A 50,583-nucleotide genomic window follows, 5' to 3' on the forward strand; every position below is an offset into this window, starting at 1 on the left:
ATTTATAGAATCTAATGATTTACAAGAACTTTTTTAAGTTCAGTCTTTAAATAGCCTTGCAACAGACTGCAACAAAAATATCCTTGTTGCAACAAAACAGCAACAAAAGCGCAACAGTTTTGCAACAAAAAACCTCTGTTGCAACAAAACAGCAACAAAAGTGCAACAGTTTTGCAACAAAAAAACTTCTGTTGCAACAAAACAGCAACAGAAGTGCAACAGTTTTGCAACAAAAAACCTCTGTTGCAACAAAACTGCAACAAAAGTGCAACAGTTTTGCAACAAAAAACCTCTGTTGCAACAAAACAGCAACAAAAGCGCAACAGTTTTGCAACAAAAAAAACCTCTGTTGCAACAGAACAGCAACAAAAGTGCAACAGTTTTGCAACAAGGTGCAACAAAACGCAACAGTTTGCAACAAAGAGCAACAAAATATATTTAAGGAGAATACCCCGAAACCCACTATAAATACTGGGTTTTTTAAAAATATCACAACAAAAGTGCAACAGTTTGCAACAAGGTGCAACAAACAGCAACAAAGTGCAACAGAATGTTTTCTAGAGATTACTTATAACTATACTTTATTCAATATCAAGTATAATTTATTTTACAATTAGGGTTGTGTTTTGTTATTAATTTAATTTCATCTATAGGTATACAATTGTCTATGTAAATTATTTCTAATTTTCTAAAGTGTGCTATGTGATTAATTGAAGTAACCTTAGTCCTAAAGCAATATATTTTTTTTAAATTTAATAGATTTGAAATAGCTTTTAACGATTCAACTTTAGTATCTACTATGTTTAGCTCTTCTAAATTATAAAGTTCAGATAATGGTTCTAAGTCTGATATCTCTGAGATACTACAATTAATTTGTTTTAATTGTCTTAAGAACTTAAGAGGTTCCAAAAATTTAATTTCTTCTCTCCATATACTTAGTCTATCAATAAGTAGTATTTCTCTTAGTTCTTTAATGGATATTTTACACAAATTAGCTTCTGACTCATTTAGTTCAAATTGCTTGTGTATTCTCTTTTTGAAGGTATATTTCCATCCTATATTGAGTGAACTCCACCAATTTATTAAATCACTATCAGAAAGCATATTTTTAAAAAACTCATTTTCTATAATCTCTATTGCTAAACTCCCTTCTATTTCATAAAATGAACTACTCTTAGGTGATTTATATTTAGATAATAAATTTTCTAATTTAGATGAAATAAGAGAAATATCTCCATTAATTTTTTTTGAGTATACTATTCTGTAAAAGTCATTTTCTATATTTGAATCTGAATATTTAAAATTTAAGTCAGCACACATCTTTTCTGGGGATTTACCTACAATGTTTACCAATGAATGTTTGCTAAATCTAGGGTTTATTATAATATTAATATGATTCATTTATTAAATTTTTAAGTACCTGCTTGATATACGCTCTTTTTATTTGCAGCGTAAATAGAGATTAAAAAAGGTGAATGTAAAATAAAATTTAAAATGTAATTTAAATATGGTCTATTGTAAATCAGGGGGATTTTGTAAGCAATCCAAGTAACTAAAGAAATAATACCTATTAAAATGATAATCCCTGCAATTGATCCTAAAATATTTGGAACATCTCTATGTACAGAGTTAGTAAAAGGTAATATAATTAAAACAATAATGATAAGAATAAAAAAATAATTAGAGGACAATATCATCCATAAACTAGATCGAACTTTAACATTTTTATTTATATCATCTTTTTTAATCTCTGTTTTTTTAATTGTAAGAATATCTGATTCTTTAAAGGGATTTATTTGACTTAAATCTAGGTTTTTTAACCGATCAGAGTAATGTTTTCTATTAAATATTTGAATTTCTAATTCATTTATTTTTGACATTTTTATAGAATCATTTTTATATATTTTCTTAAGTTTATCTATAGATTCTAATTTTTCAATTTTCTTACTCAAATGATAGTCATAAGAAAAATTAAGATAATAGTCACAAGCAGTAATAACAAATATTGAGATGATAAATATTGAAGTTCTTAAACTGAAGGAAATTGATTTATTTTCGAATAAATTAAGTAATCTTTCTATTAGTTTATCCATTTTTTAAGTTATTCCTACAGTAGTTTTAGTTTGCTAAAAATCATGACCTTACAGATTTATAATAATTACCTGAATTTTCAAGCTCACGAATGTAAAATAAAAATAAAAATTAATTCTACGGAAATCCATATTAAAAGTAAGGTTTTACCCTATTCTTATAAAACCTAAAGTCTATTATGTAATTAAACTATAGAAAACATTCTGTTGCTGTTTGTTGCGTTTTGTTGCAAACTGTTGCAGTTTTGTTGCAGGGTGGTTAAAAAACTATAGTATAAATTAGTCTATTAATTTTTTTGCAACAGTTTTGTTGCAGTTTGAAAAAAATCAGTAATTATAGGTGTTTGTATAGTGTCCTCTTAAAATATTTTTGTTGCAGTTTCCCAACAGTTTTGTTGCAAGGCGATTTTAAGATTGTAGTTATAAGTAACCTCTAGAAAACATTCTGTTGCACTTTGTTGTGTTTTGTTTCATCTTGTTTCAAACTGTTGCATTTTTGTTGTGATATTTTTAAAAAACCCAGTATTTATAAGGGTTTACGAAACGTTCTCTTTAGGTATATTTTGTTGCGCTTTGTTGCAAGCTGTTGCATCTTGTTGCATCTTGTTGCAAGATGGTTTAAAAACGATAGATTTAAGTTCTAAAAATGTTGATAAGTATAGAATACACAAGAGGATTTTAACCTTATTAAAAATAGGGTAAAACCTTACTTTTAATATGGTTTTTCGTAGTGTTAAATCTCATTTTTATTTTACATTAGTAAGGTTTGAAAACTCCATGAAAATTATAGTAGTTTATGATTAAATTTCTTAAGCTAGGAGATTTTGAAGAATTGTAACATCTCATTTATTTATATAACATGTTATAGAGTTGGAAAAAATAAACGGAACTTCTTTTATTAAAAATTCCGTATACCCAACAAAATTAGACACTAAGTGAAATTTCACTAAATAAAAAACTCAATCAATTATGTATTCAAAACAATACTTCAATTTGGATATTAATTCAGAAACAATTAAATCTGATTTAAATGATATTTTACTTTTTAAACACTACACTTATCTTTTAAGATGGACTAATAACACGGAAATTGTTCTTCTAGGTTTACTAATAGAGATTAATGGAAACTTTCATTCTTTGATAAGTCAACCTATTTCAGATTTTGATGGAGCGATTACGGTACCAATTGGAAACCTTGATACAAACGATTTCAAAATTCATTTTAGGATATACAACCCAAGCACAAATCTGATAATTCCAGAAATGAAAGTTTTTGTTATCAATGACACTGACCATATAGCTCATAAAACAAAACCAGCAGAAGATGAAAAAAAAGAATTAAAACCAAGAAAATTATGGCAATCAAAACTTTAAAGAAAACTCAATTAATCTGTTGTTTTATTTTAACCTTTTATTCTGTAAAAGGTCAAAATAATGCATCCACAATAGATGATTTACCTTTAAATCATACACATGATTCTTATACAGGATTAAATGCAGACGCCAATATATTTAATGATATTAGTCTTAATTCATTTGAATTACTAAGTACTAATATTCAATTTTCAAAAGATAACGACTTACAGAAAGTGATTTTTGCACCTTTTCAGTTGAAAAACATTTCAGCAAATGAAACGTATTGGGATAGCTTTCTAAGAAATACAAAATTAAACTTAGCTCAAAAAAACGGTATCTCTACTTTTGGATTAGGGTTCACTTGGGATAATTCAATGCATAATTCAAAAAGGGGAAGAAGTATAGGTAGACAGGTTATTCAAGCTAATGCTATCCGTTCAAATAAAATGATTAATAAAGAATTTGTGGCTGTTCTTAAAAAGGATATTGAATCTAGCAAAAGTTCTCAGGGTATCTATAAGTTATCTGATAAAATGATTGCTTTTCTTAACAAAATAGTAAATCTTTTAGAAACACAACCAACTGTAGGTTTTATTCCATCTAAGAACAAAAAAGACTTTGATAAAAATGGATTAACTCTAGATGATTATTTATACTTCAAAGAGCTATATAAGTCCTATATTGAGGAATCAAAAAAGAAATTAGATAGAGAATTAGCACTTGAATACTTCAAAGCATTACAAGAAAATAGCGTCAAAATTACATTTGGTGGTAACCTATCATTTTTTAGTGTTTTGGGTAGTGATGATGTCGATTTAGATAATGATAATCTTAATGATAACGAGTATAGTTTGCAACAGCAAAATTTGTCTTTGGGATTCACACATATTGTTAATGAAGTTTGGGGATACAGTATTACAAGCTATTATATAGAAAAAAGAGCTACGGCTGAAGCAGAAAATGAGTTACAGCCATATGTAGGTTTAAGTACTGCAATAGGTTTCAGAACTTGGATATTAGATAAGAATTATAAAACCAGTAAAAACTATTTAGAAAGTCTTTTTGTATCATCTATACATACAGGGTTAGCATTTGAATATTTAAAGTGTAACGCAAGTGACAATAGTGATTGCGCAGATGGCATCTTGAAAACAATAGGTTTAACACCTTATGTGGAGTTTAAGATAAATCCGAAAAACCAATTTAGAATAGGTATACCAATTTCTAGTAATAACAGAGTTGACTCTAATAGTGAAGAAATAGGACCGTTCTTTCAATGGAGATTACAATTAACCGGAAAAAATTAAAACGCTTTATAGTATTATCTAAAAACAATAGAAATTATGATAGGATTTCTTAAAAAGGAGATTTTGAGGAATTATAACATCTCCTTTATTTATATTGCATATTATAAAGTTGGAGAAAATAAACGGAACTTATTTTATTAAAAATCCCGCATAGCCAACCAAATTAGATAAATATAAGGAATAAAGTTCCGCATATAAACAAGTTAGTGTTAATTGCAAAACTGAACGAAATCAAATGGGATATTTTAGTGACTTAATGATAGATATGCAAGAAAGACCTGCTGATTTTAAATTAGCGGAGCATTTGGGTTTAACAATTCACGAACTTGACGAACTTGTATATGACATTGAAGAAGATGAAAGCTCAGACGGATTATTGTATAATTATCGAGTTGAATTCGATATAAAAAATAGCAATCCTGTAATATTAAAAAAAATAAAAAACTTGTCTGATGGTGTTAGAATTTATCTACAGCCTTATGAATTAAATGAAGATCATTACTACGAAGAAGAATTTGAAGCTTTTTCTGAAAATGAAAATCACTTAACGAAGTTTAACGATGAAATTTCGAATCTCTCATCTTTACTTACATTAAAAATTGAAAATCCAGAATTAGAGAAAATCTTAAATCGCCAATTATTTATTGGAGTAATAGGGACAATGGAAACTTTCCTATCTGAGGTTTTTATCAAATTGACACTTGAGAATAAAGAATATTTGAAAAATTTCATATCAAGTCATCCAAAATTTAAAACAAATAAATTTGAACTTAGAGAAATCTTTAAAGAATACGAAGTAATAGAAGAGACTGCTAAGAAAGTAATGCTTGATACAATTTATCATAATCTTCCTTCTGTCAGTTTAATGTTTAAAAGTACGTTCAAAATTGAATTCCCTTCTATTGGAGAAGTTTATAAATATGTGATGCTAAGACACGACCTTGTGCATCGAAACGGAATGACGAAAGAGGGAAAACCTGTTCCGGTTAACGACATTGAAATAGTAAACTTAATCGATGAAGTATCAAAATTTGTAAAGAAAATAGCTGAAGCATTAGAATTGGATAAATAAAAACTAACACTAACAATGTATATAAAACATAGCTATTATAGGCTTTCCGAAAGGTTTTTGCATATTTACTAAGACCGCCAAATTTAAAAATTTAGCTTTTTGAGAAAATTAAGATAAAAAAAATTAAAAATTCGGCTCGTGTATAATCCGAAACGAAAGCGCCTTTTTACACGCTACGTTTCATATACAGAGACGTTCTACATCATTTGAAGAAACACCCAGACAAAATAAATGAAATGTATTTTTTGCGATAATGAAAATGAAGCCAAATCAATTGAGCATATAGTTCCTGAATCATTCGGAAATAATTTCTATACTCTTCCAAAAGGTGCTGTTTGTGATGAGTGTAATAGTAGATTTTCGACTTTTGAAGGAAAGGCTTTAACAAGTTCTGTTTTTGCAATGGAAAGAGCTCGACTTGGAGTTGTTACTAAAAAAGGAAAGAACTCAAAAGGGAAAGTAAACGAGTTGATTATTGAGGGAGATAGAAACTTTCGAAAAACATTTTTGACAATTAAAGGAGTTGACAAAAACAATTCTAGAAATTACGATTCTGAAAAAGGAACTTTTCAGGTAGTAGTTCCAACTTTTGACAAAAGTGAGGTAGCTACTTCAAAATTACTTTTAAGTATTGGTTTGGAATCAATTTATAAATCCCAAAATAAGGTTTTTAATAAATACGATTTTACGGACTTAAAAAACTATTTAACGACTAAAGAAAATAAAGATTGGCCTTTTACAACAAGTAAATATGAAATTCAGAAATTTAAAAGTGTTCCGACTTTCTATGATAAATATAGATTAAAAAAAGCGCATTGTAAGTTAGCATTTTTGGAGCTTGATGATGATAATTTAATTTTTCAATTTGACTTTGGAGGAATATCAATGATGATTAACTTACTTAATAGAAAATTGGATTGGTTTAATACATTAATAGAAAACGATAAACAAGCACAAGTTTATCCCGAACATTATAGAACAAAACTCGGAATAAAAACGATGTAGAAAAGGTGTATAAAACATAGCTAATAAGTGCTTATCCGAAAGGTTTGTGTATATTTATAAAGTCCGTCAAATTTTTAAATTTAACTTTTTAAAAAGAGAAAAATTAAAAACAAAATATAAAAATTCGGCTCTGTGTTAATCCGAAAAATTAGCGTCTTTTTATACGCTACGTTTCATGCACAACAACGTTAGGCTTAATTAGAAAAAATGACTAGAAAAGACATTGAAAATATAATTGAAAATAAGGTCAGAGAAAGTAATACTCTTGAGTTTAAACAAGCTGAAGCATTATATAACTTAGCTAGAAAACAAGAAGAAGATATAAATGAGTTCACTAAAGATATTACTGCTATTGCTAATTCTAGCGGAGGAATAATAATTTATGGAATTCAAGAGTTTCCAAAAGGAAATAATAAAGGAAAAGCCAAGAAATTATCACCAATCGATAAAAGTAAAATATCTGTCGAATGGATGGAACAAATAATGAATTCTAGAATACAACCAAGAATTCAAAATTATAAAATATACGAAATTGACATTAATGAAAATCAATTTGTAGTTGCAATTGATTTTCAAGAAAGTACAACTGTTCATCAAGCAAATGATAAACGATATTATAAAAGATTTGAATTTCAATCAGTAAAAATGGACGATTGGGAAATAAAGTCTTTAGTTAATAGATATAATAAACCTATTATTCAGGAAAAAATATTTATTCAAAAAAAACCTGATTACTTAATAAAACAGTTAACTAAATTAAGAGCTTATGATTATGAATTGGTAATTGCCGTTGAAAACACTGGTAACATTATGGTAAATTATTTAAATTGTTTTTTGCAAATTGAAAAATCAGCATTCAAACATATAGACTTTACTAATCTCGAAAAAAACTCTCTATCGGATTTTTTTGAGATACCTTTTTCAAATAAAATAACAAGGACAATTACAATCCAAAATAATAAATTCGAAATAGGCTCTGAATATGAACCTATAATGCCTAATTCTTGGAGAAGGCTAAAGATTATTCCTATTAATAAAAGTTTTTTTGAAGAAAAAATTGAGTTTGAATTTTTCACATCAACAGAAAGTACACATTCAAATCAAAAATATTTAACATCTGAATTAGAAGTAGTAGAAAAATAACTAAGCCTAACAGTGGCTATAATTAATACGGGTTTTAGTGCTTAATCCAAAGTTTTGTGTTTTTTCATAATGTTACTTATTCTTATTTTGAGTATTTTTAGGTCAACAAAGAAAAAGTGCAAAATAAGTATAAGCCTGAGGTTCAGCTAATAATTTACGAATTGTATACCTCCTATACTAATCTTATACAAAACCGTTAGAGACAATTAAAAAAACATTGAAAACATGGGGGAATTAAGTGAAATAGCTAAAGAATTAAATTTACCCAAACAACTTCTTGATAAAGGTGAAAAAGTAATTAAGGCTGTTCTTGGCCCTTCAGTTTCTCAAATTTCCGAAACATTTGCTGATAATTTTCGATTAAGAAGGTTTAAAAATCAAATTAAAATTTTAACAAAAGCCCAAGAGCATATCGAAAAATTAGGTTTTGACCCAAAACAAGTAAACCTTAAAGTTCTAGCGCCTTTAGTTCAGCTAAGTTCCTTAGAAGAGAATATAGAATTACAAGAAAGATGGGCCAAATTAATAACTAATATTGTAAAAATAGAAGGACAAACTCTACTTAAACAAAATTCAATCGAAATAATTAGTAAAATATCGAATGAAGAAGCGCAATTAATAGATTTCTTATATGATTATTTTATACAAAAAAGACTTAAAAGATTCCAAAACGATAATAGAACACCAAGTCTCTATCCTTCAATAAAAAAGAAAGAATTAGAAGATTATCCATTGAAATGGTTTTCATTTTTACTAACAGATATTTCAAAGAAAAGAAAAATTAGCATTGCCGAATTAGAATTAATGATTTCTAATTTAACTACTTTAGGAGTTATTAAATGGGACCCAGAAGTAGAAGTTTATAACGCTGAAAAGTCATACACTGATCCAGAAGATACATCTTTGGATATAGATATAGAAGTTTATGACAGTGAAACAATAAAATTAACGAATTTAGGATTTGAATTTGTTAAGATTTGTAGGTTAAAAAAGTAACTTCCCCAACACCGTATAAAATTAATTGCTGGTTTTAGACTACTTACGAAAGTCCTTGCGGACTTGTTATCTGTGTTTATTTGCTAACTTAGGTACTTGAAATACGTAACTAATTTTATACAAATACGTTGTTAAAATCTATAGTTATGAGTAATATCTAGAAGACATTTTGTTACATCTTGTTGCAAAATTGTTGAGTTTTTATTGCAAGGTGGTTTAAAAATTATAGAATAATAAGTATTATAATTATACAGTATTATCGAGACGTCATAAGACTTCTTTTTCATAGCAATTTTCCCACTCAATCTTTTGAGTGGGTTTTTTATTTATATACTGTTTATTTTCTGTTGCAACAAGAGTGTTTTTGTTGCAGAACTGTTGCGCTTTTGTTGCTATTTTGTTACTGTCTGTTGCAAGGTGGTTTAAAACTATAGTTATTATCCTATTATTTTCGTTTTAATCTTTAGGAAATCATAAATTTGTTTGGCTCTTAATTTCATTTTTTTGTCATCAGTGATGAAAAAGTCAGAACAAGATGCATATACAAGATGGTCAATATCATATAAAGAACTTTTTATTGTCCTTTCATTTTTATCTGTTTTATATCCTAAATTGTCTAAAACATTATATAATGAATGTATTACATTTTGAATTTCAGAAAAAGTACAGTTTTCTATTTTAAATTCTGAAATAGTTTTTTGATAACCTGAAAAAAGTAATAGTTTGTTTAATTCAAGTTCAGTTATTTCACTAAATATTTCTTTACTATTTCCTGTTTTAATATTAAATTTTCCTCCAGATATTTTTTCCCAATATATGTTTTTATCTTTTTGTTTTATAATTCTATTCTCCTCTAAATATTTATTTACTGAAGTATTGGTTAAAGCTATTTTATAGGATTCCTTTGGGTCTTCACAATAAAAATCTAATTTATCATCTACGTTTAATATAAAATTATTTTTAGTAAAACTCCGTATTGTCTCAATTCTAATTTGAATTTTTTCATCATCTTTCATTCTATGAGTTTCTTCCAAATGGATTGGGGAATAACAATAAATAAGATCTTTTGATGTTTCTATTTCTGGTATTGGTATTCCTCTATCTATTCTGTCGAATAAATTAAAATCTAAATAAACAGTAGATTCTGTGTTTGTGTTAATTGATGATTTTGGTGGTATTTGAGCTCTACCTATTGTTATATTATCTATTATTTCATCTGTGTTTTTAGCTTTTTTCCAAAATTGTAATTTTTCTGCTAAATCTTTTTTATCTCCATTATTCTCTATTATGTTTTGTAATAAATCTTCGTAGTAAGCAAAATCTAAACAATTTCCACAATCGTAGCATTTAACAGGTATAATTCCATTTAATTCTTCAACAATTTGTTCTATTGATTTTCTTAAATCAGAATATGTTATTTTATCTTCATTGTAACTTGAAAGCAATTCCTCTGATTGAATTGCCATTTTTTTAGATTTTAGACAGTCGTTCATTTTAATTAATGTAAACGTTTTGGCTAAACTGCGTTTTAATGCAGTTTAGGTTTTGTTAGGCATATTTTTAATTATTTCTATTAGCGCATGAGCAATACGCAATTGTTTATGCTTTAAAACAACTTGGTCCTTATTAGATTCTGATAATTCATTAATAACACTCATAATTCGTTGATTGATTTCTTGTCTTGAACTATTAAAGTGGGAAAAATTAACAGCTCTGATTTCCCCGTTTTCAGATTGATTAATTCCATTTATAAATTGAATTTCTTCTATTGGTTCACTTGTGAAGGAAATGACAAATTTTGTATCATCTAATTCCACATTTTTTATCTGTGGGATATGATCTTTGCTTATTGCAACATTGTAAATTTTATCATCAAGTTTCAGTTTCAGTATTTTTCTGAATTCAACATTTATAAAATTCTGCAAATTTGTTATGTCTTGAAATTCCATATTATTTGCTGTTAGAATTAAAAAACACACTATAATTTGAAACTACATCTTCAATTTTTCTGAAGTCTACGTTATCTAGACCATTGTTATCCAAGGAGTCAATAATTATAACTCCATATAAATCCTCGGAACCAAAATATTTAATAGGACAAGCCAAATAGGAAATTGATTTGTCATTCAACTTTTTTGCTTTATGTAAAGGAAGACTCAAACGGTTCTTTTGAATATTACAGTATTTGATAATATCACTTGTCGTATTTTTAGGAATCCTTTCTTGAATTATTTCTCCAATTTTATAACAAGAACCAACAACACCTTCATCCGGTAGAAATTTTACTCTTGATAACTTCATTTCTTGCCTAGTTTGATACCTTCCAACATTTCTTAAATAAGTTCTGAATTCTGGAAGAAAGTATTTTTCTTGTCTAAACATAAAGCCCTTTTTCGCTTTAAAAAAACTAACCCTATATTTTGAATTCGAAAGGGTAGTGTCTGGTGTAATGAATTGATCGAATAATAGTTGACAGATATTATTATACATGTTTCTTATCTCCTTCGATTCTTTTAAACCATGAGATAATACATATAGAATAATATTTATCCCCCCTAGAATTGCTAAAATTGTCTTAGGACTGTCCAAAATATATTTTCTCAAACCATCATCCAGCAATCCTTTGGTTAGTAATAATTCTTTACTTGCAATTGATTCAATATAAACTCCAATTAAAAAGAGTATGAAGGCTTGGCACGCACCAATTATTATTTTTTTTATTCCCATTTAATTGTTTTCAGTTCAGATCGTGTTATTTATTATGCCTAACAATTGTATATGCCTATTGTTGATATATCGTATATATGTTATATGGTTTGAAATTATTTTTTTTTAGCACGAATACCAATATTAATTATTTAATAATAAACGCTAAGGTTTCTTTTTTTTTGTTGACATAAATTCGTGAAATTTTTAATCTATTTAAATTTTAATAAATTTTCAGCGCTCGAATGTAAAAGATAAATTAAACTTAACTTTGTTAAAACCCGTAATAAAAGTAAGGGTTTACCCTATTTTTAATTAATTCAAGTACTTTTTTCAAAAGTATTAAATGATATAAAACTAAATTTATGGTAATCCGTATAAAAGAATAGACAAACTATAGTTAATCAGCTCTACTAAAAAGCTAAAAAGTTCATTGACATAATTGTAGTAAATAATAATTTTTCTAAATTAGCTAGGAAGATAACAACGTAATTTATACTTATATAAACAAGTTAGACATAATTATATGAACAGAGAAGAATTAAAGAATTATTTGGATAAGGGAACTGATATAGTTGGTGGTGGAATTGGTGGAGCTTTAGGGCTTATAGGTGGACCTTTAGGAGCTATTGGCGGAGGAGTATTAGGTGTTGCAATAACTCATGGAATTAAAGAAATTGTAAATCGTCAACTATCCAATAGAGAAGAAATTCGTGTTTCAGCTTCAACAGTTTATATTTTAAGTGGATTATCTGAAAAATTCGAGAGAGGAGAACAAATAAGACAAGATGATTTCTTTAATAACCTAAATGGAAGAAGTAACGCAGAAGAATTGTTTGAAGGAGTGATACTCAAATGCAAAGAGCAATACCAAGAAAAGAAAATTAAATATATCTCTAAGATTTATGAAAAAGCAATTTTTGATTCGAATATATCATCAGAGACTGCTAATCAAATTTTAATAATAGCAGAAAGCTTTACATATCGAAAGTTTTGCATTATTTCATTTTACAAGAGAAATGCTGAGTTGTATAATATTAATGATCTTATGCAAGACCCTTATGTATGGTATCCAAACTTGGCTTCTAGTTTAGGACTTGACATTTTGAAACAAGATATTTTTGATTTAATTAATCTAGGTATAATTGATTCAAATAATACACTTATGACAACAAGTAATGATGTTATGCCAGGAAAATTAAAACTAACTAAGATTGGTATGGAATTATTTGAGTTGATGAGTTTAAATGAGATTTTAAAAGAAGATTTAGATCCAATATTTAATGAATTAAAATATAAAGAAGAGTTTGGTATTAGTCAATATGGGACTAAAAATGGAATACAGCAAAACTAAGCTTAACAATAAATATTATTTACTACAAACACTTTTTTTAAGGTGTTTTTTTATGTCTAAGATTTAAGTAAAAGAATATTAAAATAAGTGTAGTATAAATTAGTCTGTTGCAAACTGCAACAGTTTTGCAACAAAAACATCCTTGTTGCAACAAAACAGCAACAAAAGTGCAACAGTTCTGCAACAAAAACACTCTTATTACAACAATCAGCAACAAAACGCAACAAAATATATTTAAGAAAAACACCTCGAAAACTCCTATAAATACTGGGTTTTCAAAAAACATCACAACAAAAGTACAACAGTTTTGCAACAAGGTGCAACAAAACGCAACAAACAGCAACAAAGTGCAACAGAATGTTTTCTAGAGATTACTTATAACTATAGATTAATTACTCAAGAGACTTTAATTGAATTAAAAATAGGGTAAACCCTTACTTTTAATACGGATTTCCATAGAGCTAACTTTTAATTTTATTTTACATTTGAAAATTCAAAATTCTAATGAATGTTTGAGTTATATAAAAGTACCAATTAAATATTAAGCTATGGTAAAATATTTCATTCTTAACGATAAGAAAGAACCTAAAGAAGTTTCTAAAAAGGAGTATTCAAAATGGGTGAAAAATAACTCTTCATTATACAATCGAGAATTTGAAAGAAAGGACGGAACAAAGGACGTAAGTTTAACATTCCAAGGAGTACAAAAACAGAACAAAGAAATATCATTATTTTCTGTACGTTCAACTTTCATGGGATATGATGGAGAAATTATTACCGATTTCAAACATGAATTTGCATCTTTAGAAGAAGCAACAGAACATTATGAAGGTGAACTTTTTTTAAATGGCGATAAGGAATAATATATATAATTTATTGCTAGTATTAATTAAAAAGTTGGAATTCTTAAAAAGGAGATTTTGAGGAGTTATAAGATCTCTTTTATTTATATTGCATATTATAGAGTTGGAAAAAATAAACAGAACTTATTTTATTAAAAATTCCGCATAGCCAACCAAATCATACAGATACTAGGAACAAAGTTCCGAATGTAAACAAGTTGTGCACTATTTGAGAAATGAAGAAAACTATAGGGAAACCTGAAAATTGGCAAGATTTTGAATCACTTTGCAAAAAGCTTTGGGGAGAAATTTGGGGAATTCCTAACAAAATAAAAAAGAACGGAAGATTAGGACAAGAACAGGCAGGCGTAGATGTTTACGGAATACCTAAAAATGAGACAAAATATTGGGGAATTCAAGCCAAAGGCAAAGACGAAAACATAAAAGCAAAACTGACTGAAAAAGAAATTATAACTGAAATTCAAAAAGCTAAAACTTTTAAACCTGAATTAGAAGTCTATATCATCGCAACTACTCAAAATAAAGATTCAAAAATTGAACAATTTGTTAGATTAAAGGATATTGAGAATAGAGAAAATGGTTCATTTGAAATCCTACTTTATTGTTGGGAAGATATTGTAGATCTATTAGAAGAAAACCAAGATACATATCAATGGTATCAGCACGGAATTGGTCAAAAAGGAAAATTCGATTTCAGAGTATCATTTAACGAATTAGAGGATAATTTGACTTTAAACCCAATATTCGAAAAAGAAATCACAAAGTTTAAGCACACAAAAAAATCTACATCCGAAATTTTAATGGAAAGTTTAAATTCTCATAAGTCTATACTTGATGGAATTAATCCGTTGTTTCCATTTCATTCTAATAAAATAAATAAGTCGTGGTGCAGTTTCGATTTTGTAATGGAAAATATCGGTTCTGTTGTTATTGAAGATTGGAGAGTAAGAATTAAATTTTTAGAAGGTGTTGCTAGACTTGATGAAGGCACACCACTTTTTCCAAAATTATCTCTGACCGAATTTGTTGATGACGAATCAAAAACAATTACCTATCGACCTAGAGACAATAAACCTTTAATTCAAAAAGACAACACATATTTTGAATTATCACTTTTACCGAAAACAGACTCTGACAAAATAGTATTCGAGTGGGAATTGTTGGCTAGAGATTTTCAAAGAAAAGAAGTGGCAGAGATATTAATTGAACCTGAATATGTAGAAAAAATCGAGTTTGAATTAATTAATGATGAAGATGAATTGAAAGAAGATGAAGTTTTTATTTCATATTACGTTGTCGAAAAAAAATAAAAACAGTGCACAACACCGTATATAGTTTATTGCTAGTTCTAGTCTACTTACGAAAATCCTCGCGGATTTTCTATTCGGTTTTTATTTGCTAAATTACGTGCTTAACCACGCAACAAACCATATACAAACACGTTACCAGCAATAGATGAAAACGATAGAACTAAGAGATTTTTACAAAACATTATCTGAGTTGAACAACAGTTTCACTCATTATTCATTTGTATGGAGTCAATTCAATATCGACTATTCTGAAACTCTGGAAAAGAATCCTGAGACCTTAACTAAAGATTATTTTGAGACCAATCCTTTCAAAAGAAAGCATAATATTAAATTTAGCGAACTGGACAAAGAGCATTCAAAAACTAATGAGTCATTAATTAAGGGGATTTTTCTCTTAATATACACTCATTTTGAAAGCTACCTCAAAGACCTCTTTTTATTTGCGAAAACAGTTGACAATGAGATTCAACCATTAGAATCAAAAATCGAAGATGTTGATAATGACTTTATGCTCATTGATAAAACCTTTAACCGAATCGAAGTAAAAAAAGAGAAACTTCAATCCGAATTATTAATTACTCTCGATTATATAAGGCTTAAAAGGAACCGATTGATTCATAGTAACACTGAAAATATTAGCAAATCTTTAAACAAACTTATCAAATCTGACGGAAAAACCTTGAATGAATATTGGAACTCAAAATTACCGAGTGGATTGCAAGGTATTGATTTTAATAACAAGGACAACGCAAATGAATTAACATTCAGTATAGTAATTGATGTAATAAATATTTTCAGAAGGATATCAAACGAAATTGACAAGGTAGTAACGGAAAAACTAACAGAGAATTTAATAATCGAAAAAATAGTAATCCCAAAATTTAAAGACGTTTTGCGGAAAAAAATAAATGGAATTAAAACACAAAGAGTGATTTCAAAATTTGTAAAGTATTGTCAATCTGAATATTCGCTGACAGTTAATGATAAGCAAATAGAATTACTTAAACGCAGTATAGTTTAATGGTAAAATACCCCCTCGGAGAAGAAATCTTCAGTTTCTTGTTCAAGGGGCGACTGAGGTTCGATTCCTCATATTGCACTAAAAAATAAAGCTGGTAACAAAGTGTATAGTGCATAGCTACCCTTCGGGATAGCTACGACACCATACACCAACCGTTGGCAAACATTAAAAAAATGAATTGGAAAGAAGCATATAATGTACCATCAAAAGAATATAAATGCGGGTTCTGCGAAAGAGAAATTGCATCTGAACTTGGATTTACTGCAATCGGAACAGTAAGTGCCAATAAACACGGAAGGCACGAATCTTATGAAGGAATTAAAGGCAGTATTTATATATGCTATAATTGTAAAAATCCAACATATTTTGACGAGGATAATGAACAATATCCTGACACAAGTTTTGGGAATTTAATCAAGCACATAAAGGAAAAACAAGTCGAAGATTTATACCAAGAAGCTCGTAGATGTATGTCTTCACACTCATACACTTCGACAGTAATGTGCTGCCGAAAATTACTAATGAACATTTCAGTTAGCGAGGGAGCAAAAGAAGGTTTAAATTTTGTTGATTATGTCAACTATTTAAAAGATAAAAATTACATTCCACCAAACGGACTAAAATGGGTTGACGAAATAAGAAAACACGGAAATACGGCAAATCATAAAATCGTATTGAAAACAAAAGGCGAGGCTTTTAAAATATTATTATTTACAGAAATGCTTTTAAAATTCATTTACGAATTACCGAATATGATTAATGATTAAAAAACGACTTACCAATAAAGAAATGTGGTGAAAAGCAAGTAATATTTATTTAATTTTCATTCAAAGTTCTCCTATAAGTTTCATCATTTGTTAGTCCTGATTTTGCAATTGGAAATGCTTGTTTTAATGGCTTATTACAAACGGCTATTAATGCAAGTTTTTTACTCTTTCCTTTATTTTGCAACTATTTGTTCATAAATCTCTCTATACCCTTTGATATATTTGTAAGCATTAAAACTATAGTTATAAGTAACTTTCGGAAAACATTCTGTTGCACTTTGTTGCTGATTGTTGCATCTTGTTGCAACAGTCAGCAATAAAAATGCAACAGTTTAGCAACAAAAACATGCTTGTTGCAACAATCAGCAACAAAGTGCAACAAAACTGTTGCAAAAATATTTTAAAGAGGAATCTATGCAACCTCCTATAAATACTAGAGTTTCTCAAACTGTTGCAACAACTCTGTTGCAGTTTGCAACAAAACTGTTGCAAGAAAAAACAGACTAATTTATACTATAGGTTTCAAGATTTTGAAAAGCATTAAAATGATATTTTTCTTTATGAGTACAAAACTTCATGTTTGAAAGAGTACTAAATAATAGGTTTATTTTAGTATTATACTCAAGTTTGTACTAGTGTTAATTAACTGCCTATTAGGTCTTTGTGTGTTTTTATTTCAATTAGAGTACAATGAGTATAGTTTTTTGAAAAATAATCTCGTTAGTAGTTTAGTTTATTATATCATCCATGTTGTTGATTTCTTCATTCATAATACTATCAACTATATGTACATAAATCATTGTCTCTCTAATATTCGAATGGCCTAATATTTTTTGTAAATTTTCAATTCTTCCTCCTTTAATTAAAAAGTTTGTGGCAAAACTATGACGAGAAACATGAAAAGTAATGTTCTTTTTAATTCCACAAGCGCCAGCAATAAATTTCAATTCTCTATTTATATGCTCATTGGTGTAGGATCCATTGAATTCGTTATTGCTATTTATAAATTTTTTTGCAGATTCATTTAATTTAATTTTTTGAAATTTCCCTGTTTTTTCTGATTGAAACGCAAGGAAGTTTCCGATGATATTTTTATCAGATATGTTTTGTATGTCGGATATCCTTAATCCGGTAAAGCAAGAAAATAGAAAACGATCTAAAATATTTTTTCGAGCTTTAAAAATGAATTTAGATTCTCTATACTCGTATAAGATTTTAATTTCCTCAGGAGTTAAGAAGGTTCTATCTCCTTTGAATGATTTTACAGTAATATCATCAAATTTTAATTCGGTTCTAATGCCTTTTTTATTAGCAATGTGTAGGAATTTTTTAAAGTTTTTTAGGGTTGTTTGAATTGTAGTGTCCTTGTTTTTTAATTTTTTCTTACAGTGAATTATTAATTCATTAATAAGGTCATTATTTATTTCTTGAAATAGAATTGAATTTTTGAATTTCTTTAATTTAGTGATGGTTGAAAGTTGCTGTCTATAAGTTCCTTTAGCTAACGTGTTTTTTTGTTTTTCTAATTCTTTTTCACAAAATTTTATAAAATCAACTTTAGATGATGGGTTGTTTAAGTCCTCAAGTAGTTTTTCTAATGTTAAATATGCTCCTGAAAGCCTATAATTTACAGCAATATGATTGATTTCGGCTAATTTTTGTCCTATTACAAGGTTGTTGTCCTTTACTTGTTGAGAGTTACCTTTTATCACTTGTCTTTTTTCGTCAAATATTTTTGGGTTTACAAAAATATTAAGAGGTAAACGTTTTCTTTTTCCATCTAGAAATAATTGAATATACAGAGCACAGGTGCCGTCTATTCTTACGTAGTCCTTTTTTATGATGATTTTGTGTGTAAACTTCCCACTCATTTTCGTTGGGTAGTTATGTGGGACGTATAATTTATTTGTATGGATTTGCATAGCTGTAGATTTTCTTTTACAAACTTCTGTAAATGACAAAAACTCAACGTTTTAGATTTTAATCTAAAAGCGTTGAGCTTTGCGTTTTTTATTATTTGTGACCTCGACAGGATTCAAACCTGTAACCTCTTGAGCCGTAATCAAGTGCGCTATTCAGTTGCGCCACGAGGCCGTTTTGCGGGTGCAAATATAGGAATGTTTTTTAATTCTAGAAAATAAAAAAACAGTTTTTTTGAACTTTTATTTAAGTTATAAATTTAATTCCTCTTTAAAATCAGTAATTATTTTTTGAGCACCCTCAAAATCAGATTTATAGATAAATAAATTGCTAGAACCACCAGTGGTTCCAAAACCAGCAAGTCTTCCAGATTCTTTATCATCTTTTATTAAAGTAGCTATTTTAGCTTTATCAAGCAAGAAAGCAAGTCTGTTAGTTAAAATAGAAGTTCCAGTGTAAATTTTTATATGTTCTTTCATAATTGTAAGATTTTAATCCATCGAATTTATTGTTACAAAAGCACGCCATCCAATAATTGCTAATTGAAATTTAGATGCTTTAGAGATATCCAATTCTTTTTTAGTAAAAGAAGGTAAAAGGGCCTTGTTTAGTTTGGCTAAAAATTTAAACACTAGTTTTTTCATTGTAAGTTGATTCTATATCAAAAATACTGAAAAAATATTTAGTTTAAAATTCAAATTAATTAGGTTCACTTACAAATTTGAATAATTAAAAGAGTAAATATATAATTAGGGTAGCAATTTTTACAGCAATAATAATTAATTTTAGAGTGATAGCAATCATTAGTTTTAAGTGTTTTTGATTAGTTAAATTAGTTGATTTCTTAATTGTTTTTTAAATATATGAGAAAGCAAACTATAGCACCAAAACTTTTATAGTGAATTAATTAATTTGAATTTTAAATTAAAGTTAAAAATGTCATTTCTGTTTTAATATGCAACTTTATTTTCTTCAAATTAGTTTAATTTTATAACTTTTAAAGATGTTTATTGTTTTAAATTGAAATAAAATAAAGGGTTTTTTTTCTGTTTTTTAAAAAAGTAAAGGAAAGTAGATTTTTAAAAAGGTGTTTTTTATGGTTTAGATCTTTTATGAGATTTTAAAAAACAATTGTCAGTAAAAAAGAGGTAGCTATTTTATGGTGTTTTGATGCTTGTGTATTTCCGAGTCAAAACATTACCTTCGCAAAAAAAAATATATGAGTTTCGTTTATTTAATACTCGGATTGCTATTATTGGTTCTTGGGGGAAATTGGTTGTTGAAAGCTGCAGTAGGATTATCTTTAAAACTTAATATACCAAAAATAGTAATTGGTATGACGGTAGTTTCTTTTGCTACTTCTGCACCAGAATTAATTGTAAGTGTTAAGTCGGCTTTAAATGGAGCAACAGGATTGGCAGTCGGAAATGTGATAGGATCAAATATAGCAAACATAGGTCTGGTATTAGGAATTACAGTAATTTTATCTACAATAGAAGTTGAAAAAAGTTTTTATAAGACAGATTGGCCTGTAATGATGATTGCTTCTATGTTATTGTATTTTTTTATAGCTTTTGATAATATAATTCAGCGATATGAAGGTGTAATTTTATTTACTATGTTAATTGCATTTTTAATTTATTTATTACGTTTTCAAAAAACAGCAGTGGTAGATGAAATGCCTGAGGATGATGAAGAGTTGCCACTGTATAAAATTGTACTATTTTTAGTAATAGGAGGTATAGGTTTATGGGGCGGTTCGGAACTTTTAATAGATGGAGCAATAACAATGGCTAAGACTTTAGGAGTTAGTGAGGCTATTATTGGTGTAACCGTGGTTTCGGTAGGAACAAGTGTTCCTGAGTTAGCAGCGTCTATAATAGCGGTAATGAAAAAAGAAAAAGCAATTTCTTTAGGGAATTTAATAGGATCTAATGTATTTAATATTTTAGCGGTATTAGGTATTACTTCAATGATAACGCCAGTAGAAGTAAAACCAGATGCATTAAGCTTAATAAATAACGACATCTATTGGATGTTAGCCATTTCATTTATAGTATTGCCATTGGTGTTTTTTCCAAAGAAATTACGTTTAAACTGGAAAGATGGAATTGTTCTATTAGCTTCATACGTAGTGTTTATATATTTAACAATTTCATAGGTGATATTTTATTTTAAATAAAGCATAAAAAAGCCGCTATTAGCGGCTTTCTTGTTGTTGTGTGTTGTGTTGTTGTGGAAATTTATAAACTATCGCAAACTGGTTTTACAGTTTTTATAATTCTTGAGGCAATTTTATATGGGTCACCGTTTGATGCAGGTCTTCTGTCTTCTAAATAACCTTTCCAGCCACTTTCTACAGTTAAAATAGGAATACGGATAGAAGCACCTCTGTCTGAAATACCGTAACTAAAATCTGTAATAGAAGCAGTTTCATGTAAACCAGTTAAACGTTGGTCGTTGTGCGCGCCATAAATGTCAATATGTTCTTTGGTAACAGGTCTAAAAGCTTCACATACTTTCATGTAAATTTCTTTGGAACCACAAGTTCTTAAAACTTCATTAGAAAAGTTAGCGTGCATACCAGAACCATTCCAGTCACCTTTAACAGGTTTTGGGTGGTACTCAATATAGTAGCCATATTGTTCAGTTAATCTGTCTAATAAATATCTAGCAACCCAAATTTCATCACCAGCTTTTTTAGCACCTTTGGCAAATAATTGGAATTCCCATTGTCCAGAAGCAACCTCTTGGTTAATTCCTTCGAAATTTAATCCAGCATCAATACATAAGTCAGCATGTTTTTCAACAAAGTCTCTACCATGCGTATTTCTTCCACCTACAGAGCAGTAGTACATACCTTGAGGTCCAGGATAACCACCTACAGGGAATCCTAAAGGAAGTTGTGTCGTACGATCCATAATGAAATATTCTTGTTCGAAACCAAACCAAAAATCATTATCATCATCATTAATTGTTGCACGAGCATTTGATTCGTGAGGAGTTCCATCAGAATTCAAAACTTCAGTCATAACTATATAGCCATTAATACGAGTAGGATCTGGGTAAATAGCTACAGGTTTCAATATGCAATCAGAAGAGCCTCCTGAAGCTTGCTTTGTTGAAGATCCATCAAAAGACCAGTTTTTAATTTCGTTTAAAGTTCCTTGAAAATTGTCGTGATCTTCAACTTTAGTTTTGCTTCTTAGGTTTTGTGTTGGTTTGTAACCATCTAACCAAATGTACTCTAACTTAATTTTAGCCATGATAATATGAGAATATATTTTTTAGATTTAAATTCTTTGCAAAAATGAATATTTTATTTTAAGTATTAAAATTTTCAGGGGTTAAACTTTAAAAAGTTAACTTTAATTTAATTTAACCCTGTTTTTTTAGGGGGTGTTTACGGATTCATTAAAAATTTATATTTTTGCTACTGAATTTATACCATATATATAATGTCTACTTTAAGATTTAATGCATTACAAGAAACGTTGCACAGAAAACCAGTTTTTATTGAAGAAAAAGGGCGACGTTCTGAATTATTCGGGAAGAATGTTTTTAATGAACCAGCAATGCGTCAGTATATGACAAAAGAGGCGTATCAAAGCGTTATGGATGCTGTTGAATTTGGAACTAAAATAGACAGAAAGATTGCTGATCAAATTGCGGTGAGTATGAAAGATTGGGCATTGTCTAAAGGAGCAACACATTATACACATTGGTTTCAGCCATTAACAGGAGCTACAGCTGAAAAACATGATGCTTTTTTTGAAACAATAGAAGGAGGCGGTGCAATGGAACGTTTTGATGGTGGGCAATTAGTACAGCAAGAACCAGATGCATCTAGTTTTCCGAATGGAGGAATTAGAAATACATTTGAAGCTCGTGGTTATACTGCTTGGGATCCAACATCGCCAGCATTTATATATGGTACAACTTTATGTATTCCTACGGTTTTTGTAGCTTATACAGGTGAAGCATTAGATAATAAAGCACCTTTGTTAAGGGCGTTACAGGCAGTAGATACAGCAGCAACAGCAGTTTGTAAATATTTCGATAAAAATGTTTCTAAAGTAAATGCAACCTTAGGTTGGGAGCAAGAATATTTTTTAATAGATACAGCATTAGCATCAGCTAGGCCAGATTTAATGATGACCGGTAGAACTTTGTTAGGACATTCGCCAGCAAAAGGTCAGCAATTAGATGATCATTATTTTGGTTCAATACCTACCAGGGTTATGAGTTTTATGCGAGATTTAGAGCAAGAATGTATGTTATTGGGTATTCCAGTAAAAACACGTCATAATGAGGTAGCTCCAAATCAGTTTGAACTAGCACCTATTTTTGAAGAAGCAAATTTAGCCGTAGATCATAATTCATTATTAATGGACGTGATGGAAAAAGTTTCGCAACGTCATCAGTTTAAAGTGTTGTTTCATGAAAAACCATTTGCAGGAATTAATGGGTCAGGAAAACATAACAATTGGAGTTTGGCAACCAATACAGGAGTTAATTTATTAAGCCCAGGGAAAACTCCTATGAAAAACTTACAATTCTTAACCTTTTTTGTAAATACAATAAAAGCGGTTTATGATTATGAAGAGTTGATAAGAGCGTCAATTGCAAGTGCTAGTAATGACCATCGTTTGGGAGCAAACGAAGCGCCGCCAGCAATAATATCAGTTTTTATAGGGTCACAATTATCATCGGTATTAGACGAATTAGAAAATGTAACAAAAGGAAAGTTATCACCTCAAGAAAAAACAGATTTAAAATTAAATATAGTAGGTAAAATTCCTGAAATATTATTAGATAATACTGATAGAAATAGAACCTCTCCATTTGCTTTTACGGGGAATAAGTTTGAATTGCGAGCAGTAGGTTCGTGGTCTAATTGTGCAGGTCCAATGACAGTTTTAAATACTATCATAGCAAAACAATTAAAAGAGTTTAAGATTGAAGTTGATAAACTAGTTGAAACAAAGAGTTTAAAGAAAGATGAAGCCGTTTTTAATGTATTAAGAGAATATATTAAAGCATCAAAGAAAGTGCGATTTGAAGGGGATGGTTACGGTGAAGCATGGGAAAAAGAAGCTAAGAAAAGAGGCTTAAGTAATAATAATACAACTCCAAATGCATTAAAGGCTAAGGTTTCAGATAAAGCAATTAAGCTTTATGAAGAAATGAAGGTGATGAATAAAGTAGAAGTGGAGGCAAGACATGAAATTGAGTTAGAAGAATATTCGAAGCGTATTCAAATAGAAAGTAGAGTGTTGGCAGATGTAGCAAGAAACCATGTAATACCTACAGCAATTCAATATCAAAATACATTGATAGAAAATGTAAAAGGTTTAAAGGAAATTTTTGGAGAAGAATTTAAAAAGTTTTCAAAAGAACAAATTGATTTAATACAGAAAATATCAAATCATATTGCAGAAATAAACTCCAAAATAGAGCAAATGACTGATGAGCGAAAGAAAGCTAATAAATTAGTTGGACAAAAAAATGCTGATGCATACTGTGATAAAGTAACACCTTATTTTGAGGAAATTCGTTACCATTGTGATAAACTAGAATTAATGGTGGATGATAATTTATGGCCTTTAACAAAGTATAGAGAATTACTTTTTACGAGATAAAAGACTTTATTTAATTAAAGGATTTACTTGTTTGAAAAGGGGGTTTTCCCCCTTTTTTAATGTTGTAAATGAAATATAAAATATACTTCTCTCCCTTATATTTCCTTGTTTTTTTAATTTTTAAGATTTTTAAAAATTAAGCTCTAAAGTAAATAGGTATTTTAATAGATAGTTAAAAGTTGTATCTTAGCTATGTTTAAACACGCAAACTATATATAGTTTTTAGTACGACCTACTCAATAGGTTGATGAAAATGAAAAGTGACGCACCTCAGTCATATCATTTTACCCTAGTAATTTTATTCTACCCCAATATTTTAATAACATACCCTAATCGTTATAAGTATATAGCGTAGATATATGGTATGTTAAAATTTAACTAACGTATTTTAAAATTATTAATTATGAAAAAATTATTAATAGTAGCTTTATGTTTAGCTACAGGTATGGCATTTTCTCAAACGCAAAATGTTTATAGTCCGTCAATTCAGGATGCTATTGGGAAAAGAGCTGGTACGCCAACACATGCAAAAGCAAGAACTAATGCTGAAAAACCAGTATGTGCTGACTGTGAAGTGGAGCAAGTAGAGTGTCCAGAAGACTTTATTATTGAAGGAAAAAATAAAGTAGATATCCAGCAGATTGGTGATAGTAACCAAGCTAAAGGAGAGCAGTATGGTAACAGTAACATGTCATTAATTAGACAAGATAATTCTAACTTTGTTCCAGGAGGAGAAGGTAATTTAGCATCTACTGAACAAATAGGTAATGGTAACGGAGCTGATGTTAAACAATTTGGTAATGCAAATAAGGCTCGTGTTTGGCAAAGTGGTGATGGTAATTATGCAAAACAAGATATAGGAGACGATTCAGCTAAACAGGCAGAAGGTAACTTAACTTATGTAGCGCAATGGGGTGACGATAATAAATCGTATCAAAGACAAAGATATGATAATAATGAAGCTTCAGCATATCAAACAGGAAATAGAAATTCAGTTGTGCAAAAGCAAACTAGTGGGCCAAATGGATCTAGTGGTAGTGTAGCTTTTGCAAATCAAATTGGAGATGATAATGCAGCAGAACAAGACCAAACAGGTTCTCATAACTATGCGTCTGTTTATCAGTCAGGAAATGGAAATAGTTCATTAGAAACTCAGACAACTACAACTGATGACCCAAGTATTTGTAACATATCTACAGTTAATCAAGTAGGAGATGATAATAAATCATGTGTTACTCAAGACTCAGATATGGGTAATAACTGTAGTTTGGTAAATCAAATTGGAGATAAAAATTCATCTGTAGTAAATCAAATAGCTAACCAAGGAGGAAACAATGCTTCATGTGTATTACAAAGAGGTAATATGAATAAAGCACAAGTTATTCAAACTGGACCAGGTAGTATTTAATAGTTTAAAATGGAGTGAGAATAATATTCTCGCTCCATTTTTTTAAATTAAAAAACAAAGATATGGGAGTGATTAAAAAAATAATTGTTGTTTTAGTTTTATTGTTTTCATTTTTGTTAAATGCTCAAAATGAAAAGCTTCCTAGCTATTTTTCAAATGAATTGCAGTTAAATCAAATAGAATTATCAGAAAAATATAATAACGGTTTTCAAGTTAGATTGCAACAAACAAATAGCACAATAATTTCGTTAAAGCAAATTGGTAATGAAAATATAGCAAACATTGATAATAAACTAGCACAAGGAAAACATAAAGTATATCAAATAGGAAATCAAAATAATTATCAGTTTTTGAATTATAGAAATAATCAACAAATAAATTTAGGAATACTACAAACAGGAAATGCTAATTCATTAAAAATTATTGGCACAAACTCTATGTTTAGTAATCTTAAAATAACTCAATTTGGAGGGGCTAGTATGAATATTATTAATTATTAGTTATGAATATTAGCTTTAAAAAAAATACTGCTTTTTGGGTGTTAGCTGTTTTTTTTGTATCTTTTGTTTGTGGTCAAGAGTTTGATAACTACAAAGTTAAGGGTGGTATTAATTTAATTAAAACAGATGATTTTTTAACATTAAGAGCTCAGGTGTTGAACCTAGAACAATTTTTTATAGATGAGTTGAACTACAATTTTGTAGCATTAAAAAAAGGAGCTTCAGGGAATTATTCAAAAAATAGCCAGTCAAATGATTTTTCACTTAGGCCTAAAGAAGAAAAACAATTATCGGTTATTAAGATAAATGTAAAAAAGAATGAGGAACTTAAAGTGTACTTATTTATAAAACATAAAAATAAGTTAATCCACAGAGATACTTTATTTCTTATTCCAAAAGAGAAAGTGAAAAAGGTAGTAAATGAAGCACAATTTTTAATTAGAGGAATTGTAATAGATGAAGCAATTACCAGAATAGGTAAAGATTATCATGATTTTTTTTATAAAGAGTATTTAGTAACAGGTAAAAATTACCCTTTTATAGTGAAAATAGTAGAAAAACCAGCGCTAGGCCGTAATAGTATGCTGTCAATAGAAGTAGAAGGAAAAAAAATTCACGAGTTTTTTGCAAGACCACAAGAAGATTATTTAAAAACGAATGTTGTAAGAGCGATGAGGAAGCTAAGAGTGTATAATCAAAAGTATAAATCAACTTTTAGTAGAAAAATATAAAATTTAAATAGAAATAGATATGAAACAAAAATTACTACTTTTTTTATTTTTAGTCTCTAGTTTTGTGTATTCGCAAGATTTGGTATACAGACCAATAAGTCCATTTTTTGGAGGGGACACATTTAATTACCAGCAAATTATAGCTTCTGTAACAGCACAAAATGATTTTACAGAAGAAGATGATAGTCAAAGAAATGTACCTACAGACTTAGAAAATTTCACAAATAGTTTAAATAGAAGATTGCTTAGTTCGTTGTCGCAAAGTTTATTTCAACAGCAATTAGGGAATACAAATTTAACAGTGGGTACCTATACTTTTGGAGACTTGGTTGTAGAAATTACACCAGGTACTAATGGCTTGAATGTGAGTATACTTAATGTGACTACAGGAGAGCAAACACAAATTACAATCCCTAACGGTAACTAAATAACTATGAAAAAATGCACAAGTATAATTTACTTGTTAATACTATGCGTATTAACGAGCTGCGGAGCTTATTTTAACCAACCATTTACTCAAACAAAAGCAAGAATAGGAGAAAGTACTTCTCCAGAGGCTTTAGCAAAGAGTTTTTTACCATCAGATAAAATTATTGTAGGAGTTTATAAGTTTCGAGATCAAACGGGACAATATAAACCTGTTCAAAATGGATCAACATTTAGTACAGCAGTAACACAAGGTGGTACAACAATTTTATTAAAATCACTAGAAGAGTCCGGATGGTTTAGACCTATAGAACGAGAGAATATAGGGAATCTACTAAACGAACGTCAAATAATTAGAAATACAAGGCAAGAGTATGCAAATGGAAAAAAAGTAACCATGCCGCCATTACTTTTTGCAGGTACAATAATTGAAGGAGGAGTCGTTTCATATGACTCTAATATTATTACAGGAGGCTCAGGGTTGCGATATTTTGGTGTTGGAGCATCTAATCAATACCGTCAAGATAGAATTACTGTTTATTTAAGGATAGTTTCTACATCAACAGGAGAGATTTTGAAGAATGTATATGTTTCAAAAACAATACTTTCTCAAGGAATATCAGCAAATTTATATCGCTATGTTTCCTTGAGAAGATTATTAGAAGTTGAAACAGGGGTTACAAAAAACGAACCATCTCAGTTGGCTGTAAAAGAAGCCATAGATAAAGCAGTAGATTTATTAATAGTTGAAGGAGTTGTTGATGGAATTTGGCAGCCAAAAGGAGGTCAACCAGCGATAGATTATATAAAGGAAGTATATAGGAAAGAAAAAATAGAAGCGAAAAGCACAAAGCTTTTTAATAGAAAAGAAGAAAATAGAAGAGATAAATTGGCTATAGGAGCTAGTATGGGAATGTCTAGAATTAGTGGCGATTATGCTAGTTCAACATATCAATTTGGTTTCGATTTTAAATTTAAATACACATTTAAAGATCCTAAGTTTAATTTTTGGGGAACAATAGGAAGATTTGAATTAGATAATAAGAGAACTTTTCATGAAGCTTTTATAACATCAGGGCTTAATTTAGAATATACAATTTTACCATATGAAAAATTCACACCATACATCTATGGGGGAATTGGATCTATATCAAGGAAAAACTTAGAACATACTTTTTTTAAATTCCAAGGAGGATTGGGAGTAGAATATTTAATTACAAATAAGGTTGGGATTTTTGTAAATGGAGAATACAACATGCTGCTAAGTGATAATTTAGATAGGCAAATAGTTGGTGAGAAAAACGATTTAGTATGGCGTTTTGGAGCAGGTATTAATGTCTATTTTTAAAAAAGAAATTCAGATGAAAAAAATAATTAAAAAAATAAGCTTGTTGTTACTAATACTCGTTTTTATTCAATGTGGTGAAGATGGAACTGTAGGTTTAATAGAATATGGAGATTTAACGGGGAAAGTTGTTAAAAAGGACGGTTTTATTCCATTAGAAAATGTAAAAATAACATTGTCGCCTACAAATAATACGGTATTTACAGATGCAGAAGGAAATTTTAAATTTGAAAGAGTAGAGGTACAAGAATATTCGGTACAAGCAACAAAAGAAGGGTATTTAGATAAATTTGAAGGTGCTACAGTGAGTGTAGAAGCTGTAGTAAATGTTGTTTTAGAAATGGAGATTTCAACAGCTTTGAATAAACCACCAACAAAACCTGAACTTTTAACACCAAACGATGGGATAGTAGATTTACCAAACGAAGTAGAATTAACATGGGAATCAACAGATCCTGAAGAAGACGAATTAACGTATGTTATTGAAATTAGAAATGATTTTAATAATGATGTAACTAGAATTACAGATATTAAAGAAAAAAAGCATCAATTATCTGATTTGAAATATGGAGCAAAATATTTTTGGAGTGTTGAAGTAACTGATGGTATAAATACAGAAGTTATAAGTAGTATTCGGTCTTTTACAATTAAAAGCGACCCAGGAAATCGATATTTTTATGTGAAGAATGAAGGAGGGAATAATGTTATTTATTCTTCAAGTTTTAACGACGCAAATAATGAAGTTTCAAATACAGTTCAGTTAACAAATTCTAACTTAAATTCATGGAGACCAAGGAGAAATAACATAACAAATTTAATAGCTTTTCTAAGGATAGATAATAATGAGGCACATATCTATACAATGAAAACCAATGGAAATGATATTCAAAAAGTAACATCAACAATTCCAGTAGCAGGTTTTAATTTAAATGAAATGGATTTTTCATGGTCGCCAGATGGAAGTAAATTACTATACTCTAATTTTGGTAAACTATATTCAATAAACAAAGATGGTAGTGGTTTACAAAGTATATATGAAACCACAGATGGGAGTTTAATATCAGAATGTGATTGGAGTAGTGATGGAACAAAAATAGCGATAAAAACCAACAATGCAAACGGATACAATGGAGCTATATTGATAATTGATACGGATGGAAATGTTTTAGATACTGTTATATCAGGTGTTATAGGAGCTATGGGAGGTATAAACTTATCAGCATCGGGAAATAAATTGTTATTTGCTAGAGATATTTCAAATCACCAAGCAACAAACTATAGACAATTAGACACTAGACTATTTATTTACAATTTTACCGATATGAGTTTTATTGATGCATCAAGTAGTGAAAAAGTAAGTGGAACAAATGATTTAGACCCGAGATTTTCTCCAAATGAAGCAGATCTTATTTTTGTAAACACATCTAATGATGGTATTTCGCAAAAAAATATAATGAGAACTAATTTATCAGGAAATATAGAGCGTACAATTGTATTTGCAAATGCTATAATGCCAGATTGGGAATAATACGGTATAACTAACTCAAAATTAAAAAGCGAACGTTAAAAAACGTTCGCTTTTTTCTTGATATGAAATTAAGAAAAACTAAATTTGCACTAACAACAACACAACACATGAGTAACGAAGTATCTAAACGCTACGCACAACGCGGAGTATCGGCATCTAAAGAAGATGTTCACAATGCTATTAAGAATATTGATAAAGGATTATTTCCAAAAGCATTTTGTAAAATTGTTCCAGATTATTTAACTAATGATGATGATTATTGTTTAATTATGCACGCAGATGGTGCAGGAACAAAATCGTCATTAGCTTATATGTACTGGAAAGAAACAGGAGATATATCTGTTTGGAAAGGAATAGCACAAGATGCATTAATTATGAATATTGATGATTTATTGTGTGTAGGAGCTACAGATAATATAATGTTATCGTCAACTATAGGACGTAATAAAAGTAATATTCCTGGAGAAGTATTATCCGCAATTATTAATGGAACAGAGGAGTTAATTGCAGAGTTGAAAGATTTTGGAGTAACAATTCATTCTACAGGTGGTGAAACTGCTGATGTAGGAGATTTAGTTCGTACTATTATTGTAGATTCTACGGTAACAGCACGTATGAAACGCACTGATGTAATTGACAATGCCAATATAAAAGATGGTGATGTAATTGTAGGTTTAGAGTCTTTTGGGCAAGCTACTTATGAAAAAGAATACAATGGAGGGATGGGGTCTAACGGATTAACATCTGCACGTCATGATGTATTTCATAAGTATTTAGCAGATAAATATCCAGAAAGTTTTGATGCTTCTGTACCCACCGATTTAGTTTATTCAGGTAATACAAAATTAACGGATGAAGTTAAAGATTCTTCAATAGATGCAGGTAAGTTAGTATTATCACCAACAAGAACGTATGCACCAATTATAAAAGAAATTTTATCAAAATTTAATTCAGATACTGTTCATGGAATGATTCATTGTTCTGGTGGAGCGCAAACTAAAATATTACATTTTGTAGATAATTTACATATTGTAAAAGATAATATGTTTCCAATTCCACCATTATTTAAATTGATACAAGAACAATCTAAAACAGATTGGAAAGAAATGTATCAAGTTTTTAATTGTGGACACAGAATGGAGCTATATGTTTCTCCAGAAATTGCGGATGAGATTATGACTATTTCTAAATCGTATAATGTAAATGCACAAATAGTTGGTAGAGTTGAAGCGACTGATAAAAAGAAGCTAACAATTAAAAGTGAATACGGAACATTCGAATATTAGAGTGTTTGAAAATAGCGTAAAGCCTCGCAATTTTGCGAGGCTTTTTTTATTGATTATTACATAAATGATTGTAAATTTTTATTTTTTTTAATGTTCTCCAAATAGTATGATTAAAGTTTTTCGGAGAGAATTTAAATAAAATAAAGGTCCGTTGTTTTTTCTTACAATAAGAACTCTCAATTAAAACATTTAGTTTGATTCTTTTGTTGGTGGCAAATCGATCAAATGTTTTTACATATCCTTTAAAATATGTGGTAAGTTTTTCTTTTTTAGTTTTAGTCATTTTTGCGGAAGCATATCGATTATCAGTAGCTGCATTCATATCAACTTTATTTAAGCTGTTAAAATATTTTACTAAAGCTATTTCTAATTCTTTTTCAGGAATTTTCCTATTCACATTAATATTCCAGGCATATGTGTAAGACCAAAAGAAAGGATGCTCTGGTTTTATCCAACTTCTTTTAGGAGGGAATCTAATTTCTCCAACACCGATATAATCCATGTGTCTTGCTGGAAAACGAATTACTTCTTGCCCCCAGGTAGAGTCTAATGCTATTAATTTGAATTCACTTTTTTGCCCAAATGTACTAATCGAGAAAATTATTATTAGTAATAGTAAAATCACTTTTTTCATAACTATAATTTTAAGGTTACTTCAAATCCGATTGCATCAGAAATAGCTCCATCCTTAACTGTACTTTTATAGCTAACATTCCAAGCTCTTCTGTCAATTTTAAAACGAGTTTTTATTTCTTTTTTATCATAATTAAGTTCAGCTTTAAAGTTTATTGGTTTTTTAATTCCTTTTAGAGTTAGGTCAGCTTCTAATCTTGCATGCGTGGGATCTGAATATTTAACTTTAGTAATAACTAGTTTAGCTAAAGGATATTTTTTTACATCAAAAAAATCAGGCTCCTTTAAATGATTAACTAAACTTTTTTTTCCTTTTTTCTTTTTAATATCTGTATTGGAAATGGAATTCATATCAATAACAAATTCTCCACCAGTAATAACCGCACCAGTTTTTATAAAATGACCACTTTTTAATTGTATAAAGCCATCATGTCCGCCAAAATAAAAAGTATATTCACCAATCCATTTAATAGTACTTTTAGAAATATTTATTTTAAGTTTTTCTTGAGAATTACTGGCAGTAGATAAACATGTAAGACAAATAAGTAGGATAATAATTTTTTTCATTTTATATATTTTTAAGTTTTCAGTAAAACTATTTTAGAGGAGGAAAAAAAGTGTCAAAAAAATGTAAAAGAAGTGTCAATAGATGTGAAAAGTCATAAAAATATATGTTATTTACAGCCATTATGAGTAGAAAGAAAGTTTATACATATGTTGTTTTAATAGTTATTCTTTTTTTAGGTTGGATATTTTCTAATGTAAATATAGATGATGAAGATTTCCCTGAACGAGTGAAAGTTTCATTACGTGATGTTGGGAATCAATTATTACTTTCTAATAAAGATTCTACTTCATTAGTATTACCAGTGGTTGAGTTAGGTGAAAATAGATATGAAATTTTATTTCAGAAACAACTGTCTTTTGAGCCTAGTAATTTGGTAACTCTTGTTAAAAATAGTTTTAGGAAAGCTGACTTATCAGATCATTATAGAGTAGAGGTATTACAATGTGTAGATAACCAAGTAGCCTATAGTTATGAAATTAAAAACTCGAAAGGAAAAGATATTATACCTTGTAGAGGCAGAGTTCTACCAATTAATTGCTATACTATTGAAGTAAAGTTTACTAATCTAGCTACTACATTTTTTAATAAGCTATTCTTTTTATTTGGATTGGTATTCCTATTAATGCTTTTTGGGTTGGATTATGTGTTTTCTAAATCTAAAACTGAAGAAAAACCCGTTAAAAAAGCAAATGATGCTACAATTATTGGGAGTTTTCAATTTTACCCAGAGCAAAATAAATTAGTAAAACAAGCTATAGAAATCAATTTATCTAAAAAAGAATGTGAGCTCTTGAGCATTTTTGTTGATAGCCCAAATCAGATTATAAAAAGGGATGAGTTAATGAAAAAAGTTTGGGAAGATAATGGTGTTTTTGTAGGTAGGAGTTTAGATACTTATATTTCTAAGTTGCGTAAAAAATTAAAAGAGGATACTTCAATTAAAATAACTAATATACATGGAGTTGGGTATAAGTTAGAGATAGGTTAATGTTTTATTTTATTAAACACAAAATCTATAGAGAATTTATCATTAGAAATTTTACATTTTAACTGTTTGTTTTCTTTATAATAATAAATCTTTTTAGGAAATTCATTCTGTTCATTCTCACAAACAAAAGAAGAGTCAGTTTGTTTTGTAAATTTGAATAATGTAGGAGTATCATTTACTCCTTCAATTTTTAAATGCAAAGTATCTTCAATTGTTACAATACTCATGGTTTCTTTAAAAATAGTATCCGATTCTTTTAAGGTAAAACCAATTCCTGTTAAATCTTTGTTCCAAAAATCAAAAGTACTTTTATCAGGTTTTTCATTAATGCGCTCCCATTTACCAAATAGCCAATTTGGTTTATTGTTTTTCTTCTTTGTTTGACAAGAAAAAAATAGAATACAAGTAAGTATGAATAGGTAATAGCGCATAATGCTGGTCTTAAATGAGTTAAAGATATGGATTAAATTCGATAAAAAAGCGTAAATTCGCGAACCAGAAAAGCTAGAAGATGTTAGATAAAATAAGAATTATAAAGCAACGTTATGATGAGGTTTCGGATTTAATTATCCAACCAGACGTTATAATGGATCAAAAACGTTACGCTAAGTTAAGTAAAGAATATAAAGATTTAGGTAAAGTTGTAAAGAAGGGTAATGAATATAAAAGCCTAACGGATTCAATAGAAGAAGCTAAAGAAATTATAGCAGACGGAAGTGATGTGGAAATGATGGAAATGGCTAAAATGGAAATGGATGAAGCTAAAAAGCGTATTCCGATTTTAGAAAGTGAAATTAAATTCATGTTAATTCCTAAAGATCCAGAAGATGCTAAGAATGCTGTAGTTGAACTTAGAGCAGGTGCTGGTGGTGATGAAGCAAGTATTTTTGCAGGTGAATTATTTAGAATGTATACTAAATATTGTGAAAGTAAAGGTTGGAAAGTTTCTACGGTAGATTACTCTGAAGGTACCAATGGCGGATTTAAGGAAATTCAATTTGAAGTTTCAGGAGAAGACGTATATGGAACTTTAAAATTTGAGGCAGGAGTACACCGTGTACAACGTGTACCACAAACTGAAACGCAAGGACGTGTGCATACATCGGCAGCTACTTGTATGGTTTTTCCAGAAGCAGAAGAGTTTGATGTAGAGATAAACCCGAAAGATGTACGTATCGATTTTTTCTGTTCTTCAGGTCCTGGAGGTCAGTCAGTAAATACAACCTATTCGGCAGTGCGTTTAACACATATTCCTACTGGCTTAGTAGCGCAATGTCAAGATCAGAAATCACAGCATAAAAATAAAGAAAAAGCCTTTAAAGTATTACGTTCTCGTTTATACGAGATGGAGTTAGCTAAGAAAAATGCTGAAGATGCTTTAAAAAGAGGAACAATGGTTACTTCTGGAGATAGATCTGCAAAGATTAGAACTTATAACTTCCCACAAGGTCGTATGACTGATCATAGAATCGGATTAACCTTATATGATTTATCAAACATTATAAATGGTGATATTCAGAAAATTATTGATGAATTAATGATGGCAGAAAATACTTCTAAATTAAAAGAATTAGGAGAAACTATATAATAAAAAAGCCCAATCATTGATTGGGCTTTTTTATTATATAGAATCCTTGTAAAACAAGTAAATAAGCAGTAACTTCGTGCGATATTAATATTCTATCCATAAAAGGAGAAAATCTACACATCTTAAACACTATATTTTCAGTTATTTATAGTTTTCAGTTGCTTTAGTTAAGCATTTTTAATAGAATTTTTAATTTAAAGAATAAATCATTATGCCAATGGTCTTATAATATAAATAAGAAGGTTGAGGTATTTATGGTTAAAAACAATCAACCAGTAATAAAAGTCTTATATATGTTAAGAATTATAGTAAAAGAAGGTGAAAATATTGATAGAGCCTTAAAGCGTTACAAACGTAAGTTTAGAAATGTAAAAGTTCTACAAGAATTAAGAGAGCGTAAGCAATTTACAAAGCCTTCAGTAGAAAGAAGAGCATTGATAAAAAAAGCAGCGTACAAAGAACAATTATTCAAACAAGAATAATAAAATAAAAAAAAGCAATTAGTTTACTAGTTGCTTTTTTATTTTAAGCATATGTTATAGCCTTATTATTAGTAAGTTTTATTAAGTATTCCTTAGTTTTGTTGTATGCAGAATTTCATTGATTTTATTAAACAACACATTTTTATTTCTGAGGGAATTGAAGAAGCAATAAAGAAAGTTGCCGTAGAAAAAGAATATTTAAAAAATGGTTTTTTAGTTGAAGAGGGTAAAACGTGTAGGTATTTATACTTTTTAACAGAAGGAACTGTACGAGCTTACTTGTATTTAAAAGGAAAGGATATAACACATTGGGTGTACCCAGAGAATTCTATTATTTACTTATGTTTTAAGAATATATTGAAATAACCAAACAATCACTACAAAGTTTTTTCATAATTTTCTTTTCAAACAAATAATTACCATTACTTTTTCTTTTTTGCTTTATAACGGGCTCTCCATTTTTTGTTCATAAGTTCAACTAATGTATTGTTTATTTAATGTAGGTTTTTACTCATTTATGTTTCTGTAGGAGAAAATTATTTTTTGCATAAATTCAAATACGATCTCAGTCAACTAATTTTGAAAAGCTTATTAGAAATTTAGATAAGATTAATATTTAAGTAAGGTGAATAGTTAAAATAGAATGGCAGGTAAAAATAGTTGTTAAAAATAAAAAAGTTTCCTTATCTTAGGAAAGCTTTTTGGGGGAGCTATGAAACAATATTTTATTTTTAATATAGTACTACTATTTTTTATACTTTCTAGTATAGAAGTGAATTCCCAATCTTATAAATTAAAAAAAATACCGATAAATAATGGACTAGATTCTAAGTTAAGAAGTAAAGTACCATATATAGATAGTGATGGCTTTTTGTGGTACATTATACGTGGAGGAATTGTTAAAGAGTACGGGGTAACACGAATAGTTTATCCGATGAGGTCGCCCAATGATTCTAATTATAATAGCTCTGTAATCTACAAAACAAAGAACAATCAATTATGGGTTGCTACCAATATAGGAGCCTATTGTTTGGATTTAAAAACAGGAAAATCTTTTTGGGTACAGCGTTTAAAAAAGGAAAATAATAATTTTATAGAGTTTTCATCTTTTATAGAAGGTTCAGATGGAACTATTTGGATGGGAACAAGAAGCAACAAATTATTTTCATATTCTTTAGGAGGAGTAATCACTTCGTTTGCTATAGATGATTCATTTTATAATGTAACAGAATCATTTTATAATGGAATAGTAATTAAAGAAGAGTTGGCAAATGGTTCTTTGCTATTATTTAAAGGAAATAAATGGTTTCAGTTTAAAGATTTTAAATTTAAGTTATTAATAGATTTTAGCCCATTTTATCGCCCATTTTATGGAGACTATTTTATAAGTTTTTCTCCAAATAAAAGTCAATTTAAAGAAGGGGTTTCAGGGAGTTATAAATTTTTAGATAAAACATATCATTATTTTTATGTAAAAGAAATTAATAAACTCATTACTTCTGTACCCTATAATCGAGAAACAATCTTATCAGGGAAAAATAAAAAAAACACTGAAGAATTATTTAAAACGGTTGCTATTAATGAGCATAAAATAATTTTCTCTAGTTTTAAATTAAAAAATAACAAAATAGAATATGAAAAATTAAATGAAGTAGATACAGGCTCTCGAATACGGGATCTAGGACTAGATAATGAAGGGAAAATACTAATACAAAATGAAGATAGGTTTCATCTAACTAAACAATTAGAAGCTCAGTTTGAAACTTTTCTGAATAATAAAGAAGAATATGGGGTGAAAACTACAATTAGTTGTAGATCTATTATAGAACAATCAGATGGTAGTATTATTGTTTTTAGTGTAGGTAATGGATTTTTTAAATTATCCCCAAAAGCAGATAAGTTTAAACAATTATCAGTAGCTAAAGAGCTTAATAATTATATCTATGGTGTTCATAAGCAAAACGATAGTATTCTTTGGGGCTATGGCTATGGGAAACATTTATTTAAAATTAATTTAAATACAAAAAAAGTAACATCATTTTTTTCTAAAATACCAGGACCTATAGAACATTCAACTTATGATATTGAGCAAATAAGTGATGATAAATTAATTGTAGGGGGAAGTTTTGGATTGGAAGAATTTAATTTAAAAACAAAACAATTTAGAGATCTTTCTAAAATAGGGCCCTATAATATTAGAAATAAAACGGTGGGTGAAATTTATTTTGATAAAGAAAAAAATACACTCTGGATTGGAATGTTAAAAAATGGAGGTTTATATAAAAAGAACCTTTCTCAGGATAGTGTTATACATTTTAGTTCAAAAAATAAAGAATACCCTTTGGTAAACGACAATGTTCGATATATTTATAAAAGCGAACAAAATTCTATTTGGATAGGAACAGAAAACGGCTTGCAAAATATTCATCAAGATAATTCTACAAGTTTAAAAAATAAAATAAAAATTACAGAAGAAAACATTACTGGAATTTATGAAAAGGGAAATAATGTTTGGTATGCAACTTATAATGGATTGAAAAAACTAAATAAAACAACCAAAAAGATAGAAAGTTTTTATAAGTATGATGGATTACCAGATAATGAGTTTAATTATAAATCGGTTTTTGAAGATAGCAAAGGCAACATTTATTTTGGAGGGATTAACGGATTATTACGGTTTAACCCATATAGTAAAATAGCAAAAACGAAGCCAAGTAAAATATTTTTAGCAGAAATTAAAAAATTCGACGAACAGAGTACTACAAATAAAAGTTTTGTTTATAATGTAGCTGCAATAAAAAGCTTTGACATTCCATATAATCGTAATTACCTTACATTAAAGTTCGGAATAAATGATTTGTTTAATTACGATAACAATGTTTACTTCTATAGAATTAAAAAAATAAATAAAGAATGGATAGCATTAGGTAATAATGGTACAATTCAATTAAATGGAATAGCGCCAAATACATATACACTTGAGGTAAAAGGAAGAACACCTAATGGTATAGAAACAAATATCCTAAGTTATAAAGTATATATCGAACAAGTTTTTTATAAAACATGGTGGTTTTTAACAATAATTATAATTTTAATTATTTTAAGTTTTCTACGCATAAGTTTTTATAAAATAAAGCAAATAAAAAAGAAGGAAAGCCAAAAAGTTAAACTCTTAAATTTAGAAGCGAAGGCACTTAGAGCTCAAATGAATTCTCATTTTATTTTTAATATATTAAACAGTCTTCAAAATCTTATAATTATTAATGATGAAAGAGAAGTAAATAGGGTTTTCTCAGAGTTTTCAAAATTAATACGCTACACATTAAATATGAGTAGAACAGAGTTTATCCCTTTTGAAAAAGAAGTAGAATATATAAAGTCGTATATTTCTATGGAAAAGTTTAGATTAAATAATAATCTTGATTTCAAGTTAAGTATTGAAGAAAACATAGGCGATAAACAAATTAAAATACCCTGCATGCTTTTTCAGCCAATTATAGAGAATGCAATTGTACATGGTTTAAAACCAAAAAGAAATAATAGAAAATTAGAAATAGTATTTAGCTGTACAGAAAATTCTTTGATAGGAATAGTTAAGGATAATGGAATTGGAAGAGAAGCATCAAGTAAGAACAATCAAAGAAAATATAATTCTGTTGGAACACATATTTTAAAAGAACGAATAGAAACATTAAACTATCAGAAAAAAAACAAGATTTTAATTAAGTTTATTGATTTAAAAGACAAAGGTAAAGGGGTTGGAAGTGTTGTGGAACTAATTATACCAACAACGCATTCGTAAAATAATAATAGATGGAAAAAATTAGCGCAGTTGTAATAGATGATGAGATAAATAGTGTAAAACTATTAATTCGTTTTATCAAAAAATATTGTCCAGAGGTAGAAGTTATAGGAGAAGCTTATACTAAAAAAGATGCAATTAGTTTAATTAATACAAAGCAACCTAATATTTTATTTTTAGACGTAAGATTAGATGTTGGATTAAGTTTTGATCTCTTAAATGAATTAACATATAAAAACGCAAAAATTATTTTCGTAACAGCTTATGATGAATATGCAGTTAAAGCCTTTAAATATAATGCCATTGATTATATTTTAAAACCAATAAATATAGATGAATTAGTAGTTGCAGTTGAAAATGCTATAGAAGATATAAAGAAAGATATTTATACTAGTGATGAGCAATTAAATAGAACTCATGATTCAATACTAGATACTAAGTATGAGTTTAATTTTATAGCCATACCAACAATTAAAAGAATAGATTTTGTTAGTATTAAAGATATCATTTATTTAAAGTCAGATGGAAGATATACATTTTTACATCTAATAAATGATAAAAATATAATAGCAACTAGAAATTTAGGAGAGTATGAAAGTACACTCAATCCTTCCGTTTTTTTTAGAATACATAAAAGTTACTTAGCAAATTTAAACTTTGTAACGAGTATTTTTAAAGGAGATGGTTTTTATTGTGAAATGAAAAATGGAGAGCAAATCCCTGTCGCTAGAAGAAGGGTAGAATTTTTACTTGATTTAGTAAATTCTAAGTAGTAAGCATTTTTATTTTATCAATACTCTTACCTTAAAAACGTAAAAACATACCGTTTATTACATATGTCTGCCGCTGGTTACTTACGGGCGAGTATACACATATAACTTATCTAATTTTGATTAGTATTAACCAGTATTAAGCAAAAAACAGTCAATTTTTTCTTGCTTGGAATAGAGCATCTGCTTGTTTTATTTAAGGAAAAATAGGGGGGTTTAATACTAAATAAAGAAAATTAATTTTTTAAAAGTAAGTTTATGAAACAACAATACAGTTACATTATAGGAATGTTCCTAATGTTTCTTGTTCAAGAATCCTTTAGTCAATCACCCGGAGGGGTTGAAACATCATTAGTGAACGGAGTTTCCTATGAGTTATATTCAGGGTTTGATGATACACCAGAAGATGGTATAACAGGAACATTATTGAGCACAGGTTATATTAATAGCCTTGATAATGCACAGACAAGTTTTACAAGTGAAATTGGAAGTAATTTTTCATTAGTGTTAAAAACGAAATTAAATGTTATTACTTCAGGAGATTATGTATTTCGGTTTAATAATTTAAATGACGATGCAGTTCTATTAATTAATGGAGCAGAATACTTGGTAGGAAACTGTTGTGGTGCTGTAGCAGGAGGGCTCGTTAATTTAACTGCAGGATCTCATGATATAGAAGTGAGATTTAGTTCTAATGGAGGCTCTATGCTTGATTTAGAATGGGCGCCTCCAGGAGGATTGCCAACCGATTTTGTAGAAATTCCAGATAATCAACTTTTTATAGACGTTCATATAGGATCTTGGCATAAGGCAAATGCAGGTGTTGTAGGGTCAGATGGAGCGACTCCAAGTGCTTGGAATGATCAAACATCAAATCAAAATAATTTAGTGCCAGGAGGGGCTCCATTATATTATGCAACTACAGCAGATAAATTAATGAACTTTAATGCAACTGTTAAGTTTGGAAATGGTAATATGAAAGTGCCAGATCATGCTAATGACTTAGCATATGGTAAGCAATCAAGAACTACGTTTGTAGTATCTACAAAAGGGCTTACTTCTCGAAACGTAATGACGGGGTATGGGTTAGCAGCCACGAATTCTAGTTTTAATGTAAGAGATGCAAATCAAGATTTAGGGATTAGTTTTGGTGGAGGTATTTATCACGATAATAATACCGATGATTTATATGAATTAGAAGGAAGTTATATTACAAGAGCGCAATATGTAAATTCAAATATATTGACTTCCGATAATGTTTTTGGAAGTGTAAATTCAAAATCAGATATAATCAGTACAGTAACCAATGCCGCTACAAGGTTAAGTGGAGGGAGTGATTTTACAATAGGAATAGCACCAGATTATACTTCAATTGATAATTTTTCAGGAAGTATTGCAGAAGTTATAAATTATCCATGGCAATTAAATGCTACAGAAATTAATAAAGTAGAATCGTATTTAGCAATAAAGTATGGTGTTAGTTTAGATCAAACAGTTCCAACAAATTATATTCTTAGTGATAATACAGTGGTTTGGAATGCAGCAACAAATGCAGGCTATACAAATGATATATTTGGAATCGGTAGGGATGATAATTCAGGGCTAAATCAAAAAGTGTCAAAGTCTACACAGATAGATGGAGATGTATTAACGATAGCGTTAACTAAAGATTTTACAGAATCAAATAATAGTCCTATAAGAACAACAAATCATATTAATGACAAGCAGTTTTTAATATTGAGTAATAATCATGCTTCTTTAGGTTCTAAAGTAACAGAATTAGGAGCATCATATACCGAAAGAGTTGGAAGAGAATGGAAAATTAGTAACACTAATTTTTCACAAACAATTAATTTAAAAATTAATAAAAACAAGCTTCCTTTTCCCACTTCATGGCGATATTATTTATTAATGGATGCTGATGGAGATTTTTCATCTGGAGCTACAGAGTTAGGAGAATTTGATGTTAATGGAGAACTTTCAGGAGTTGCTTTAACAGATGGTAATTATATAACTATAGCAGCATACATGCCAGGGCCGGGAGGTGTTCTTTCGGGAGTTAATGTAAATGGAGTTACTTATGAATTATACTCAGGGTTTGATGATACTCCAGAAGATGGTATAACAGGAACATTATTGAGTACAGGTTATATTAATAACCTTGATAATGCGCAGACAAGTTTTACAAGTGAAATTGGAAGTAATTTTTCATTAATACTAAAAACTAGAGTAAATGTTATTACTCCAGGGGATTATACCTTTCAGTTTAATAATTTAAATGACGATGCGGTTCTACTAATTGATGGAGCAGAATACTTGGTAGGAAACTGTTGTGGTGCTGTAGCAGGAGGGCTCGTTAATTTAACTGCAGGATCTCATGATATAGAAGTGAGATTTAGTTCTAATGGAGGCTCTATGCTTGATTTAGAATGGGCGCTTCCAGGAGGATTGCCAACCGATTTTGTAGAAATTCCAGATGATCAACTTTTTATAGATGCTCATATAGGATCTTGGCATAAGGCAAATTCAGGTGTTGTAGGATCAGAAGGTGCTGTTCCAAGTGCGTGGAATGATCAAACATCAAATCAAAATAATTTAGTGCCAGGAGGGGCTCCATTATATTATGCAACTACAGCAGATAAATTAATGAACTTTAATGCAACTGTTAAGTTTGGAAATGGTAATATGAAAGTGCCAGATCATGCTAATGACTTAGCATATGATGCTCACTCAAGAACTACGTTTGTAGTATCTACAAAAGGGCTTACTTCTCGAAACGTAATGACGGGGTATGGGTTAGCAGCCACGAATTCTAATTTTAATGTAAGAGATCAAAATCAAGATTTAGGGATTGATTTTGGTGGGGGTAATTATTACGCTAATGATACCGGTGATTTATATGAATTAGAAGGAAGTTATATTACAAGAGCGCAATATGTAAATTCAAATATATTGACTTCCGATAATGTTTTTGGAAGTGTAAATTCAAAATCAGACATAATCAGTACAGTAACCAATGCTGCTACAAGGTTAAGTGGAGGGAGTGATTTTACAATAGGAATAGCACCAGATTATGGTGCAACTGATAATTTTTCAGGAAGTATTGCAGAGGTTATCAATTTTCCATGGCAATTAAATGCTGTAGAAATTAATAAAGTAGAATCGTATTTAGCAGTAAAATATGGTATTACTTTAAATCAAAAAGTTGCAACAAACTATGTAATGAGCGACGGTACTGTAATATGGGATGCCGCAGCAAATGCAGGATATACAAATGATGTTTTTGGTATTGGTAAAGATGACGATTCGAGATTAAACCAAAAAGTGTCGAAATCTATAGGACAAAACTCTTTTTTAATAGTATCTATAGATAATAATTTTACAGCACCAAATGACGATGCCACAAGAACAATAGATCATGCTAATGACAAGCAGTTTTTAATGTTGAGTGATAATGGTGAAACGACAACTGTAGATGAGATAACAGAAGTTCCAACAGCAGGTCCGAATTTTTATAATACAAGAATGAAACGTGAGTGGAGAGCTTCATTAACTAATTTTTCTCAAATAGTAAATATAAAGGCAGAAGGTTATGGTTCTAATGGAAATATTAAGTATTATTTAATGAAAGATACTGATGGAGATTTTTCATCAGGAGCTACAGAATTAGGAGTATTAGATGCTGATGGGGCAATTACAAATGTATCTATTACAAATGGAGATTATTTAACAATAGTTGCTTATAAACCATCGCCAGGAGGTGTGGTAGAGGGGATTCAATTTTGGTTAACTGCAGATTATGGAACAAATGCAACAGCTTCAGGAATTGATAATATTACCCAGTGGAATTCTATACAAGGTAATCGTACTTTAGAAATTAATCCAGGTAAAGGTAATCCAGGATATTCAGACCTTTCTCAGAACTTTAATCCAGCATTAGTATTCGATGGTACAGATGGATTACGAGGATTTCCAACCACAGGATTAGTAACAGGAAATAACTCCAGAACAGTCTTTGCTGTAGCAAATTCTGATAATAATGCAGGTTGGAGATATATAGGTGGCTTTGGAGTATACAACAACAGTGCAGGTAATGGGTTTGATTTAGGAAAGCAACAAAATACTAATGGGGCTATATTAGCATCTCATAATGGAGGCGCTTCTTTAGTTAGGCAAGACTATTGGGATGATGCATTATCAACTATAGCAAAAGTAGGAGTGTCAACTACCGAAATTTCAATGTCTTCTAATGGTGATGTATCTGGAACAGTTTCAAAAACAGGATTAAATACTGCTTTAGGTTCTTACTTTACAATAGGTCAGAATTCTTTAGGAAATTCATCTTATGCAAATAAAGAGCATTGGTCTGGAAATATAGCAGAAGTTGTTTACTATGATAGAGAATTAACTATTAATGAATCAGCAAGGGTAAATTCATATTTTGCTTTGAAATATGGAATTACATTAGATCAAACAACTGCACAAAATTACTTAAATAGTGAATCTACTGTTGTTTGGGATGCAGCAGCAAATGGGGATTATAAAAAGGATATTTTTGGTATTGCTGGAGATAGAGCTTCTACATTAAATCAAAGAGTTTCGAAGAGTGTTAATTTGGGAGTTATTTTAACACTTGCATTAGATGCTAATTTTACAGTATCTAATATTAATGCACTAAGAACAACAACTCATACTAATGATAAACAATATTTAGTATTATCAAATAACGGTGGGGCAATATCTACACAAACAACGGAGATGAACCCTATAAAGTATACAAACCGTATAGGAAGAGAGTGGAGAGTAAGTGCTACGAATTTTACGCAAAAAGTAAATTTTAAATTTGATGGATTCGATGATAATTATTTTTTAATATCTGATGATGATGGAGATTTTTCTACAGGGACAACTATATTAGGGCAGTTAAATGCAAGTGGAGAACTTACAGATGTTAATTTAAATGATGGAACTTATTTAACATTAGCAATACTTGTAACAACTGATACTGATAACGATACGGTGTATGATGCGCTTGATATAGATGATGATAATGATGGGATTTTAGATACCGTGGAAACTGCAGGGAATGATCCTTTGTCAGACGGAGATAAAGATGGAGTTCCATTGTATTTAGATGACAACGATGCAGATAATACAATAGGCGATGTTAACGGTATTGTAGAAGCAGCGTATGATGCTGATAAAGATAATATTCCAAATCATTTAGATCCAAATTCAGATAATAACGGTTGTAATGACGCCTTAGAGTCTGGAGGAGTAGATTCAGATAATAATGGATACGTAGATGGAGATGGAGTTAATAATTTAGGACAGGTTACTACAGGAGGAGTTATAGAGAGTACAAACTATAATGGACTTACAGGAAACGAATATAATGCCGCTACAATTGAAATAGCAGCACAGCCAGTAAATCAAAAGGTATGTATAGGAGAGAATGTAACACTTACAATAGATGCAGTTTCTAAAGTAACAACAAACTATACAGGTACAGCACCAGCAACAGTTCCAGATTTTTCTACAGGAACCTCTAGTACTCTAGGGTTGGTTTACCAATGGGAAGAACAAGTAGGAGGTTCAGGACCATGGAGTGCAATAACAGATGGAGGAATCTATAGCGGGGCAACATCAACATCTTTAACCTTAACAAATCCATCACAGTTAGTATCAACAAATAAATATAGAGTACTATTAACAAGTACTAAAAATATTTGTACAACGGTTATATCTAATGAAGCACTATTTATTATAGATTCAGATAATACCGCAGGAGCAGCGTCAAGCAATCCTAGTTTATGTATAAATACGGTACTTACCAATATTACACATACAACTACAGGAGCTACAGGAATAGGAACAGCCATAAACTTACCAGCAGGAGTAACTGCAGCATGGGCAAGTGATGTGATTACCATTAGTGGAACGCCTACAGTAGCTGGAACTTTTAATTATGAAATTCCATTAACAGGAGGCTGTGGAACGGTAAGTGCAAAGGGTACAATTACGGTGACTCCAGATAATACCGTAGCAGCAGCATCAAGCACGCCAACGTTATGTATGAGTACAGTGCTTACCGACATTACTCATGTAACTACGGGCGCTACAGGAATTGGTACAGCAACAGGCTTACCTGCAGGAATAACTGCAGTATGGGCAAGTGATGTGATTACTATTAGTGGAACGCCAACAGCAAGTGGAATTTTTAATTATGAAATACCATTAATAGGAGGTTGTGAAACGGTTAACGCAACAGGAACAATTACAGTAACACCAAATAGTACAGTAAGTGTAGCTTCAAGCAGTCCTGGTTTATGTGTTAATACGTTAATGACAGACGTTACACATACAACCACAGGAGTTACAGGAATAGGAAGCGCAACAGGTTTACCAGCAGGAGTAACTGCAGCATGGGCAGGTGATGTAATCACGATAAGTGGAACACCAACGGCTAGTGGTGTATTTAATTATGATATTCCATTAACAGGTGTAAGTTGTGGAAATGTAAGTGCAACAGGAACCATAACAGTTGTAGTAAGTAATACAGTAAGCGCAGCTTCAAGCAGCCCAAGTTCATGTGTAAATACGTTAATGATAGATGTTACGCATACAACAACAGGAGCAACTGGAATAGGAACCGCAACAGGTTTACCAGCAGGGGTAACAGCAGCATGGGCAGGTGATGTAATCACGATAAGTGGAACACCAACAGCTAGTGGAACCTTTAATTATGATATTCCATTAACAGGAGGCTGTGGAAGCGAATCAGCAACCGGAACAATAGATGTAATTACAAGTGGAAATACGGTAAGTACAGCTTCAAGTACACCTAGTTTATGTATAGGAAGTGTTGTAAGAGATATTACACATACCACCACAGGAGGAACTGGGATTGGAGTAGCAACAGGCTTACCAGCAGGAATAACTGCAGTATGGGCAAATAATGAGATTACAATTAGTGGAACACCTACAGTGAGTGGAGTTTTCAATTACAGTATTCCATTAACAGGAGGCTGTGGAAGTGTAACAGCAACAGGAACCATTACGGTAATACCAGATAATACAGTAAGTGCAGCCTCAAGCAGCCCAAGTTCATGTGTTAATACATTAATAACAGCGATTACGCATAGTACTACAGGAGCTACAGGAGTAGGAGTAGCTACAGGTTTACCAGCCGGAGTAACTGCAGCATGGGCAAATGATGTGATTACTATAAGTGGTAGTCCAACAGCATCAGGAACTTTTAACTACGACATTCCATTAACAGGAGGTTGTGGAAGTGTAACAGCAACAGGAACAATTACGGTAACACCAAGTAATACCGCAAGTGTTGCGTCGAGTACACCTAGTTTATGTATCAATGGAGCTATGGCAAACATAACACATACAACAACAGGAGCTACAGGAATAGGAACTGCAACAGGTTTGCCAGCAGGGGTAACAGCTTCATTTTCAAGTGATGTGATTACGATAAGTGGAACACCAACAGCTAGTGGAGTGTTTAATTATAATATTCCATTAACAGGAGGATGTGGAAGTGAATCAGCTTCAGGAACAATTACAGTTATAATAAGTAATACGGTAAGTGCAGCTTCAAGCAGTCCTAGTTCATGTGTAAATACATTAATAACAAACATTACACATAGTACAGTAGGAGCCACAGGAATAGGAACCGCAATAAACTTACCAGCAGGGGTAACAGCAGTATGGGCAAGTGATGTGATTACCATTAGTGGAACGCCTACAGTAGCTGGAACTTTTAATTATGAAATTCCATTAACAGGAGGTTGTGGAGCTGAAAAAGCAACAGGAACCATTACGGTACTACCAGATAATACAGTAAGTGCAGCCTCAAGCAGCCCAAGTTCATGTGTTAATACATTAATAACAGCGATTACGCATAGTACTACAGGAGCTACAGGAGTAGGAGTAGCTACAGGTTTACCAGCCGGAGTAACTGCAGCATGGGCAAATGATGTGATTACGATAAGTGGAACACCAACAGTAAGTGGAGTATATAATTATGATATTCCGTTAACAGGAGGTTGTGGAAGTGTAAGTGCAGTAGGAACGATTACAGTAACGCCAGATAATACGGTAACAGTAGGATCAAGTACGCCTAGTTTATGTGTAAATACACTAATGACAGACATAACGCATGCAACAACAGGAGCTACAGGAATAGGAACTGCAACAGGTTTACCAGCAGGAGTAACAGCTTCATTTGCAAGTGATGTGATTACGATAAGTGGAACACCAACAGTAAATGGAAACTTTACTTATAGTATTCCATTAACAGGAGGTTGTGGAAACGAAACTGCAACAGGAACAATTACGGTTGTAGTAAGCAATACAGCAAGTGTAGCCTCTAGCAGTCCTAGTTTATGTGTAAATACACTGATGGGAGACATTACACATACTACAGCAGGAGCTACAGGAATTGGTATAGCAACAGGCTTACCAGCCGGAGTAACTGCAGCATGGGCAAGTGATGTGATTACCATTAGTGGAACACCAACAGGAACAGGAACTTTTAATTATGAAATTCCATTAACAGGAGGATGTGGAACTGAAAAAGCAACAGGAACAATACATGTAGATACAGGTGGAAATACGGTAAGTGGACCATCAACAATTCTTAGTTTATGTACCAATGGAGCTATGACAGACATTACACATACAACTAGTGGAGGAACAGGAATCGGAATTGCAACAGGTTTACCTGCAGGAGTAACTGCAGCATGGGCAAATGATGTGATTACCATAAGTGGAACACCAACAGTAAGTGGAGTATATAATTATGATATTCCGTTAACAGGAGGTTGTGGAAGTGTAAGTGCATTAGGAACGATTACAGTAACGCCAGATAATACGGTAGCAGCAGGATCAAGTACGCCTAGTTTATGTGTAAATACACTAATGACAGACATAACGCATGCAACAACAGGAGCAACGGGTATAGGAACTGCAACAGGTTTACCAGCAGGAGTAACAGCTTCATTTGCAAGTAATATGATTACGATAAGTGGAACACCAACAGTAAGTGGAAACTTTGCTTATAGTATTCCATTAACAGGAGGTTGTGGAAACGAAACTGCAACAGGAACAATTACGGTTGTAGTAAGTAATACAGCAAGTGTAGCCTCTAGCAGTCCTACTTTATGTGTAAGTACACTGATGGGAGACATTACACATACTACAGCAGGAGCTACAGGAATTGGTATAGCAACAGGTTTACCAGCCGGAGTAACTGCAGCATGGGCAAGTGATGTAATTACCATTAGTGGAACACCAACAGGAACAGGAACTTTTAATTATGAAATTCCATTAACAGGAGGATGTGGAACTGAAAAAGCAACAGGAACAATACATGTAGATACAGGTGGAAATACGGTAAGTGGACCATCAACAATTCTTAGTTTATGTACCAATGGAGCTATGACAGACATTACACATACAACTAGTGGAGGAACAGGAATCGGAACTGCAACAGGTTTACCAGCAGGAGTAACAGCTACATGGTTAAATAATGTAATTACCATAAGTGGAACACCAACAGCTAGTGGAGTATATAATTACGATATCCCATTAACAGGAGGTTGTGGAAGTGTAAGTGCAGTAGGAACGATTACAGTAACGCCAGATAATACGGTAGCAGCAGGATCAAGTACGCCTAGTTTATGTGTAAATACACTAATGACAGACATAACACATGCAACAACAGGAGCAACTGCAATAGGAACCGCAACAGGTTTACCAGCAGGAGTAACAGCTACATGGTTAAATAATGTAATTACCATAAGTGGAACACCAACAGTTAGTGGCGTTTTTAATTATGAAATTTCATTAAACGGAGGTTGTGGAAGCGAAAAAGCAACAGGAACCATAACAGTAACGTCAGATACTACAGCGAGTGTTGGGTCAAGTAGTCCAACAGTATGTGCAAATAGTAGTATAACAG

Annotated in this window: 39 protein-coding genes, 2 tRNA genes and 2 pseudogenes; 29 read left to right on the forward strand and 14 right to left on the reverse strand. The window is 30.3% G+C overall.

Annotated elements, in window-relative coordinates; genetic code table 11:
- The first annotated feature begins 56 nt into the window (after positions 1-56).
- Positions 57-617, forward strand: a complete 561-nt coding sequence (locus Q0881_RS16680) for a hypothetical protein (RefSeq protein ID WP_299162796.1) — start codon at positions 57-59, stop codon at positions 615-617.
- Here the strand turns inward: Q0881_RS16680 and Q0881_RS16685 are convergent.
- Together Q0881_RS16685 and Q0881_RS16690 are read right to left on the reverse strand one after the other, a co-directional pair.
- Positions 592-1,401 carry a hypothetical protein gene (locus Q0881_RS16685; RefSeq protein WP_299162799.1) on the reverse strand — a complete coding sequence of 270 codons (810 nt, stop codon included), beginning with the start codon at positions 1,399-1,401 and terminating at the stop codon, positions 592-594. The genes Q0881_RS16680 and Q0881_RS16685 overlap by 26 nt on opposite strands.
- Before the next feature lie 11 nt (positions 1,402-1,412).
- Positions 1,413-2,093, reverse strand: coding sequence for a hypothetical protein (locus tag Q0881_RS16690; RefSeq protein ID WP_299162802.1), 681 nt, complete (start codon positions 2,091-2,093; stop codon positions 1,413-1,415).
- 966 nt (positions 2,094-3,059) lie between these two features.
- Here Q0881_RS16690 and Q0881_RS16695 point away from each other — a divergent pair.
- The 6 genes from Q0881_RS16695 (at position 3,060) to Q0881_RS16720 (ending at position 8,969) form a co-directional block, all read left to right on the forward strand.
- Positions 3,060-3,464: a hypothetical protein gene (locus tag Q0881_RS16695; protein WP_299162805.1), complete on the forward strand. Its 405-nt coding sequence runs from the start codon at positions 3,060-3,062 to the stop codon at positions 3,462-3,464.
- Positions 3,446-4,753 carry a hypothetical protein gene (locus tag Q0881_RS16700; RefSeq protein ID WP_299162807.1) on the forward strand — a complete coding sequence of 436 codons (1,308 nt, stop codon included), beginning with the start codon at positions 3,446-3,448 and terminating at the stop codon, positions 4,751-4,753. The genes Q0881_RS16695 and Q0881_RS16700 overlap by 19 nt, the downstream gene beginning before the upstream one ends.
- A 235-nt stretch (positions 4,754-4,988) precedes the next feature.
- Positions 4,989-5,825: a HEPN domain-containing protein gene (locus Q0881_RS16705; RefSeq protein WP_299162809.1), complete on the forward strand. Its 837-nt coding sequence runs from the start codon at positions 4,989-4,991 to the stop codon at positions 5,823-5,825.
- Between the two features lie 231 nt (positions 5,826-6,056).
- Positions 6,057-6,830, forward strand: a complete 774-nt coding sequence (locus Q0881_RS16710) for an HNH endonuclease (RefSeq protein ID WP_299162811.1) — start codon at positions 6,057-6,059, stop codon at positions 6,828-6,830.
- A 207-nt stretch (positions 6,831-7,037) separates the two neighbouring features.
- Positions 7,038-7,973, forward strand: coding sequence for an ATP-binding protein (locus Q0881_RS16715; protein ID WP_299162813.1), 936 nt, complete (start codon positions 7,038-7,040; stop codon positions 7,971-7,973).
- 225 nt (positions 7,974-8,198) lie between these two features.
- A complete protein-coding gene (locus Q0881_RS16720; RefSeq protein ID WP_299162815.1) occupies positions 8,199-8,969 on the forward strand; it encodes an Abi-alpha family protein in 771 nt (256 codons plus the stop codon).
- A gap of 437 nt (positions 8,970-9,406) precedes the next feature.
- Here Q0881_RS16720 and Q0881_RS16725 read toward each other — a convergent pair whose 3' ends face one another.
- From Q0881_RS16725 to Q0881_RS16735, 3 genes are read right to left on the reverse strand one after another with little or no spacing between them, the layout of a single operon-like run.
- Positions 9,407-10,462 carry a hypothetical protein gene (locus Q0881_RS16725; RefSeq protein ID WP_299162817.1) on the reverse strand — a complete coding sequence of 352 codons (1,056 nt, stop codon included), beginning with the start codon at positions 10,460-10,462 and terminating at the stop codon, positions 9,407-9,409.
- A gap of 45 nt (positions 10,463-10,507) precedes the next feature.
- On the reverse strand, positions 10,508-10,918 hold the full coding sequence (locus Q0881_RS16730; RefSeq protein WP_299162820.1) for a hypothetical protein: 411 nt from the start codon (positions 10,916-10,918) through the stop codon (positions 10,508-10,510).
- Between the two features lies 1 nt (position 10,919).
- Positions 10,920-11,696 carry a hypothetical protein gene (locus Q0881_RS16735; RefSeq protein WP_299162823.1) on the reverse strand — a complete coding sequence of 259 codons (777 nt, stop codon included), beginning with the start codon at positions 11,694-11,696 and terminating at the stop codon, positions 10,920-10,922.
- 505 nt (positions 11,697-12,201) lie between these two features.
- Here Q0881_RS16735 and Q0881_RS16740 point away from each other — a divergent pair.
- The 6 genes from Q0881_RS16740 (at position 12,202) to Q0881_RS16765 (ending at position 16,990) form a co-directional block, all read left to right on the forward strand.
- Complete coding sequence (locus tag Q0881_RS16740; RefSeq protein ID WP_299162825.1) at positions 12,202-13,029, forward strand: hypothetical protein; 828 nt, start codon at positions 12,202-12,204, stop codon at positions 13,027-13,029.
- Positions 13,030-13,577: 548 nt separating this feature from the next.
- Entirely contained in the window at positions 13,578-13,892 is a 315-nt protein-coding gene (locus tag Q0881_RS16745) for a hypothetical protein (RefSeq protein ID WP_299162828.1), read from the forward strand.
- Between the two features lie 215 nt (positions 13,893-14,107).
- The gene (locus Q0881_RS16750; RefSeq protein WP_299162831.1) at positions 14,108-15,202 is read left to right on the forward strand and encodes a hypothetical protein; all 1,095 of its coding nucleotides are present in this window, start codon (positions 14,108-14,110) and stop codon (positions 15,200-15,202) included.
- 145 nt (positions 15,203-15,347) lie between these two features.
- A complete protein-coding gene (locus Q0881_RS16755) occupies positions 15,348-16,223 on the forward strand; it encodes a hypothetical protein (protein WP_299162833.1) in 876 nt (291 codons plus the stop codon).
- Positions 16,209-16,302: transfer RNA gene (locus Q0881_RS16760), tRNA-OTHER, on the forward strand. The genes Q0881_RS16755 and Q0881_RS16760 overlap by 15 nt, the downstream gene beginning before the upstream one ends.
- Before the next feature lie 94 nt (positions 16,303-16,396).
- Entirely contained in the window at positions 16,397-16,990 is a 594-nt protein-coding gene (locus Q0881_RS16765; RefSeq protein ID WP_299162835.1) for a DUF4145 domain-containing protein, read from the forward strand.
- A gap of 49 nt (positions 16,991-17,039) precedes the next feature.
- On the opposite strand, the pseudogene Q0881_RS16770 reads toward Q0881_RS16765, so the two are convergent.
- From Q0881_RS16770 to Q0881_RS16790, 5 genes and pseudogenes are all read right to left on the reverse strand, one after another.
- Positions 17,040-17,229, reverse strand: a pseudogene (locus Q0881_RS16770) (IS110 family transposase); the annotation flags it as partial.
- 489 nt (positions 17,230-17,718) lie between these two features.
- On the reverse strand, positions 17,719-18,951 hold the full coding sequence (locus Q0881_RS16775) for a site-specific integrase (protein ID WP_299162838.1): 1,233 nt from the start codon (positions 18,949-18,951) through the stop codon (positions 17,719-17,721).
- A gap of 59 nt (positions 18,952-19,010) precedes the next feature.
- Positions 19,011-19,084, reverse strand: a tRNA-Arg gene (locus Q0881_RS16780).
- A gap of 77 nt (positions 19,085-19,161) precedes the next feature.
- The gene (locus tag Q0881_RS16785; RefSeq protein WP_299162841.1) at positions 19,162-19,389 is read right to left on the reverse strand and encodes a DUF2007 domain-containing protein; all 228 of its coding nucleotides are present in this window, start codon (positions 19,387-19,389) and stop codon (positions 19,162-19,164) included.
- A gap of 12 nt (positions 19,390-19,401) precedes the next feature.
- Positions 19,402-19,554, reverse strand: coding sequence for an SsrA-binding protein (locus Q0881_RS16790; RefSeq protein ID WP_299162843.1), 153 nt, complete (start codon positions 19,552-19,554; stop codon positions 19,402-19,404).
- A gap of 575 nt (positions 19,555-20,129) precedes the next feature.
- Here Q0881_RS16790 and Q0881_RS16795 point away from each other — a divergent pair.
- On the forward strand, positions 20,130-21,071 hold the full coding sequence (locus Q0881_RS16795; protein ID WP_299162846.1) for a calcium/sodium antiporter: 942 nt from the start codon (positions 20,130-20,132) through the stop codon (positions 21,069-21,071).
- Positions 21,072-21,153: 82 nt separating this feature from the next.
- Here Q0881_RS16795 and Q0881_RS16800 read toward each other — a convergent pair whose 3' ends face one another.
- Positions 21,154-22,176, reverse strand: a complete 1,023-nt coding sequence (locus Q0881_RS16800) for a glutamine synthetase beta-grasp domain-containing protein (RefSeq protein WP_299162848.1) — start codon at positions 22,174-22,176, stop codon at positions 21,154-21,156.
- Positions 22,177-22,368: 192 nt separating this feature from the next.
- Here Q0881_RS16800 and Q0881_RS16805 point away from each other — a divergent pair, with 192 nt between their 5' ends.
- From Q0881_RS16805 to Q0881_RS16840, 8 genes are all read left to right on the forward strand, one after another.
- A complete protein-coding gene (locus Q0881_RS16805; protein WP_299162851.1) occupies positions 22,369-24,552 on the forward strand; it encodes a glutamine synthetase III in 2,184 nt (727 codons plus the stop codon).
- A 403-nt stretch (positions 24,553-24,955) separates the two neighbouring features.
- Positions 24,956-25,960: a hypothetical protein gene (locus Q0881_RS16810; protein WP_299162854.1), complete on the forward strand. Its 1,005-nt coding sequence runs from the start codon at positions 24,956-24,958 to the stop codon at positions 25,958-25,960.
- 62 nt (positions 25,961-26,022) lie between these two features.
- Positions 26,023-26,460, forward strand: coding sequence for a hypothetical protein (locus tag Q0881_RS16815; RefSeq protein ID WP_299162857.1), 438 nt, complete (start codon positions 26,023-26,025; stop codon positions 26,458-26,460).
- A gap of 2 nt (positions 26,461-26,462) precedes the next feature.
- Positions 26,463-27,191, forward strand: coding sequence for a CsgE family curli-type amyloid fiber assembly protein (locus Q0881_RS16820; protein WP_299162859.1), 729 nt, complete (start codon positions 26,463-26,465; stop codon positions 27,189-27,191).
- A gap of 19 nt (positions 27,192-27,210) precedes the next feature.
- Entirely contained in the window at positions 27,211-27,618 is a 408-nt protein-coding gene (locus Q0881_RS16825; protein WP_299162861.1) for a curli assembly protein CsgF, read from the forward strand.
- A 6-nt stretch (positions 27,619-27,624) separates the two neighbouring features.
- Positions 27,625-28,965, forward strand: a complete 1,341-nt coding sequence (locus Q0881_RS16830; protein WP_299162864.1) for a CsgG/HfaB family protein — start codon at positions 27,625-27,627, stop codon at positions 28,963-28,965.
- A 13-nt stretch (positions 28,966-28,978) separates the two neighbouring features.
- Positions 28,979-30,490 (forward strand): carboxypeptidase regulatory-like domain-containing protein, encoded by a 1,512-nt coding sequence (locus Q0881_RS16835; protein ID WP_299162865.1) that lies wholly within the window; start codon positions 28,979-28,981, stop codon positions 30,488-30,490.
- 107 nt (positions 30,491-30,597) lie between these two features.
- Positions 30,598-31,776, forward strand: a complete 1,179-nt coding sequence (locus Q0881_RS16840; protein ID WP_299162868.1) for an AIR synthase related protein — start codon at positions 30,598-30,600, stop codon at positions 31,774-31,776.
- A gap of 46 nt (positions 31,777-31,822) precedes the next feature.
- On the opposite strand, the gene Q0881_RS16845 is transcribed toward Q0881_RS16840, so the two are convergent.
- Positions 31,823-32,410: a hypothetical protein gene (locus tag Q0881_RS16845; protein ID WP_299162871.1), complete on the reverse strand. Its 588-nt coding sequence runs from the start codon at positions 32,408-32,410 to the stop codon at positions 31,823-31,825.
- A 2-nt stretch (positions 32,411-32,412) separates the two neighbouring features.
- Positions 32,413-32,976, reverse strand: coding sequence for a YceI family protein (locus tag Q0881_RS16850; RefSeq protein WP_299162873.1), 564 nt, complete (start codon positions 32,974-32,976; stop codon positions 32,413-32,415).
- Positions 32,977-33,098: 122 nt separating this feature from the next.
- Here Q0881_RS16850 and Q0881_RS16855 point away from each other — a divergent pair, with 122 nt between their 5' ends.
- Positions 33,099-33,965, forward strand: a complete 867-nt coding sequence (locus Q0881_RS16855) for a winged helix-turn-helix domain-containing protein (protein ID WP_299162876.1) — start codon at positions 33,099-33,101, stop codon at positions 33,963-33,965.
- Here the strand turns inward: Q0881_RS16855 and Q0881_RS16860 are convergent.
- Positions 33,962-34,396, reverse strand: coding sequence for a hypothetical protein (locus tag Q0881_RS16860; protein ID WP_299162879.1), 435 nt, complete (start codon positions 34,394-34,396; stop codon positions 33,962-33,964). The two genes, Q0881_RS16855 and Q0881_RS16860, sit on opposite strands and share 4 nt — an antisense overlap.
- An 80-nt stretch (positions 34,397-34,476) precedes the next feature.
- On the opposite strand from Q0881_RS16860, the gene prfA reads away from it, so the two are divergent.
- From prfA to Q0881_RS16890, 6 genes and pseudogenes are all read left to right on the forward strand, one after another.
- Positions 34,477-35,553: a peptide chain release factor 1 gene (gene prfA / locus Q0881_RS16865; protein WP_299162882.1), complete on the forward strand. Its 1,077-nt coding sequence runs from the start codon at positions 34,477-34,479 to the stop codon at positions 35,551-35,553.
- A 293-nt stretch (positions 35,554-35,846) separates the two neighbouring features.
- Positions 35,847-36,035 (forward strand): 30S ribosomal protein S21, encoded by a 189-nt coding sequence (gene rpsU, locus Q0881_RS16870; protein WP_299162885.1) that lies wholly within the window; start codon positions 35,847-35,849, stop codon positions 36,033-36,035.
- Positions 36,036-36,140: 105 nt separating this feature from the next.
- Complete coding sequence (locus tag Q0881_RS16875) at positions 36,141-36,401, forward strand: hypothetical protein (protein WP_299162888.1); 261 nt, start codon at positions 36,141-36,143, stop codon at positions 36,399-36,401.
- Between the two features lie 406 nt (positions 36,402-36,807).
- Positions 36,808-39,837, forward strand: coding sequence for a histidine kinase (locus Q0881_RS16880; RefSeq protein WP_299162890.1), 3,030 nt, complete (start codon positions 36,808-36,810; stop codon positions 39,835-39,837).
- Positions 39,838-39,848: 11 nt separating this feature from the next.
- Positions 39,849-40,610: a LytTR family DNA-binding domain-containing protein gene (locus tag Q0881_RS16885; protein WP_299162892.1), complete on the forward strand. Its 762-nt coding sequence runs from the start codon at positions 39,849-39,851 to the stop codon at positions 40,608-40,610.
- Between the two features lie 255 nt (positions 40,611-40,865).
- Positions 40,866-50,583 (forward strand): annotated as a pseudogene (locus Q0881_RS16890) (hypothetical protein); the annotation flags it as partial.

It is taken from the genome of uncultured Tenacibaculum sp., assembly GCF_947494125.1.
Classification (GTDB): Bacteria; Bacteroidota; Bacteroidia; order Flavobacteriales; family Flavobacteriaceae; genus Polaribacter.

Excerpts from the sequence above, each read along its gene's own strand:
- Q0881_RS16685 (WP_299162799.1), bottom strand. The coding sequence starts at position 1,401 with ATGAATCATATTAATATTATAATAAACCCTAGATTTAGCAAACATTCA.
- Q0881_RS16690 (WP_299162802.1), bottom strand. The coding sequence starts at position 2,093 with ATGGATAAACTAATAGAAAGATTACTTAATTTATTCGAAAATAAATCA.
- Q0881_RS16695 (WP_299162805.1), top strand. The coding sequence starts at position 3,060 with ATGTATTCAAAACAATACTTCAATTTGGATATTAATTCAGAAACAATT.
- Q0881_RS16700 (WP_299162807.1), top strand. The coding sequence starts at position 3,446 with ATGGCAATCAAAACTTTAAAGAAAACTCAATTAATCTGTTGTTTTATT.
- Q0881_RS16705 (WP_299162809.1), top strand. The coding sequence starts at position 4,989 with ATGGGATATTTTAGTGACTTAATGATAGATATGCAAGAAAGACCTGCT.
- Q0881_RS16710 (WP_299162811.1), top strand. The coding sequence starts at position 6,057 with ATGAAATGTATTTTTTGCGATAATGAAAATGAAGCCAAATCAATTGAG.
- Q0881_RS16715 (WP_299162813.1), top strand. The coding sequence starts at position 7,038 with ATGACTAGAAAAGACATTGAAAATATAATTGAAAATAAGGTCAGAGAA.
- Q0881_RS16720 (WP_299162815.1), top strand. The coding sequence starts at position 8,199 with ATGGGGGAATTAAGTGAAATAGCTAAAGAATTAAATTTACCCAAACAA.
- Q0881_RS16725 (WP_299162817.1), bottom strand. The coding sequence starts at position 10,462 with ATGAACGACTGTCTAAAATCTAAAAAAATGGCAATTCAATCAGAGGAA.
- Q0881_RS16730 (WP_299162820.1), bottom strand. The coding sequence starts at position 10,918 with ATGGAATTTCAAGACATAACAAATTTGCAGAATTTTATAAATGTTGAA.
- Q0881_RS16735 (WP_299162823.1), bottom strand. The coding sequence starts at position 11,696 with ATGGGAATAAAAAAAATAATAATTGGTGCGTGCCAAGCCTTCATACTC.
- Q0881_RS16740 (WP_299162825.1), top strand. The coding sequence starts at position 12,202 with ATGAACAGAGAAGAATTAAAGAATTATTTGGATAAGGGAACTGATATA.
- Q0881_RS16745 (WP_299162828.1), top strand. The coding sequence starts at position 13,578 with ATGGTAAAATATTTCATTCTTAACGATAAGAAAGAACCTAAAGAAGTT.
- Q0881_RS16750 (WP_299162831.1), top strand. The coding sequence starts at position 14,108 with ATGAAGAAAACTATAGGGAAACCTGAAAATTGGCAAGATTTTGAATCA.
- Q0881_RS16755 (WP_299162833.1), top strand. The coding sequence starts at position 15,348 with ATGAAAACGATAGAACTAAGAGATTTTTACAAAACATTATCTGAGTTG.
- Q0881_RS16765 (WP_299162835.1), top strand. The coding sequence starts at position 16,397 with ATGAATTGGAAAGAAGCATATAATGTACCATCAAAAGAATATAAATGC.
- Q0881_RS16785 (WP_299162841.1), bottom strand. The coding sequence starts at position 19,389 with ATGAAAGAACATATAAAAATTTACACTGGAACTTCTATTTTAACTAAC.
- Q0881_RS16790 (WP_299162843.1), bottom strand. The coding sequence starts at position 19,554 with ATGAAAAAACTAGTGTTTAAATTTTTAGCCAAACTAAACAAGGCCCTT.
- Q0881_RS16795 (WP_299162846.1), top strand. The coding sequence starts at position 20,130 with ATGAGTTTCGTTTATTTAATACTCGGATTGCTATTATTGGTTCTTGGG.
- Q0881_RS16800 (WP_299162848.1), bottom strand. The coding sequence starts at position 22,176 with ATGGCTAAAATTAAGTTAGAGTACATTTGGTTAGATGGTTACAAACCA.
- Q0881_RS16805 (WP_299162851.1), top strand. The coding sequence starts at position 22,369 with ATGTCTACTTTAAGATTTAATGCATTACAAGAAACGTTGCACAGAAAA.
- Q0881_RS16810 (WP_299162854.1), top strand. The coding sequence starts at position 24,956 with ATGAAAAAATTATTAATAGTAGCTTTATGTTTAGCTACAGGTATGGCA.
- Q0881_RS16815 (WP_299162857.1), top strand. The coding sequence starts at position 26,023 with ATGGGAGTGATTAAAAAAATAATTGTTGTTTTAGTTTTATTGTTTTCA.
- Q0881_RS16820 (WP_299162859.1), top strand. The coding sequence starts at position 26,463 with ATGAATATTAGCTTTAAAAAAAATACTGCTTTTTGGGTGTTAGCTGTT.
- Q0881_RS16825 (WP_299162861.1), top strand. The coding sequence starts at position 27,211 with ATGAAACAAAAATTACTACTTTTTTTATTTTTAGTCTCTAGTTTTGTG.
- Q0881_RS16830 (WP_299162864.1), top strand. The coding sequence starts at position 27,625 with ATGAAAAAATGCACAAGTATAATTTACTTGTTAATACTATGCGTATTA.
- Q0881_RS16835 (WP_299162865.1), top strand. The coding sequence starts at position 28,979 with ATGAAAAAAATAATTAAAAAAATAAGCTTGTTGTTACTAATACTCGTT.
- Q0881_RS16840 (WP_299162868.1), top strand. The coding sequence starts at position 30,598 with ATGAGTAACGAAGTATCTAAACGCTACGCACAACGCGGAGTATCGGCA.
- Q0881_RS16845 (WP_299162871.1), bottom strand. The coding sequence starts at position 32,410 with ATGAAAAAAGTGATTTTACTATTACTAATAATAATTTTCTCGATTAGT.
- Q0881_RS16850 (WP_299162873.1), bottom strand. The coding sequence starts at position 32,976 with ATGAAAAAAATTATTATCCTACTTATTTGTCTTACATGTTTATCTACT.
- Q0881_RS16855 (WP_299162876.1), top strand. The coding sequence starts at position 33,099 with ATGAGTAGAAAGAAAGTTTATACATATGTTGTTTTAATAGTTATTCTT.
- Q0881_RS16860 (WP_299162879.1), bottom strand. The coding sequence starts at position 34,396 with ATGCGCTATTACCTATTCATACTTACTTGTATTCTATTTTTTTCTTGT.
- prfA (WP_299162882.1), top strand. The coding sequence starts at position 34,477 with ATGTTAGATAAAATAAGAATTATAAAGCAACGTTATGATGAGGTTTCG.
- rpsU (WP_299162885.1), top strand. The coding sequence starts at position 35,847 with ATGTTAAGAATTATAGTAAAAGAAGGTGAAAATATTGATAGAGCCTTA.
- Q0881_RS16875 (WP_299162888.1), top strand. The coding sequence starts at position 36,141 with ATGCAGAATTTCATTGATTTTATTAAACAACACATTTTTATTTCTGAG.
- Q0881_RS16885 (WP_299162892.1), top strand. The coding sequence starts at position 39,849 with ATGGAAAAAATTAGCGCAGTTGTAATAGATGATGAGATAAATAGTGTA.